The organism is Cohnella sp., assembly GCF_041641335.1.
Classification (GTDB): domain Bacteria; phylum Bacillota; class Bacilli; order Paenibacillales; family Paenibacillaceae; genus Cohnella.
Genome location: NZ_JBEPYQ010000011.1, coordinates 57,672 through 99,299 on the forward strand (window position 1 = coordinate 57,672; position 41,628 = coordinate 99,299).

Here is a 41,628-nt window from a genome sequence, read left to right on the forward strand (position 1 = left end):
TTCGGGCCGTCTCCATCCCAGCTTAGCTGCTGTCAGCTCGAACGAAGCGAAGCCTCCCTCGGCGACCGCTTCCTTGAGCGCCGCATGCCCCAGCTTCGTGCAGCCGCATACCGGAGGCTCGCTCTCCGGCTCTCCGCCCGCTCCGCCGAGCGCCAGCTTCAGAACCGCCGCCACCATCGGCTTGCAGCCCCCGCAGGAGCCGGACGCCTTCGTCCGGTCTCTGACCTGTTCGACCGTGCTCAGTCCTTCTTCGCGAACGGCGGCCAGGATCGCTCCCTTGGTCACCCCGTTGCATTGGCAGACTGTCTCCCGCTCCGGCATCGCCGCCGCTGCCGCGGACGGTCCGCCGCTCTCCGGACGCGCTTCGGCGCGCTCCAGCGCGGAGACGTCGGCTCCCCGCTTCAGCAGACTCAGCAGCGAGTTGCTCTCTTCTACGTCGCCGAACAGGATCGCCCCCGACACTTTGCCGTTTCTCGCGATCACTTTCTTGTATGTTTTGCGAATGCCGTCGTACTGAAGAAGCGCGGTGTCCGAATCCCGCTCGTTCACGCCGCCCGCGGAAAAGACGTCGACGCCCGACACCTTAAGCTGGGCATAAGGAATCGATCCTCGGTACGGCTCCGTCTCAAGGCCGCACAGCTTTCTCGCCAGCACCTTGCCCTGCTCGAAAAGCGGAGCGACGAGTCCGTACACCGTCCCCTCGTGCTCGGCGCATTCTCCTACCGCGTATACGCCCGGCACGTTCGTCTCCATCCCGCCGTCGACGACGAACGCGCGGTTCGTCCAGATGCCTCCGGACTTCGCCAGCTCGATGTTCGGCCGAATGCCGACGGCCATCACGATCAGGTCCGCCTGCAGCCGGGAACCGTCGGAGAAGGCGATTCCTTCCGCACGCTTGCGTCCAACGATCTTCTCCGTCGTTTTGCTGAACAGGAATCGCATGCCCTGATCTTCCAGCTCGGCTCGAAGCAGCTCCGAAGACATCGCGTCCAGCTGCCGATTCATTAGATAAGGCGCGTTGTGGACAACCGTCACATCCATTCCGAGGTTGAGCAGCCCGCGCGCCGCCTCCAGGCCGAGCAGCCCTCCCCCGATAACGGCCGCCTTCCTGAAGATGGTCGCCGCTTCCATCATCCGCTCGCAATCGTCCACGCTGCGAAACCCGATTACGCCCGGCTTTCCGACGCCGGATAAAGCCGGAATATAAGCGGAAGATCCCGTCGCCAGAATCAGCTTGTCGTAATCCGCCGCCATTCCCGTTGACGTCACTACCTTGCGGGATTGTGCATCGATCCGGACGACGGGATGACCCGCATGCAGGCGAATTCCCCTCTCCTCGTACCAATTCCAATCGTGGGTGACGATATCGTTCAAGGACGCGTCGCCTTGCAGCACCTTGGACAGCATGATCCGGTTGTAATTCGGGCGCGGCTCGCTTCCGAAAATCGTAATCTCGTATAAGTCCGGCGCCAGCGCATAAATTTCTTCCACGCATCTGACGCCCGCCATGCCGTTGCCGATCATAACAAGCTTCGGTCTGCTCATGCGGCATGCCAACTCCCTTCCGTAAAAAGAACATAAAAAGCCCACCCCATGCAGAAGAAGGGAGCGGGCGTCGTCGCCGGTTTCAGGCACGCCATTGTGCCTCTGTCGAGCCTTTCGATATTATCAGCTTAATTACGCTGATCATTAATGTCAAGTATAGTTACATAAAGTTGGTTGAATTCCCGCAAATCCGTTATAGAAATATTTAATGTGTCATGTTTATTGACATATCGATTGCGTTTTTTATATAATGTGAATCGGGTTCACAATGTCGTGACCGAAATACATTTCCGGCGCACACAAAGAAGTGTCGCCTTCCGGCAACGAGGCCGCAAAGCTCCCATTAGGGAACTTGCGGCCTTTTTCGCCTATTGCGATCTTGTTCTATAACCCACCTACAATAGGAGCGATGATGAAGATGGAAAATAAAAGTTTCTGGCAAAGCGGGCACAAGCCCACTCTCTTCAGCTCGTTTATGTACTTCGATATGAGCTTCATGGTCTGGGTGCTGATCGGACCGCTCAGCGTCATCATCATGCAGGATTATCCGATGGACCCGATTCAGAAGGCGAATCTCGTCGCGCTTCCCGTGCTCGGCGGTTCAATTCTCCGGCTCGTATTCGGCTTCCTTACCGATTATATCGGTCCTAAGCGAACCGGTCAGCTCGGTCTGATCCTGACCACGATTCCTCTCGTCTGGGGCTGGCAGTTCGTCAGCTCCCTCGACGATCTGTACATCGTAGCGCTGCTGCTCGGCGTCGCCGGAGCGTCGTTCGCCGCCGCCCTGCCGCTGGCCAGCCAGTGGTATCCGAAGCAGCATCAAGGCTTGGCGATGGGCATCGCGGGAGCCGGCAACAGCGGCACGGTATTCGCCACGCTGTTCGCCAACCGGCTCGCCGGGCATTACGGCAGCTGGGAGGCCGTGTTCGGCCTGGCGCTCATCCCGATCGTCGCCGTTCTGATCGGCTTCTCGATCTTCGCCAAGGACAGTCCGAACCGTCCCGCGCCGAAGAAGCTGTCGCAATACGCCAATGTGCTGAAGCAGCGCGACGCTTGGCTGTTCTGCATTTTGTACAGCGTCACGTTCGGCGGATTCGTCGGCATGTCCAACTACTTGACGATCTTCTTCAACTCCCAGTACGGCCTGTCCGCCGTCAGAGCCGCGGACTTCACGACGATCTGCGTCATCGCGGGCAGCTTCTTCCGGCCGATCGGCGGCTTTCTCTCCGACCGGATCGGGGGCGTGCGCATGCTTACCTTTCTGTACGCCGGAGCGTTCGCCATGTTCGCCTGCGTCTCTACGCTCCCCTCGCTCCCCATGGTCATCGTCTACCTGTTCGCCGGCATGATGTGCCTCGGCGCGGGCAACGGCTCGGTGTTCCAGCTCGTTCCGCAGCGTTTCGGAGCGGAGATCGGACTGGTCACCGGCATCGTCGGAGCCGCGGGAGGCCTGGGCGGATACGCCCTTCCGCTCCTGCTCGGCAGCTTGTACAAATCTTCGGGCTCCTACACTCCCGGATTCCTCATCATCGGGGGCGTCGCGCTCGCGTGCGTCGTATTGCTGCTAATCGTGCAAGGTTCCTGGAAGCGTACGTGGAACGCCAGAGGCGCCGCAGCCAAAGTCGAGAACGTCGGCCAGGCGACCTGACGACAGGGCTTTCCTGCAAACTAAGCAACATTAATCATCGATATAGGAGTAGGGGTATGTATCTTCTGTAGAGCGAAGCGCCTGCCTCTTACGGTCATGAAAATACCCTGTCACGGGTTTAACCATTTAGATTTCATGACCGTAACAGCAGCGGAAGAAGATACATCCCCCGTACTTGTTCAACGATGATTTCTCGCTCCCTACCGAGTCAATATGCGAATTGCGCGCGCGATCGGAGCCTCGCCTGCACCCGCGGCGAATCCGTCGGGCAAGCGAACCTTGATCCCCTCGTCGCAGCGCTCCAACGTCAGTCTGCGATTCGTGCCAAGCTCCTCCGCGCCGACTGCCTCCCGCGCATACGGAATGACCAACTCCGCCGTTACCGGCTCCTTTTCATCCCGATACAGCCTGAAAGCATAGACGTTGTCGCCCTTGCTCGTAAACGCCCACTCCCCGGTGAAGAACGGCTCGCACATCCGCGTTCCGTAGATGCCCTCGCCATATTGCTCCAGCCATGCGCCAAGCTCCTTGATCCGCTTGATCGCCCCCTCCGGGAGCCGGCCGTCCGGCTGCGGACCGACGTTCAAGGCCAGATTGCCGCCCTTGGAGACGATCTCCAGCAGCATGTGGACGAGCCGCCGCGTCGATTTGTATTCGTCCTCGTAGCGGAACGAGAACGACGTCCCCATCGTGATGCAGCTCTCCCACGGAATGTTCATCGGACGGTCCGGAATCGACTGCTCCGGCGTGACGATATTCTCGTAAGGCCCGCCGACGGTGCGGTCGGCGGCGAGCAGCCAAGGCTGCGTCCGCCGCGCGCGGTCCACGAATTCGCCCAAGCGGATATCCTGGTTCACCCGGCCGCCGGAGCGAACCCATCCGGCGTCCAGCCACAGCACGTCGATGCGGCCGTAGCGGGTGAGCAGCTCCGCAAGCTGATCGTGGGTGAACTTCACGAACTTCTCCCACAGCCACGGATATTCGGCCGGATCGTACGACGGTCCGCGCCACATCTCCCGCCCGCGGGCTTGGCCCGGAGTCCAGTAATACGGCGTGTGCCAATCCGCCTTGGAGAAGTAGGCGGCAATGGCCAGCCCCTCCTCGCGGAAGGCGTCGAACAGCTCCCGGCAAATATCGGCATGCCTGTGCGTATGGAACGGACAGTCCGGCCCCGTTACGCGGTAATCGGTCGTATGCGTATCCCACATGCAGAACCCGTCATGATGCTTCGTCGTGAACAGCAAATACTTAAAGCCCGAGTCCGCCGCCAGCTTCGCCCAAGCCCGGGGCTGAAGCCGAATCGGGTTAAACGTCCGGTTAAGCCCGAAGTACTCCCGCTTGAACTGTTCCCCGTCCATCTCCCAGTCGATTCCTTCTCTCGACCAGTCGGCATCGTCGTCGCTCAGCGCCCAGGACTCGACGATGCCGAGCTGAGAGTAAGGCCCCCAGTGCATCATCAAGCCGAGCTTCTGGTCCTTGAACCATTCCAGCCTCTCGAGCAGCAGCGGGTCCTCCGGCTTCACCCACTCGTCTTCCTTGCTGAAATGATGGACTCCCGCCTCTACAACCTGCTCCTCGTCGGCCATCTTCCCGTCTCCTAGCGAACGGCAATCGCGTTCTGATAGATTTGGATATACCTCTCGATCTGCAAACCGTCGAACCCTTTTGCGTAACTGTCCCAATCTTTGTCGATGTCCTTGCTGCCGGTAATGAACTGGGCCATGTTGCTCTTGATGTAGTCGCGGATCGTCGTCCTAAGCTGCGCGGCGATCTCCGTATCCTCCAGCGCGATGAACACGCTGCTCGGATACAGCTCGTCGGAAGCGTACGCCTCATATTTCTGCGACTCCCGCTTCAGCCTGACCTCGTAAGCGCCCTCGGCGAGCGGATCCTGGGGAGCCATCCACGAATCGCGGTACTGGTACGTGCGCAGCGACGGACCGATCTGCTCCCAGCCGTCGTTGTGCGTCGTCTTCTCGGCGGCCTTCGGAATAAACGCGTATTTCGCCGGCTTGCCGTCCATGCCCAATTCGCCATCGGTCGCCTTGCGCCAGCTGTTGCCTTCCGGTCCGTGCTCCTGCAAGACGATCGCTTCCTCGGTGAACAGGAAGTCGACCAGCCGAATGGCGGCGATCTGCTGTTCCTTCGTCGCTTTGTTCGTCAGCGCGAACTGCGACCGGCTGACGCCCGCGAAGTTCAGCGACTGCTGCAGGCCGTTCGGCCCTTTCAGCGGCGGCAGCGTCACGTAGTCCTTATGCCGCGGATGCTTGTCGTCCGGCGATACGGCGTAGCTGATCAGAGCGGTCGTGATCGCGCCCATGAGGTTGTCCGGCTCGCGGTTGCCGAGCTGCTGGATGGCGTCGGCGTTCTGCGTGAAGGCGGCGGGATCGATCAGCCCTTCCTCGTACAGCTTGTTGAGGTACTGAAGCCCTTGCTTCCACTCTTCCTTGTTCGCGGCCAGGTCGACCTTGCCGTCCCGAACGAACAGGAAGTTGCCGCTGTCCTTGTCCACGTAGTCGTCGGTAATAAAAGCGTTCATCAGAAACGCCGCGATGTTGCCGGCCCACATCTCGTCGGAGCCGGTGAGCGGAATTTCGTCCTTCTTGCCGTTGTTGTTCGGGTCGCGCTCCTTGAACGCCTTCAACACTTCGTAAAATTCGTCCGTCGTGGTCGGCATCTGCAGCTCGAGCTGGTCCAGCCACGCCTTGTTGATCCACAGCTTCATCGCGTAGTTGCAGTGGTAGCACTCGTTGATCTGCGGGAGCGCGTAGATGTTGCCGTCCGGCGCGGTGATCGAGCCTTTCAGGTATGGCAAGTCCTCGATCGCCTTCTTGATGTTCGGGGCGTATTGCTCGATCAGATCGTTCAGCGGCAGGAACACGCCCTGCTTGCCGTATTTCATCTGCTCGTCTTTCGTCAGGTTGCCGTGCAGGATGACCTCCGGATAGTCGCCGCTCGCCAGCATGAGCTGCTTCCGGTCGTTCAGCGCGTTGTCCGGCACCAGGTCCCATTCGATGTTAATGTTCGTTTTCTCTTCGACGTATTTCGTATACGTGTTCGTGTCCATATTCTCGATGCTGGCGTACTGCGGCGCGAACATCTTCAGCGTCAGCGGCTTGGTCACGATCGGATACGTCCCGACCGGCGTGAACAGCTCCTCCTGAGCCGGAGCCTGGGAAGCGCTCGCTTGCGGAGATGGACTCGAACTGCCGGCCGGTGCGGAGGGATTTCCGGATTTGCTGCTGCATGCGCCCAGAATAAGCGTGCTCAAAAGCATGAATGCCGTTACGAAAGCGATTCGACGATTGCGTCCGTTCATACGGATGACTCCTCCTTTTTTACTCTGCTTATTTTCGTCCTAAATGATACCTTCGCGAAGCTTCCTTGCGCCCGCAGCCCTCTGTTCCGGCCTCACCTCCTTTACGGCGCCGGATTCGTCAGCCCTTCAAGGAGCCGATCATGACGCCTTTGACGAAATATTTTTGCACGAACGGGTAGATGATCAGTACCGGCAGGCTGGCCACGACGATCAGCGAATATTTCAACAGATCCTTCAGCCCCTGCTGCGCCAGAAAAATGTCCACGTTCGACACCATCGTCGGATCGATCGTATTCAGAATGAGAATGTTGCGAAGCACGATCTGCAGCGGGAACAAGTCGGCCGACCTTAGGAAAATAAGCGCATCGAAGTAAGCGTTCCAGTGGCCGACGGCGTACATGAGCGACATGACGGCAAGAATCGGCTTGGACAGCGGCAGGACGATGCGGAGAATGAAGCGGATGTCGTTGCACCCGTCCAGCTCGGCCGCTTCCGCCAATTCGTCCGGAATCGTCGTCTGGAAGAAGGTTCGGGCCACGATCACCTGAAACACCGCCAGCGCCCCCGGCAAAATCATCGCCCATCTCGTATCGAGCAGCTGCAAATTTTTGACGAGCAAATAGTAAGGAATCAGACCGCCCTCGAAAATCATCGTGATGATCAGCAGCACCATGATGACGTTGCGGCCATAGAACGTTTTTCTAGCCAGCGGGTACGCCAGCATGACCGTCATGACGACGTTGATCGTCGTCCCGGCGACCGCGTAGATCAGCGAGTTCATATACCCGGTGCCGATCTGCGGATTGCGGAACACGGCCGTGTAGCCATCGAGCGTGAATTCGACCGGGAACAGCCATACCCGGCCGGAGATGACGGCTTGGGGCGAGCTGAAGGAAGAGCTGACGATGTACAGGAGAGGAAGCAAAATAACGAGCAGCACGGCCGTCAGCAGCGCATAGATTCCGAGGATGAACAACCGGTCGCCCTGCGATTCGCGAATCTTGGATGATCTGAACATCTTTTCTCCCTCCCTGTTACCATAGACTGTTGCTCGACAGCCTTCTCGCCAAGTAGTTGACGGATACGAGCAGAATCAGATTGATGACCGAGTTGAAAAATCCGATCGCCGTCGAGAAGCTGAAGCTGGAGCTGAGCAGCCCCACCTTGTACACATAGGTCGAGATGACCTCGGACGTCTGCAGGTTCAGCGGGTTCTGCATGAGGTACACCTTCTCGAAGCCGAGCTTCATGACGTTGCCGAGGTTCAGGATGAGCAGAATCGTCGATACGGGAATGAGGCTCGGAATGTCGATGTTGATGATTTTCTGAATCCGCGACGCGCCGTCGACCTTGGCCGATTCGTAGAGCTCGGGATTAACGCCCGCCAGCGCCGCGATGTAGATGATCGCCCCGTATCCCGTATACTGCCACACGTCGGACCAGACGTAGATCGATTTGAACAGACCCGGCATGCCCATGAAGTTCGTATTTTCGACGCCCATCCATTGAAAAAACTTGCTGACGATGCCCACGTTCGGGGACAGCGTCATAATGATGATTGACACCATAATGACGGTCGAGATGAAGTACGGCGCGTAGGTGACGAGCTGAACGCTTTTCTTGAACAGCCCGTTGCCCACCTCGTTCAGCGCCAGTGCAAGCAGGATCGGCGCCGGGAATCCGATGGCCAGACCGTACAAACTGATGCCCAGCGTGTTGTTGATGTACAGCCAGAAGTTGGGGGATTCGAAAAACTGATTAAAATATTTGAATCCAACCCAAGGACTGCCCCAGATGCCTTGAACGACGTTGTAATCTTTGAAGGCGATCAGAATGCCGGCCATCGGAACGTACTTGAACGTGATCAAATAAAGGATCGGCAGCGCGATGACTGCGTACAGCTGCCAGTGACGCCTGATTCTTTTGTAAGCGGATTTGCGGACGGGTTTCTTTCTCCCCGGTAGTCGGGGAGCCGCGATCGATTGCTCCGTAATGCCGGTCATAGCTCGTTGCTCCTTCCCCTTTCGAGTCGGCGGTTGCTTAGTGCCATTCTAGGCGGCTCCCGGCGAGAGCGGCAAGCAACAATAATCGAGGGCCGAACGATTTTCGCCGCGCCGGACACAAAAGGCAGCCCGGGCCGTCGCCCGGGCTGCCCCGCATGGAAGCTGGTCCGCCAAACCGTTTTCCACCGCCATACGATTTTCACTCCGCCCTCCGTCTGGCGAAGTCTTCGCGGTATTCGCTCGGGGAGCAGCCTGCGACCCGGCGGAACACGCGGCTGAACGAGATCGCGTTCAAGTAGCCGACCCGGTCGGCGATCTCCTGCACCGAGAGGGACGTCTCCTCCAGCAGACGGCGGGCGTGCCCCATTCGGACGTCGATGAGGAAGTCGACGAACTTTCCGCCGGACTGTTCTTTGAACAGCTTGCTGATATATTTCGGACCGATGCCGAACTTGTCTCCCAAATATTCGAGCGACAGGTTCGGATCGTGATAGTGGTTCTCGATATACTTGCGCATTTCTCGAATGATCGCGGCGTGTTGACGCTTGTCCTGCTCCTCCTGCAGCTTGGCGGCCAGCTCGGTCAGAATTCGCCCGCCCTCCTCCTTCATCCGCTCCAGCGAATGGCAGGCTCCGACGATTTCGTTAAGCCCAGGCAAGCCGTCCGTCTCCCAGATGTCCTGGAACTCCTTCGGCGTCGCTGCCATCTCGCGCTTCATATAGTAGAGGAAATAGTTCATCAGATTGACGATCTCGTCCTTCGTCAGCAAGCCCTGCTTCATCTCGTCGAACCAGGCGTCGAACCGCCCTTTCCAATCGCTCTCCAGCAGCCGGTACGACTGCGCGATGGAGCGGATCGTGCTCAGGTGCGCGAACACCTCGACCTGGCCTTGGGTCGATGTCTGTCCGCAGTCGATAAGCCGGTTCTGCCCCAGCGTCATTTTGTACTTCAACGCTTCAAGCGCGCTCTTGAACGATTGCGGAATGTCGGAGAGCTGCTTGGCCGGCGTGCCGATTCCGATCGTCACCGTGAACTTGAGATGCTGCTCCGTCCAGCTCCGGACATGGTCGAGGAAGTCGAGCATCGCCTGCCTCCGTTCCTCGCCATCCCCTTGCTTCAGGAACGCCATCACGCTAAGCTGGAGCGCCGACGTCCATTCCGTCCAGAGCTCGCAATCGTGCTTGGAGGCCATCTCCTGGATGACGCTGCGCAAGGAAAACTTCAGCAGATTCTGATCGCGGTGCGAATATTTGCGGCAAAACTCCGCGTAGTCGTCCATCTCCACGACGAACACGAGCTGCTCCCCCGACGGCGCCGGAAGCTGAAGGCGATCGGCCTCGTTCTTCCAACTGTCGAGGGTAAGCTCGGGATGGCCGTCGATCAGCCTGTGGAACAGGTTGCTCGTATGCAGATGGCGATCCTCTTTATGCTTGCGTTGATAGCGGTTGGACTGCTCAATAATATTTTCCAGCGCCGTCTCGATGAACGTGAACTCGTCTCCTCCCCCTTCCCGCGAGGCTCCCCCGGATACGGAGGCCGCATAGCCGCGGACGCGCGACGCGATCTGCTCCAGCGGCCTGGAGTTGCGTCTCGTCACGTAGACGAGCCAAATGAAGCTCAACGCGATCATCAGCAGACCGACGACGAACCAGACGTTGTACAGAGACGAGACCAACTGCACGAGTCTTCCGTTGATCAGCCCGCTCTCGTATGACCAGTCCGTATAGCTCGATAGGTGCTCGGCGAACACTGTCGCCGTCTTCGCTTCCGGTTCTAAGTCAGGGAACAGACGATTGCCCTCGGAGTCGCGAATGCGGATGAAGCTCGACTCGGGGTCGTAGAGACTGGACACCATGCCGCGCAGCGCGGTCGTCGACACGTTGACGACGATCATCCCCTTGTTGCTGGCGATGAACGGCACGCCTCGGACCAGACTGACGACCGGCTTGCCGTCGAGCAGGGAGAATTCCTTGAATTCCCGCGGCCCCGTCCATTTCTTCGCCAATGTGCCCCGATGCCGCTCGATAAACGGACGATCCTTGTAGTCGTCGAGATTGTCGCTCGTCGAGGTGCTCAGCACGAATTCGTCCTCGAAGCGGTACAAGTAGATCGAATCGATGATCGGATACGACAAAATGAGCCCCTTCATCTGATCGACGGCGCTGATGTTCAAATACGCGTTGCTGCCCGATCGTCCGTCGAAGAAACCGGTCAGTTGCTTGTTGTAGATGATCTCCAGCATAATCGCGCTGTCGATCGCCTTCAGCGACGTATCGATCGAGCGCATCGCCTGAATGGACAGTTGATTGTTCGCGTTAGCCGCCTGCTTGCGGTTCTGCTCGCTCAGCAGCTGAAAAAACACGAAGAACGAGAACGTCACCACAATCAGGAAAATCGGCATATAAGACAGCAGCAGCCGGACAAACCACGTTTTCCGCATAAACATCCCCATTCCACTTCAAATGTAAGCGCTTCACAAAGAGGTTGTTATGTTATTCGTCATCGACCCCGCATTTTCCTACAACGGCGTATGTTACAATAACTGGACAAGAGTAGCGAAACCGAGGAGGGGAAGGTCATGGATAAAAAACCTTACGACGATCCCGAGACGGAAGATTGGGAATGGGAAGAGGACGAGGAGGAATCCGCGGAAGCTCAGCGGGCGGCCGCCGCCCGGCGCAGGAAGATCAGGAACGTCGTCGTCTCCCTGCTCGTGCTTGCCCTGCTCGGCAACGTGCTGGCGTTCTGGCCGCAAATCTACAACAGCACGACGCTGCCCTTCCTGTTCAAATCCAAGGAACTGTCGACCCGCGAAAACGTGCAAAGCTACAAGGAAGCGGTCGTGCTCGTCAGCACGGATAAAGGAAAAGGAACCGGCTTTCATGTGGATGGGGGATACATCGTTACCAATCATCACGTGATCGAGGGAGGCGCGTATACCGCGGTTAAATTCCCGGGAAATGATCAGGCGTTCGAGGCCACGCTCGCCGGCTCCGATCCGGGACTCGACATTGCGGTACTGCGAGTGGATGCGGGCGATTACGAGCTGCCCTCCATCGCCGTCGATCGGGAGTGGAAGCCCGGCGAGCACGTCTACATTATCGGCAACCCGCTCTATTTCACGCAAATCGTGAACGAGGGCAGCGTGCTGGAGCTCTTACCGATCCGGGGACGGGACAAGCCCGCCCTGGCGATCGACGCGCCGGTGTTCAAGGGCAACAGCGGAAGCCCGGTCATTAACGGGGATGGCAAGGCGATCGCCGTCATCTACGCTACGACGGAGCTGGCGGAGGAGAACGGAGCAAGCCGTACCGTCGGCCTGGCCGTGCCGCTCGCCGACCTGGGCGATCTGCTGGACTCGATCGGCTATTGAGGGGCGTAGCCGAGCTTGCGGGAAACGTTCATGGCCGCCTCGCGAACTTGCGCGGAAATTTCCGGGAGCCGTTCGGCTTTGAAACGGTGCAGCGCACCGGACAGGCTGATCGCCCCGATCGGCCTGCCGTCCGGGTCCAGCACCGCGGCAGCGACGCAGCGCGCGCCTTCGACGATCTCCTCGTCATCCAGCGCGTAGCCCTGCTCGCGGATTCGCTGCAGCTCTTCGGCGAAGCGTTCCGGCGATTGGATCGTATTCGCGGTGAGCGGCTTTAGCCCGTATCTGCCGGCCAATCTGCGCGCCTCGTCGGCGGGAAGCTTGGCGGCGATCGCCTTGCCGATCGCCGTCGCGTGGAAGGGAGAGCGCGAGCCGATCGAATCGGTCATCCGCAGCGGATGCGTGCTCTCGATGATCTCCACGTACAGCACCTGACCGTCCAGCAGCACGCCGAGATTCACCGTGTCGCCGTACTGCTCGGACAGCTTTTTCATCTCCGGCAGCGCCGCCGCGCGCAGCGAGCTGCGTTCCAGCAAATTACGCGTCAGCATCAACTGCTTGTAGCCGAGGCAGTACTTGCCGTCCTCGTCGCTGCGGCTGATGAACCCGCGGTTCTCCAGCGTCAGCACGATCCGGTACGTCGACGACTTCGGCTGCTCCAGCAGCTCGGTCAGCTCGATCAGGCTGAGCGTGCCGTGCTCGGCGAGCAGCTCAAGCAGATCGAGCGCCTTGTCGATCGACTGGATCGTATATCGTTCCGTTTTATCCGTGATATCCTGGTTCAAGACGATTGCCCCCTTAATGCCCCTGTGTCTCTATGAATGCAGACCGGCCATGACCCGATCGATGGCGGCCAACGTTGCCCGCGTCTCGTCTTCTCCGTGTACGGCCGAAACATACCACAATCCGCTGGGGCGAATCAAGACCCCTTCCTCCAGCATCCGTTCCGCGAACCTCGCGTATTTGGCCGCATCCCTTTTGTTGAACGCGTCGAAATCCTCCACCTTCTCTTCCCCGATAAACATCATATGGAAAACCGGACCGGCCTGATTGACCAGACCGGGGATACCGTGCTTCGCGAGAAGCGAGCGGATGCCTTCGACCAACCGGTCGGCCGTCCTCTCCATCCGCCCGTAAGCGCTGCCTCCGTCTTTGGCCAGCTCGCGCAGCGTGGCGAGCGCTGCCGAAGTCGCTACGGCGTTGCCGTTCAGCGTACCCAGATGACCGACCGTGCCGTTCTCGATCAGCGCCATGATGTCCTCCTTGCCGGCTACGCCGCTGATCGCGATACCCCCGCCCATCGCTTTGCCGATTGTGACCAGATCCGGCTTGAGGCCGAACTTGCCGTGCGCGCCGCTCAGACCTAACCGGAACCCGGTAATGACTTCGTCCAAAATCATGACGAGGCCGAGCTCCGCGGTCAGCTCGCGCATTTTCTCCAAATAGCCCGGCTTCGGGCGAATGCAGCCGTTGTTGCACATGATCGGCTCGGAGATGACGGCGGCGATCTCGTCCTTGCGCTCGCGCAGCGTCTGCTCCAGCGCATCGAAGTCGTTCCAGGGAAGCAGCACGACGTCCTTCAGGCTGAGTTCGCTCTGCCCGCTCGTTCCGGGCGGCACGGCTCCCGCCGAAGCCGCGGCGGCGGCCTGCTTCATGTCCGGACTCGGGAAAGAAGTGAAGATTGCGTCGGACCAGCCGTGGAAATGGCCGTGGAAGCGGACGACCTTCTGCCGTCCGGTATAAGCGCGGGAGAGGCGCAGCGCCAGCATGACCGCTTCCGTGCCGGAGCCGCTCAGCGCCACCCGGTCGGCGCACGGAAGCGCTTCGACGAGCAGCTTGCCGAGCTCGATCTCGCCGGTATGCTGCAGCCCGAACGTCGCGCCGCGCTTAAGCGCCTCGCCCACCGCTTCGGCCAGCGACGGATGGGCATGGCCGAGAATGAGCGGGCCGTACGCCAGCAAATAATCGATATACTCGTTGCCGTCCTCGTCCCGGACGCGCGGACCGCTGCCCGATACGGCGAACAAAGGCGTCGGCTTCATCGCGGCCCGAAGAGACGACGCAACGCCTCCGGCCAAATAAAGCTTTGACTCGGCAAGCAACTGACGAGACCTATCCGTTTGAATAGACATGAACGATTCCTCCCCCTATTTCGTACGCTTCGTTGTCTGTATCGGCCTTGCCCAAGCTGCCCCCGCTCTGGTTGCCGAAATCCAGCGGATAAATCGGCCTGCGAACGCTGCGGTACTCGAAATGCGCGAGGTTAGCGCTGCAGCATCCGGGCGAATCGACGTGAATGGCCCTTTTCGCGAACGGGCCGAAAGCGGTCTGCCAAGCGATCGCCGACTTGGCGACAAGGATATGGAAATCGTCCGGGTGCAGGCCAACGCTGCGAATGTGACCCAAATCCCAGGGCGCGACCCGCTTCTCCGTCAGCACGATCGTCAGCCGCCCGCATTCGAGCACAGCGGTGCGGCCCATGTCGGCCTGTTGGCCAGTCATGTAAGGCCCGATATGGCGATATCGACCGTCGAACAGAAGCCTTACCGTTCCCTCGACCTCCACAGGACTGCCGTGAAGATCGTCGCTCTTCCCGCCAACCGCGCCTCGGAACGCCGCTCCGACTCCCGCTTCGTACGCGCGGCCGACCGCCTCCTCGTCGCGAATAACGATCAACGCCTTGCGCGGAACGTTCGTCAGCCGCGCCAGTAGATGGGTGGCGTCGCCCGGTGCGCCTCCGCCGACGTTGTCCGAGCCCTCGGCCAGCACGATCGGTCCTTCCGGCTCGGCCAGCGCCGCCTCGATAGCTTCCCGCGGCGGCAGATGACGCAGCGCGAATTCGTCCTTCAGGCGAACGGCCAGTTCGGCCAATTCCGCCGCACAGCGCTTCGCCAGTCCGGGATCGCCGTCCGTCGTCACGACGAACGCCATCCCCCCGTCCGGCACATCGCTGTAGGGGAATCCTCCAGCCATAGTAACGTTCAGCACACCGGGAGCGCCCTCCAGTTCGAACGCCCTGTCCATCAGCCGCTTCATGGCGCCTTCTTCCGTCATCATCGCCTGCGGCACGACGAGCATTCCGCTATGCGCATAGGCTCGTACAGGGGAAATCTCTCCGCGGATCCTGCGGACGAGCAGTCCGAACGCCTCCACGGCCCGCTCGTGCATATCGATGTGCGGATACGTGTCGTAACCGACGATAATGTCGGCCAGTCGCGTCATCTCCGGGCTGACGTTGCCGTGCAGATCGATCGTCATAGCGATCGGATAATCGTCGCCAAGCCTTGCCCTCAGCCTTTCCAGACACTCGCCCTCGAAATCCGCGTACTGCTCCGACGTCATCGCCCCGTGCATAATCAGCACTAGTCCGTCCGCGCCGGGATCAATTGAAGCCGCGACGTCCCCGATCAGCACCTCGGCCGCCGCCGACTCGACCATGCCGCTCGGCGTAGCCGCCGTGTACAGCCCGGGCGCAAGCGTTGCCCCATGCTCCCGGGCCGCGTCGATGACGCCGCCCATCGAGGTGCGCGTTCCCCCGTACCGCAGACGGAACGCCTCCTCGCCGACGACTCTTTCGCACGCAAAATTCGCAAGTCCCGTCCGTCCTGGCGCGAACGTATTCGTTTCATGATAAATCCCCGCCACCGCAATCCGCAGAGCCATTTCTCCCCACTCCCCGGTCACATTCATGTCTCTCATATGGTTTTATTGATTAAAACCAATGTTTCATTATAGTGAACATATCACAGCCTTCATTCGCTTGTAAATGCTTATTTAACATAAAAAGTAGCGACCGATGGACGGCATCTACTTATGGACGGCATCTACTCGCCGTGGACTTTTGATTAGCGCGACGCTCGAAGCAAGGAAGTCCCTTTTGGAGGTCTCTGTAGGGCGATATTTGAGAGTAACTTTAGTGAGAGAGTACGGCTTTTTGCGGAGAGTTAGCAGGTTTCTTAGAACATCGTCGGCAATTCGGAGGCTTTCTGCGGAGAGTTAGCAGGTTTCTTAGAACATCGCAACCGTGGACGCGGCGTATCCGATGTTTAATCTCCCATGGATAGAAAAACGCTCCGCAAGTCGAGCTTACAGAGCGATCGATTCGTCAAGTATTCGATTAAGCGCGGGCTGGAGACGGTCCGCAATCGTCTGGAACCCGAGGTCGGTCGGATGGACGCTGTCGACAGTATAATCGGCCTCCCGCTCTCCCAGCAGCTCCTCGCCGTCCTGAAAGTAAATCCGGTCGTCTCCCTCCATGCGCAGCCTTCGCACCGTCTCCGAGGCGAACGCTCTAAGCTCCATCCTCTCGCGAAAATGCTCCGGCTTCTCGCCCTCGAGCCCGTAGCGGATTTTGGATACGACCAGCACGGGAACCCGCGCATGCCGCTCGCGGTAAATCCGGATAAACTCGGAAAGCGTAGCCTTGTACTCCGCGATTGAAACGTTGGCCTCGTAATCGAGCACGAGCAGCCCCGGGTTGTCGATCTCGGCGATTAGACGGGCAAGCTCCGACTCCCCTTTGCCGTTGCCGGAAAAACCGAGATTAATGAACTCGTACGGAAGCCGGCGGCTCAAAATGTTCGGATAAGCCATGCCCGGCCTGGAGGCGCAGCCTCCCTGGGTAATCGAGGTACCATAGCAGATGATCCGCTTGTTTAAGCGATAGGCGGAAGGAGCGATCGCCTCCGCATCGGGATCGAGGCCGATCCAAACCTCTTCCACGCCTTGATAGAGAGGAAAATGAATCGCCACGCTGCGCATCCGCCGATCAAGCCCTTCGTAGAGGATGCTCTCATACTCCCTCTGCGACGGATCGAAAGAGGCGACGGACATGAACGTCCGGCTTCCGAACTCTCCTGTATAGCAGTCGAAGCCGTTCTGACCGGTCGCCGGCATATGGTATCCGTGATCACCTGCTCCATGTTTACTTTTGCGGAACGCGAGCAGCCGGCCGAAGCTTGGACGTCAAGTCCGTAAGCGCGTCGATAACGCGGACAACCCGCTGCCTTACTCCGGCATCCGTCGGAGAGCCGTCGGCTCCGAACTGCCGCGCGCTTCCGCCGAGGGACAGCCATTCGGGGCTATTGATGCCGTGCAAGTTGCGAACGATCGCTTGCAGCTGCGTCAGCGAGCTGACACCGACCGCCCCGCCGGACGAGCTGACGGATAGCACCGCCTTGCCCCCGACTTCGTTCGAACCTAAATAATCAAGCGCGTTCTTGAGCACGCCGGAGATCGATCCGTGGTACTCCGGGGTCCCCAGAACGATGGCGTCCGCTTCCTCCACGGCGCGGATCATGAAGGATGCGCGCTCGTCTGGCGTCTCGTCGTCCGGGCAATAGAGCGGCACCGGTTTGTCGTAAAGGTCAACGAACGTCGTTTCGACGTTTTTGCTTCTGAACACGTCCTCCATATGTTTCAACAAGAGCGTGCTCGTCGCGTTTTTTCTGTTGCTTCCTGCGATCAGTACGATTTTCATCCTGCATCCATCCTTATTCTGCGATTTGGAAGTTCTTGCTTACAGATTACCATCCGCAAGAGCGTCGCAAATCGGCTAATCGTAGCTTGGCGCGTCCTTAATCCGTCGTACGACTTTAGTCGTAGATTCGTCGATTAGATCGGGTCGGATCAAGTCATGCCAAACCGTTCTTGACGGCGAACAGCGCAGCCTGTGTACGGTCGGCCAGCCCCAGCTTGGACAAGATGTTGCTGACGTGCGTCTTGACCGTTTTCTCGGAAATGCCACAAGCGGCAGCGATCTCCTTGTTGGACTGCCCCTGAGCGATCAGGCCCAGCACCTCCGCCTCCCGCTCGGTCAGCTTATCGGGCATGGAAGCCGAAGGAGAAGCCGGAGCGGCGACATGGGACATCAACTGGACGGCCGCGTTCGGATCCAGCTGCGGCACTCCTTGGGCCGCTTGGCGAATCGCCTCGGCGATCCGCTCTGGGTCCGTGTCCTTTAGCAAATATCCGTTTGCCCCCGCCCGGATGGCGGATACGACGTAATCCTTCTCGGAGAACGTCGTGAGCACCAGTACGGTCATCCCCGGATGCTCGCCGCGGATTTGCTCCGTCGCTTCGATTCCGTTCATGACGGGCATGATCAGATCCATCAGCACGACGTCGGGATTCAGTTCCCGCGCCAAAGCTATCGCTTCCCGGCCATTGGCGGCCTCGCCCACAACCTCCAGATCGGATTGCAAATTCAGAAAATATTTCAGCCCTTGGCGCACGATCGCATGATCGTCCGCCAGAAGCACGCGCCGCTTGGAGCCGGACATCGCGCTTGCACCCCCTTCTTCTTCATTATATGGGAAGCCTGACGATTACCTTCGTCCCTTGACCGGGTCTGCTCTTGATCGTCACCGTTCCTCCCACGGACTCCGCTCTTTCCTTCATGGTCAGCATGCCGTATTTCAACGGGCTTGTCGACTCGCCCGCTTCCATTCCCGGGCCGTCGTCCGAAATCGTCATGCACGCTTCCCATTCGTTGTTGGACAGCTCGATCGAAGCCGCGGACGTGCCGGAATGCTTGCTCACGTTGTTCAGCGCCTCCTGTCCGATGCGCCAGAATACGTTCTGCAATCGTTCCGGCAGCTCCTGGAACTCTCCGCAGCGATAAGACACGCGCAGTCCGATTTGTTCGCCGTACCGCTGCAAGCCGGTGAGGAGACCCTCCTCGATCCCCGCCGGTCTGAGCTGGCCGATCATTGACCGCATCTCTCCGATCGCCGATTGCGACAATCGTTGAATCTGCTCCAACGCTTCCCGCGTCCCTTCGGAAGCGTCGGGAAGCGCTTGAGTCAACCCGCGGGCATTCAAGCTTAAAGAGAACAGCATCTGAGAAACCGAATCGTGAAGGTCCCTGGCGATGCGGTTGCGCTCTTCCCAGCGGGTCAGCTCGCGGCTCTTCTCGTTCAGCCACATCGTCTCCAGCGTGAGCGCGATGTGCGCGGCCAGCGCCTCCAGCGCCCCCGCGTCGATCTCGTCGAACGCGTCGTATTCCGGGCTGCCGGCCGCCAGAACTCCCCATACCCTGCTTTTCAGCAAAATGGGCACCGCCGCTCCGCTTCGCCATTTTCCCCCGGACCGTCTGCCGGATTGCGACATGTCGCCCCACCTCATCGGCCGATGATGGTCGAGCACGCCCCGGATCGCTTCCTCGGGTACGACTTCCGGCGTTCCTTTATCCTCTCCGACTGCCCCTTCGCCCGCGTATACCGCGCCGCGCTTAAGGACCGAAGCTTCGTCGATATACAAAACAAGACCAGGCCACCCCATCCGCTCGCCGGACAACCGGATCATTTCCTCGATCGAGTCCTCCGCGGGCTGCATCGCCGCGAACCTCCGGGAGACCTCCCCCAGCTTGGTGAACAGATCCGCCCTTTTCCGCTCCTTGCCGAACAGGCGAATCCGGTGCAAAGCCGTCCCGATCTGATAAGCGATCCCCTGCAGCAGTTCAAGCTCCTCGTCCGTAAAACGGACCTTGCCAGGCGAAGCGACGTTGAGAATGCCGAACAGCTCTTCGCCGCTTCTTAACGGAATCGAAGCGTGATGGGTGATGCCGGCGGTATCCCCGCGGCGCAGGCGGACCGAGTCCTCGATTCGCTTGCAATTGAGTATGTTCACGGCCTGCCTCAGACGCCCGTCGCGAAACTGTTCCACGCACCAGCAGGTTCCGCTTCTCATCGGTTTCCGATCCTGAACGAGCAGCGCCGGAGGCAGATTGGCGTCCGCCGCGAACCGGTAGCGCCTCGCTTCCGGCTTCATCAGGAAAATCCAGCCCGTCTCCAGCCCCGTCAAATCCAGCAGCTTTTTCAACACGATGTCCAGCATAGGTTCCATCTCGTACGCGCCGTTGATCGTCTCCGCGATTTCCCTTAGCAGCTCAAGCCTCCGAATCGGAGTATGCTCCACATCGATCTCTCCTCGATTAAGACTACTTGCAGTATTCGCGAAAAGAGCGGGTTAATCCTCCCGGACATGCGAAACGCCTCCCCGGACAAGTCCGGGAAGGCGCGAAGGCGTTAGCGGCAAGCGTTCAATAACCGAGCACTTTGCGGGCCGCCGCCCATTTTTTGTTCAACGCGTCGTAGGCGGCTTGCAAGTCTTTGGCGACGATCAGCTCTTGAATATACTTGCCACCGAAGAAGTCGATCTCCGCTTTGTTGGCGATTTCGTTGAATTTCGGATCTCCGGCGACCTCTTCGAGGAAATTCGGATTGTGCGATTTGAATTCGGCCAGCTGCGGCACTTCCGGGACCGCGTTTTTGTCGACGGGCATGAAGCCGTTGGAGCCGACGTATCCGGATTCCTTCACGAAAAACTCGATGTATTTGAACGCGAGCTCCTTGTTCTTGCTGTTTTTGCTGACTCCGATAAAATAGTCCGGTCCGAGCGGCGCATTAAGCTTGCCGTTGTTGTCATACGGGAGAGGGAAGAAGCCGATGTCCTCCGACGCCGCCCCCGCTCCGATGACTTGCGGGATCGCCCAGTTGCCGAGGAAGTACATCGCCGCTTTGCCGGACGCCACCTCGCCTTTGGACATCTCCCAGTTGTTCGTCGCGAGGTCTTTTTCCACCCAGCCCTCCTGAACGAACTTGCGGGCGATGCTCATCAATTGGCCCCAAGGACCGTCGACCGTGAACACTTCGTCCTTGGTCACAAACTGATCGAAATAGAGCATATCGCCGGCCACATATTTGACCGAGCCTTCCGCCCAACTGCCGATCGGCCACTGCGCCCCGTAGTTCATGTACAGCGGAATGATGCCGGCGTCCTCGAGCTTCTGCGCCGCCGCATAGAACTCGTCAAGCGTCGTCGGCGCCTTATCGATGCCCGCTTGCGCGAACGCCTTTTTGTTGTAAATGATGCCCTGCGTGTTAACGCCCGTCGCAAGACCGTACCGTTTGCCTTCATGCGCTCTCAAATCCGCGAAATACATGTCCCGGGTCAAGTCGTCCGGCAGCGGCTCGTAGTAGTTAGCCAATTCGCTGTTCGGCAGCGAGGCGTCGAGCATGTTCACGTCTCCGGCTTCACCCGTCGTGAGGCGCACCTTGATGTCCTGCGCGTAGTTCGTCATCGCCTCGTATTCGATTTCCGCTTTCGGATACTTTTCCTTGAACTTCTCGGCGTACCGGTCGAGCGTTCCGTCGTTCAGCAAGTCGGTGCGATGGGTCAGCACTTTGAGTTTGCCGCCCAGCTCCTCCGCCGCTTGGCTCGGGCTTGCTTCGGCGCTCTTGCTCGGACTGGCGCTCGAACTGCCGCTCGGACTGGCGTCCGGGGAGGACGGCGCTCCCGAATTGTCGTTTCCTCCGCCGCACGCGGCAAGAAGACCGGCTGCCAAAACGAACGTCAATCCCGTCGGGACCGCTTTTTTCATCTTCATCTTTCGTTCTACCCCCACTCGAAATGGTTTTGCGGCGGTCCGTCCGGCTAAGGTCGTCCGGCCCGCATTGTTATCGCTTACATGTCCTAATTATAAGCGCTTTCCACTCAATGGAAATGTACTCTATTTGTTTTTATTGTCGCACTTTATGCTAACAAATGACTAAAATAGGGTGACAAATGCGGATGGGGGACACAAGCTCGTAGGGGCGGGCTTGTTGGGCGAGTCTGCGGAACAACGGCGGCAATACGCACGTAGGACGGGCTTGTTGGGCGAACCTGCGAGACTTTGGGCTCGGACACCTTCAGACGAGAAAGCCCCCTCCATCGGACGAGGTCCGCGAAGGGGGCGCTCCGTTTCCCGCGGGAAACGGATAAGATCAGCGATTCAGAAACGCATATTCCGGGCGCTTCATCTGTTCCAGATTACGGGCGATCAGTTCGGAGCGCTGCTCGACGCAAGCGCGGGAGCGAAGCGGATCGGAAGGCGTATTGACGCAGTAGTCGACAAGCCGCTCGACCGACGTCTCCGCGACGTGGCAGCGAGTGTCGGAGGACGCGTAATAAATGTAGACTTTGCCGTCGTCGTCGGCAATGACGCCGTTGCAGAAGATGACGTTCGACACGTCGCCGACGCGTTCGATTCCTTCCGGAGCGATCAGATGTCCGCCCGGCGCGTAAGTGACTTTGTCCGGCGCCGCCAGATCCGTCATAAACGCGTAGACGACATAGCGCAGTCCGGCCGCCGTATTGCGCACGCCGTGGGCGATGTGCAGCCAGCCCCGATCCGTTCTGATCGGCGCCGGTCCTTGCCCGTTCTTCACTTCCTTGATCGTATGGTACGCTTTCGAGTCGACAATCGTCTCGCGGTCGATGACCGCCGGATTCATGCTATCGGACAAGCCCCAGCCGATGCCCCCGCCGGCTCCCGTATCGATGAAACCGTCCTGCGGGCGCGTATAGAATGCGTATTTGCCGTTCACGAACTCCGGATGAAGCACGACGTTGCGCTGCTGCGGGGACGGCGTCTTCAAGTCGGGCAGCCGCTCCCACGACTTCAGATCCTTCGTGCGAACGATGCCGCCCTGAGCGACCGCGCTCGACGTGTCGCCCTTCGGAGCGTCCGGATCTTTGCGCTCGGTGCAGAACAGGCCGTAGATCCAGCCGTCTTCATGCCGCACGAGCCGCATGTCGTACACGTTGATGTCCGGATCTTCCGTCTCCGGAAGCAGCACCGGGTAATCCCGAAACCGGAAGCCCTCCGTCGGCCGGTCGCTCTCCGCGACGGCGAAAAACGATTTGCGGTCGGCGCCTTCCACCCGCGCCATCAGCACATACTTGCCGTTCAGCTTGATCGCGCCCGGATTAAAAGCGGCATTGACGCCAATGCGCTCCAGAAACAGCGGGTTCGTCTCCGGATTCAGATCGTATCGCCAATGGATAGGCGCGTGCGCGGCCGTCAGCACCGGCAGCTCGTACCTCGTATAGACGCCGTTGCTTGCCGCCGGGCGGTTCTCGCGCTGAATCAGCGATTCGCATTCGGCCGCCGCCTTTTTCAGCCTGGACATAAATTCACTCATGATTCCGATTCCCTCCTTATGAGAACTGCTATTTCTTCACGCGACAGAAGCTGAAGCCTGGAATGGGATGCCCCTTCCGATAGAGCTGATCTGCGACGCGTCCCTGACCTTTGATTCCACTTCTTTAAAGCACGCGCTCCAGCCGCTCCAGCGCTTCCATGCAGGCTCGGGCGTTGTGGTACGGACATTTCCACGGACCGGCTTTGTCGTGGCCCGGCACCGGCTCGCCCGTCCGCGTTACCTGCCAATGCCATTCGCCATGCTCGCCGTCCCGGATAAAGCTGCGAATGAACGCCCAGCTCGCATTCGCCGCATCGAGATACTTCCGTTCCCCCGACAACTGGCAGGCGTTCAGGAATCCGACCATCGCTTCGGCTTGCGGCCACCAGTCCTTCGAGTCGTCGAGACGTCCGTCTCCGTGCAGTTCGTTAAACACGCCTCCGTCTTGATCCACGCCTTGCTCCAGCGCTGCCCGGGCCATTTCGAGCGCTTCCCGCCGGACCCGCTCCGTCCGCAGCGGATCGCCGAGCACGTCCGCGGCTTCGCACAGCAGCCAGCTTCCTTCAATGTCGTGCCCGTACGAGACGTCTCCCGACTTCGAAACCCACTCATCGTCGAAAAAGAGCCGGAAATGGTGCGTACCCGCATCCACGATTTTGTCCAGATGGACGTCGATCAGCTCCGCCAGCTTGACGCGCAGCCCCTCCGGCTTCCATACCCGATACAGGTTCGTGTACGCTTCCAGCACGTGCAGATGCGTGTTCATCGACTTGCGCTCGTTCAAGTCCTTGCCGCTGAGCGACAGGTCGGCCGTCTCCGTCCAATCCCGCGCGAGCGCTTCGACATAGCCGAGGCGAACCGGATCGTAGGCATGCTTCTCCAGCAGCCGGTACAGCTCTTCGGCCCGCACGAGCGCTTTGTCCGCGCCGGTCGCCCGACAGTATTCGGCTAATGCGTAGATCGCGAACGCCTGGCCGTACACCTGCTTCTTGTCCTGCGTCGGCGAGCCGCTGGCGTCGATCATCCAGAACAGGCCGCCGTGCAACGGATCGGCGAACCGTTCCAGCGCCTCGTAGGCGCGTTCCGCCATCTCCAGATAGACCGGCTCTCCGTACATCCGGTAAGCCGACGCGAACGTCCACAGAATGCGCGCGTTCAGCACGAGCCCTTTGTCCGCATCGGCGACGATCGTCATGTCGTCGCGAATCTCGCCGACGAAGCCGCCGTGCTTGTCGTCTTGGGCGTGACGAATCCAGAATCCAAGAATGTTGCTCTTCAGCTCCTGCTCCAGCTCCGACCGCCACCGTTCGCGCTCCGCGGCCATCTCAGCCTGATCCTCGCGAAGCGGCTCGTCCGAACAATAATCCCGCACGATCGTTTCCGCCAGCTTGCCGTATATGCAGTAGTCGTCATTGCCGGAAGCGTCCGCCGCATCGTACAGCCTGGCCGGCCAATCCCACAGCATGAAGCCCTGCACCCACGGGCGCTGACGGCATGCGGAGAACATCGCTTCGTAATAACGCGCCTGCTCTTCCCCGGACGGAGCGCCGGGCAGCGACCAGACGTTCGGCTTCAAGCTGGAGCCAACGCGGCTCGGACAGCCCGCCTCCATGAAGAAAAACGGTTTGCCGTGCTTGCGGACGACCGCCTCGATCCGATCCAACTGCGCTTCCCATTCTCCGATCGGGTAATAGCCGCTGGAGGAGATGACGTCGACCGTGTCCCACCACGCCAGCCGCTCCTCCTGGTACTTATCGCAGTTGTACGTGACGATGCCGCCGTACAGGGCGCGCACGTCGGCGATCAGCTTCCGCCACTGCGCTTCCCTCGCATCGGCTTGCACCATCTCGCAACCGACGCACAGCATTTCGCAGCCCTCTTCCTCGGCTATTCGCGCATAATGCGCGATGAACTCGCCGTACGACGCGAACCACTCGGCCCAGCTCGGCTCCCCCGGTACCTCATCGGCGAAAAAACCGATATGCGCGCGCCAGGTTCCGTCCGCGCAGTTAACGACCGGCTTTAAGCAGACTTTGAGCCCCAGCGCCTTGGCTCTCCGGATGGCGGCGCGCACCTCGTCGTCCGTGACGGTAGGCTCGTCGCTGAAATGGATCTTCGTCGACTGTGCCGTATCTTGAAGCGCGCCCAGCGCAAGGGCAACCCAGTTTACTCCGAGCTCCTTCATCCGTTCCATCGAGAACTCGGCTTCCGGTCCCGTCCATGTCCCGCGCACGCCCGTCCAGCCCCAGGTCATTCCGTTGATCGTCTCGTTCCAGGCGGACATTCGATCGGCTCCTCCTTTGTTAGGCAATATTAATTTGTTAGCTAAATGTTTCTTTATTTATAATAACAAAACAATAAATTTAGATCAATTACCGCATAAAAAATAACCTTGGAAGGCGCAAACCAACCAAGGTTATCCACATTACGATTCGCCGCTCGTTTCCTCATTCCATTCGCGACACCGGAGCAAGCCCCGTCGACTGGCGCAGCACGAAATCTCCCGACAGCAGTATTTTTTCCTTCGGCCCGTCCGGGTGATCGATCCGCCACAGCAAGGTGTCCACCGCTCGCCGGCCGAGCGCTTCTTTGTTGACATGGATCGTGCTCAGCGACGGATCGGAGAGCGCCGCTTCCTCGATGTTGTCGAAACCCGCCACCGAGCAGTCGTCCGGCACGCGAACGCCCGCTTTCGCCAGCGCGGTCATGACGCAGAAAGCCAGGGAATCGTTGGCGCAGACGAACGCCGTCGGCAGCGAACCGGAAGCCTTCATCTCCGCTGCGATAACGCCCAAGCGCTCCGTCAGCTCCGTCCGATTCTCTCCTTCCAGCTCCAGTAGCGCCGGATTCTGATTAAGCGGCACGCCTTGCTCCTCCAGCATCGAACGGAACCCGAGCCATCGATCGAAGAAGCTGCGGGCGTAACGAACGCTGCCGACGAACTGGAAGGACCGATGCCCGTTGCCGAGCAAATAATTCGTCAGCCTGCGCTCGCATTCGTAGTTGTTCATGAACAGGGCATCCGAAGGGATAAGCGCGTCCTCATGGTCGACGAGCACGAACGGAATGCCCAAATTGCGAACCTCGAGCAGCAGTTGGTTGGAGATCAGCCCGACGCCGACCAGGCCGAGCACACCGTCCGGATTGATCAGCTTCGCGAAGTTGTCGGTAATATGTTCGGTGACGATCATCATTCCGAGCCGCCGCTCCTCCAGCGCGCCCGCAATGCCGTCGATAATTCTGCCCCAATACAGCGACTGGCGGTTTTGCTCCCGTACGTTCGGGATGAGCACGATAACCGTATCTTTATCTCCGGTCCGTTCCGTCTTGTCCGACTGCGTCTTCAGAGCAGCCGTCTTGGCCCGCTTCTGCGAGAAGTAGCCGAGCTGCGTCGCCGCCTGGATGATTTTCTCCCTCGTATCCCGGCTGACTCCGGACTTCCCGGACAGCGCCTTGGACACGGCGAACTTCGATACGCCGATATGATCGGCAATGTGCTGCATCGTAACTTTGCTGGACATTCGTCTGTTCACATCGCTTTCGAACAATGTGCAGTCATAACAAATTCATTTTTGTTATCATAACACAACTTTGTTCGTTAGCGAAGCTCGTTACTTGACCGCCCCGTTCGTCACGCCGGAGAAAATATAACGCTGCATGAGCAGGAATACGATTACGGTCGGAATAAAGATCAGCAGAATACCCGCCGAGATGACGTTCAGCTGCGCCGCGTTCGGACCGACGAAATCGTAGATGGCGGTGGAAACGACTTTCAGCTTCCGCGAAGGCATGTAGAGGAACGGAATGTAGAAGTCGTTGTAGATCGAGATCGTCTTCAGTATAATGAGCGTCGCGGTAGCCGGTCCGAGCAGAGGGAAGATGATCGACCGGAAAATGTTGAAATACGACGCCCCTTCGATCATCGCGCTCTCGTCCAGATCGCGAGGCACGCTTTTGATGAATTGCATGTAGATCGTAATTTGCAGCACGTCCGCTCCGATATACAGCAATATCGGCGCCCAGATCGTGTTGTACGCTCCGATCGCCTGAACGACGCCGAACGTGGCCACTTGCGTCGTGACGAGCGGAATGACCTGAATGAACAAGTACAATCCGAATATCGGCTTGCGGAGCGCAAAGTCGAACCTGCTCAGGCAGTACGCGACCATCGTTCCGATCAGCACGTTGCCGGCCAGCGAGAACAGCAGCACGACCGCGATATTTTGAAAGCCGAGCCCAAGCCGCCCGATCTCGAACACCCGAGCGAAGTTGTCAAAGTTCAGCCAGTCTGCCGGGAAAGCAAGACCCGACTGGTAATATTCCACCTGTGTCTTGAACGCGCCGACGACGACCGAATAGATCGGAAACAGCACGATCAGAACGGCTATCGAGAGCGACACGTACTTCAACGTCCGAACGACGGCGGATTCGTTGCGCCTCATGATCAGTCCGCCCCCTTGAACACGAATTTGCGCTGGACGAAGATGATGAGCATGACGATGAACAGCAGCAGTACGGCCATCGCCGACGCTTTGCCAAAGTTCTGATACTTGAACGCCGTATCGACCGTCTCGATGACGAAAGTGGACGTTCCGTTCGCTCCGAGCATGATGATGTACGGGATATCGAACGCCTCCAGCGCGCCGGTCAGCGTCAGGATAAGCATCAGCTCGATCACGCGCCGTATGCTGGGCAGCGTAATGAACCGGAAGCTTTGCCACCCGGAGGCGCCGTCGATGCTCGCGGCTTCGTACAGGTCTTCGGAGATCGACTGCAGGGCCCCGATGAAAATGACCATGGACAGGCCGAAATATTTCCACATCGAGATGAACGCGAGCGAAAAGTTGACGATGTCCGGATTGCCGAGCCACGCCTGCTGCCACGACCCGAGCCCGATCGCCTCCAGCACGACGTTCAGCGAACCGTATTCCGCGTGATACAGGTTTTTGAACATGATCGCCGTCGCCACGCTGTGCAGCACGTACGGCAAAAACAGCAGCACCCGGAAAACGTATCTCCCTCTCAGCTTTCCGTTCAGCAGGACGGCAAAGTAAAGCGCGACTGCCGTCTGGACGAGCCCGCCGATGAAGTAGTAGGCGTTGGCGCGAAAGGCCCGGAACACTTCCGAGTTGGAGAAAATATCCCTGTAATTCGCCAGTCCGATAAACTTCTGATCGAACCCTACCCCGTCCCAATCGGTGAGGCTGAAATAAAACAGCGCCGCGGCGGGATACAGCGAGAAAGCCGCCATCAGCGCCAGCGGGAGGGTTAGAAACCCGAACAGGATGAGGTATTTCTGCGTTTTGTAGCTTAGGTTGAACATAGGCTTTCCTGCCCCTTTCCGATGTCGACCGCGGATGCACGATCCTGAGGAAACGATTTCAATTCCCATCATTATAAAATGAAACGTTCAACCGTTTAAGGGAATACGTTTGTTTTCCTTGTCTTATTTTGGGATAATTTTCACCTAACTCTTCATCTAGCTCTGTCCCGAAACTCTTTGGGCGTGCTGCCGGTCGCTTTTTTGAACGCTTTATTGAAGTAAGCCGGGTCCGTGTAACCGACGAGTTCTCCGACCTCGTATGTCTTAAGTGACGGACGCTCGCGAAGAAGCACCTTCGCACGCTCCATCCGCACGAAGATGAGATAATCGGTAATCGTCTCCCCCGTCTCTGTCTTGAACAGCTTGCTCAAATAACTCGGCGTGAGAAACACCGCCTCCGCGATTTTGCACAGCTCGATTTCCTCGGCATAACGTTTGGCGATATACGCTTTGACCGTCTCGACGACGCGGCTTTCCTGCCGCTGCTCGCGCAGCCGGCGGAACTTCTCGTGAACGGCGGCGAAGAAAGCGGCCGCGCACGCTTGCCGGTCCGCGTAACGGCGCGGATCGAAGGCCTCCTTCTCGCCAAGCAGCGCGAAGACGCCCTCGCAGCCTTCCCGCAGATCTTCCCAGGACGGATAAGCCCGCATCCACTCTCCCCACCATCCGACCAGCGCCTCATGCACGCCGTCCCAGTCCGATATCAACAATGCCGCCCGGCTCGCGCGATCGAACAGAACGAACGGATGGACGGACGGCTCGGACGCTTTCTCCAGATGCAGAAAATCGGCGAACTCGTGTCGGCCCGGTGCGAACCAGGCGCGATGCAGCGCCGCTTCCGCCTGTTCGGCCGCCTTCGGCAGCCAGATCGGTCCGCGGAACGGCTCGCTGGCGCCGACGCGCACATGGCGCAGTACGGACATTCGCTGCATCAGCGTCTGCCCTTGCTCGCGGATCGTATCGTAATGGTCGGTCAGCCGAATCGAGACGATGACCGTCGTTCCGCCGCCGAACTCGAGCGCCGTCCACGGGCGACCGACAACGTCCAGCGCGCCGCGCAGTTCCTTGAGAGGCGCGACTGGCTCCGTCCTCACGCGCACGACCGCGTAAGCTTCGCGAAACAGCGGATGGTCCTGCAGCTTCTTCGCCGCTTCTTCCCGGAACTGTCCGGGCACCGCCTCTTCATCCGGCACGAGCAGCAGCCGGAGCCGTTTCTCGAAATCGGCCGCGCTGCGTTCCGCTTCCTCCTCGATCGCCGCATGCATGCGCGCGAGCATCTCGGACAGTTCCTGCGGATCGACCGGCTTGAGCAAATAATCTTCCACGCCATAGCGCATCGCCTGTTTGGCAAACGCGAAGTCGTCGAACCCGCTGATGACCGCGCATTTTATCCCGGGAAACGCTCTGCGCAGCTTGTCGATCAGTTCGAGACCGCTCATGCCCGGCATTTTGATGTCCGTTATGACGAGCTCCGGCAAGATGCCCGCTTCGATCTTCTCGAACAAATCCGCCGCTCCCGAGCATACGGCTGCCACTTCGTACCGCTCCCCCGCTTGTTCGATCAACTTCGCAAGCCCGCCGCGAATTCGTTCCTCGTCGTCTACGACCGCGATTTTCATAACGTCTTCCCCTTTCTATATAGGTTGAACCAATGAATAGAAAGCCCATTGCATTCCGAAAGGGATGGCTTTGCCGGCTGACGTATCTTTGGTTCAGCTTATACAGCCGCTGCAGGAAATCTTACCGTTACGAACGTCCCCGCTCCCGGCTCCGCATCCACCTGTAAGCCGTACTTCTCCCCATAGCGCAGCTTAAGCCGTTCGTGCACATTGCGCAGCCCGATGCCGCGGGGATCGTCCTCTTCGCCGGCGGCGGACAGACGGCTCCATTGCGGCTCCTCCAGCTTGCGCTTCAACTGCTGCAGCGCTTCCCGGCTCATGCCCGCGCCGTTATCGGAGATCGTGAACCGATGCTCCTGCCCGTCCCGCTCGTAGCGGATGCTAATATGCATCATCGGCTTGCCATCCTCCAGTCCGTGGTACACCGAATTTTCGACGATCGGCTGAAAAAGCAGCTTCATGACCGGCAGATCGCCGTCGAACGGCTCTGCCGGCAGCCTCAGAGCAAACCGGTTGCCGTAACGATAGTTCAGCAGCTCGACGTAGAGCTTTAGATGCTCCAGTTCCTTCGCCGCGGGGACCGTCTCCATGCCGCCGCCGATGCTGTATCTCAGCAGCTTGCCGAGCAGACGCGTCATATCGCTCACCTCCGTATCGTCGTTCATAACCGCGGTCATCCGGATCGATTCGAGCGTGTTGTAGATAAAATGCGGATTGATCTGATTTTGCAGCGCCTTGAGCTCCGCTTCCTTGTTTCGCTGACCGGCCTCGTAGACGTCGTCGATCAGCGTCCGGACGCGAAGCAGCATCCGGTTAAACGCGCTTCCGACCAGTCCGGTCTCGTCCGGTCGGCGAACCGGGAACGTCACGTCCAGATTGCCGGACTGCACGACCTTCATCAGCCGCACAAGCGAGCGCAGCGGCCGCGTCACCGCGATGATGAGCACTAGCGAGATGAGCAGCGCGAGCAGCACCGCCGCCAGCGTCGTCGCAAGCGTCAGATTGCGCGTCTGAACGGCGCCGGCCATCAGCTCGCGCTCGGGCACCGTGATGATCATTTTCCACCCTGTCTCTTCCGACCGCTTGTAGATCGTCAGCATCCGCCGTCCCTCGACGACGGCATGAAAGCTTCCTTCCGGGCCGGACGCCTGCTCCAGCAGCTCCGCGTGCGGATACGACTGGGTCAAATACTTCTTTTCGCTGTCGAAAATGACCCGTCCCCGTTCATCGACGATCAGCGTCGTTCCGAGCGTCGTCTTGTCCAGATCGCGCACGATGTTTTCGATAACCGTAATGTTCGCGTCGACCGCGATCATGCCGATCGACTCAAAGGAGGTGTCGATGATCTCCCTCACAACGGTGAACACGTACCGCCCGTTGTTCGGCCTTCCCGACACTTCCTGCGTGCTGACGAGAATCGGATAGCCGTGCCCCTCTCTCGCCAGCTCCTTCCACTGGGGGTACATCTGCGCGAGATCGCCCCTCACTCCGCCCGATTTGAGCGCGAAATACGAGTGTCCGTACCGGTCGAACAAATAAACGGAATTCGTCCCTTGCTTGATGTTGTTCATGAAGTAAATGCTGCTCTCCGCTTCCCGCTGAATCTCAAGCCTTAGCAGCTCTTCTTCCGGCAAAATGCTATCGGGGACGGTCCGAACGGCCGACTCCTGTCCCTCGGACTGTTCCGTCTCGTCGCGCTGCTCGTAAAAAGCGTTCGAACGCTTCAGTCCGGTGCGGATCTCGTCCAAATACGAAGGAATGATCGATATTTTTTTCATATCCTGAATGTAGTCGTCCAGCTTCGAAATCATCGCATCGGACAATTCGGATACGTAACTGACCGTGTTCGACTCGATCGAATCGGCATAGCGTTCGGCGGATATGTATCCGATCAACCCTACCGGCAGCAGCACGAGAAACAAAAAGACGATGAACAGCTTCCGTTCCATCCGTCTGGCCGGCCACTCGAACAGCTTGGCGAGCGCTCTGACAATCGTCGGCATAGGCGCACTCCTGTCCGCGAATGTTTTTTTCGTTTCTATCATAGCATAACTTTATGCTAACAAATGATAGATTTCGAGTCTCACGCTGCTTGTATTCGATTGATATAAACGAAAAAAAGTCGTCCCAAAGTCCGTTTTACGGACCGAAGGACGACTCTTGCTTATCTTATCCTATTTTCTCCACCTTCAGCTCTGTGTGTGAAGAAATGATCTCGGGCTGCTTCCTCTACCTCATGGAATGCCCAATGTGTCTTGCTCACATCTGTAAATGTAGGTGTGCTTACCTCATATAATGGACCTCGGTCAAACATGCGGTTCATCGCTTTGACGGCTTCGGCGCGCGTTAGATTTCCATTCGGGCGGAACATTCCATCCTCATAGCCATTCAGAATTCCCGCTTGCTTATTCGCCGCAATCTCCAATGCTGCCCAGTGGCCCGTGATGTCCGTGAATGCCGTATTGCTTTCTTCCTCGGTTACTAACCTAAATTGTTTGTATCGCGCTACGATTGCCGCCATTTCCGCGCGTGTGATCGCTGCATTCGGGTGAAACGCCCCTGCAGCATCCCCTCTCATCAACCCTTGCCGCTTCACATATTCAATCGCTCCTGCCGCCCAATGAGAGGCTGATACATCAGAGAATGGGGCTGCTGCCGCTTTTTTCGAATCATCAACCCCCAGATTTCTGACGATCATCGCTGCGATTTCTGCGCGTGTCACGGTATTACCCGGCTTGAATGTTCCGTCTTCATACCCTCGAATATACGCTTTATGGAAATTAACTTTAATCTCTTCATTTTCCATATGAAGAATCGTGAACGTACTAAATTTGCTCACCTCAAACTCGATCCCTGGCAAACCGTTCTTGTATTCTACGATTTTTCCTTTTACTAGCCGCTTTTCCCCATCACTGTGCTCAATGAAGACGTTGAGTTCATCTAGGAATGCTGCACGCTCCGCCGGATTCGATGGGAGCGGAACATCACGCAAAGGTAATATAAGGGTAACCGGTCGATTGGGCATGTTCGTTTCAATCGTCATAGGTCTTGCAACGACAGTTACCTTGGCATCCTTTGCCGCTTCTCTAACTACCCGTTCCGATCTTGCACGATTCTCAACTTCTTGTCGCTGCGATTTTTCCTTCAGCGGAATGACACGGAAGTATAAATCCTCTTCAACAGTATCCATGGATCGATACGGGATTAGAAGTCTTATATTTTCTGTGAATATTTCAAGGCTCACATTTTTATTAAACCATTCTCTTATTGCTTCTCTTAGTACTTTAACATCAACTTGAGCGACTCTGTCCTCTTCGTCCGGAATCCGGATGCGAGCCGTCGTTTGACCCGCTTCTGCAATACGCTGCGCCGCTTCTCTCGCTCGATCGGGCGTTAATGTGACTTCATCTCTTACTCTGCCGCTTGGCTCGGTAATACGGGTAATTTGCGTTTGCATGACCGTTGTAGCTGAGCCTACGTCCCCTGTTTCTACCGGTACATGGATGATCTGGGTGGCCGGCTGATCGGATGAGGATGAATCCTCACTTGGTCTTGTAATGTCTATCGTATACCTTTTCGTCTTTGTTCCATCATAGGACGTGACGACCACATCGATCGTATTTCGTCCCGCATGCAGCGGGACAGATGTTGCAACACCGCTTATTGCGCTTATCCCGTTCACTTCCAGACTTACGCCCCCGCTTGCTGCCGTGGCTGTTACATCTACGCTGTTTGCCGATCTTCTTACGCTAGCCCGATAGTTGACCGTATCTGTTGCGAACGCCGGGCTTAATGTTCCCTCACTCAGCGTCAAGCCGCTTAAATTGGCATTAACCACCCATTTCAAATAGGGATACCGTTCATTCTCTTCGATCTCCCAGATGTTAGCGAAGTCCCAGCCGACAAAAGTCGCTTGCTGCTTCATCTCGGCTGTAGACTTACCGTAGGATTCCTTGCTTCCAGCACTTGTTGTTTGGAGTGTCGTCTCTTTATCCCAGTAGGAATTCGTGACTCTGCCGCCCTTCCTTTGACTAACTAAACCGCCGACATAACCAATACCGATCACCTTGCCGATTGCATAGGAATTGCTAATCTTTCCGTCATTAGCGCCAACCAAACCGCCCGTATAACCATTAGAAGCGATGACATCGCCGCTTGCATAGGAATCGCTAATACTTCCGTCGCTTACTCCAACCAAGCCGCCTAGAAAATCGGCTCCCTCCACTTTACTGCTCGCATAGGACTGGTCAATTTTTCCCGAGTTGGCACCCGCTAAACCGCCTAGAAAATCACTGCCAGTTATCAAGCCGCTCGCATGGGAGTAACTGATATTGCCATAGTTATATCCGACCAAGACGCCGGAATTGCCGGAACCGCTGGGATTACTAGGATCACTAGGATTACTAGGATCACTAAGATTACTATAGATTTCCACCTTGCCGTTCACAGAGGAGTAACTTATGCTTCCGTGATTATAACCAACCAAGCCGCCGACACGCAGTTGAGCAGCTACAGTTACGTCCTCTAGTTTTACGTTAGAAATTTTGCTCGCAGCGCCCGTGTAGCCAAACAAACCGACAAAGTCTCCGCTAGGACGATCAATATACAGACCTGTGATCTTAAACCCCTTGCCATCCAGTGCGCCGTTAAACGGACTAGACGTTGTACCGATCGGTTCCCAGCCTTCTCCTGTGTTATACGGCAACACGTCAAGGTTAATATTAGCGCCAAGTTTGAAATGCGCATTCAGATGATCGCGTATTTGATTGAAATGAGCAGCGGTTTTAATAACGAATGGATCTTCCGCCGTACCCGAACCTGTCCAAGACGATCCCGCGCCTTCGCGATCCGCTTTCAAATAGGGATAGCTTCCACCCTCGTCTATCGCCCAGATATTGTCGAAATCCCAACCGACAAACGTCGTTTGTTGCTTCATTTCAACGGTAATCTTCCCGTATTCCTCGCTGCTTCCGGCACTTGTTGTCTGGCTTGTCATCTCTTTATCCCAGTAAGAAGCGGTGACGGTTCCACTCCCATTTTCACCCGCTAAGCCTCCGACATCGCCATGGCCTGTTACCTTGCCAACCGCATAGGAGTTGCTGATGCTTCCGCGATCATTAGAACCGACCAAACCGCCTGCATGACCGTTAGAAGCGATGACATCGCCGCTTGCATAGGAATCGCTAATGTTTCCATCGTTTGCTCCAACCAAGCCGCCTACAAAATTAGCGCCTTTCACTTGACTTCTCGCATAGGATTGACTAATGTTCCCTGCATTCGCACCGGCTAAGCCGCCTACAAATTCATTGCCCGTTACCTCGCCGCTCACATAGACATGGCTTACCGCTCCGTCGTTCTTACCGGCCAAACCGCCGACATTTAGTTGACCTGTTACCTCCGTATTTTCAAGCCTTATATTCGAAATTTCAGCCCCGTTGCCGATGACGCCAAACAGACCGACCTCATTTTGACTAGGACGATTCATATACAGCCCTGTAATTTTATACCCTTTGCCGTCCATTATGCCGATAAACGGGCTATCCGTTGTGCCAATCGGTTCCCAGCCTTCTCCCGCACCGTATTCCAAGCTAAGATCGATATCCCCGCCAAGCGCAAAATGGGCATCCGGATAATTACGCACTCCATTTAATTGAGCAGCCGATGTAATCAGGTATGGATTATTCTCCGTTCCATGGCCTTCCCCCTCCCATGGAGGCGGCGCTACGACATTTGCTTCCCATTTCAATCGAGGGTAACCGCTTCGGCCTATCGCCCATGCTTCATCAAAGTCCCAGTTATCTGCAAAGGTAGCTTGCTTCTGCAATTGTTCTGTCGTCTTTCCTTCTCCGGCTGCGCTTTGATTTTGTCCGGAGGCCTGTATATCCCAGTAGGAATTCGTAACCTCTCCAGCATTTTTGGAACCGACCAACCCGCCTGTTCGGCTACTGCCTGTCACCTCTCCACTCGCATAGGAATTGCTAATATGTCCGCCGGAACTTTCACCGACCAAGCCGCCTACCTTATCAAGACCTGTCACCTTGCCGCTCGCATAACTATTACTAACGACTTGTAAATTATAACCTACCAAGCCGCCTACTTTGTTAGCGCCGTTTACTTCTCCGCTCGCGTAAGAGTAGCTAATACCTCCTACATTTTGACCGACTAAACCACCGACTTCATCATTACCTGTCACTTTACCGCTTGCATGGGAATTGTTAATGGTTCCATTGCTAGAATTCCACCCTACCAAACCGCCGACACTTTCAACACTACCAATTATGTTGCCGCTCGCATGGGAGTCTTTAATACTCCCTTCGTTATCCCCTATCAGCCCACCGACCGAATAATCTCCTGTCACCTTGCCGCTCACAGATGAGTTGTCAATACTCCCTCCGCTATTCCAGCCTACCAAACCGCCGACAGCAGCATAGCCTGTCACATCTACGTGCTCCAGCTTAACATTAGATATCACAGCCTCGTTGCTAATGACCCCAAACAATCCTACATCCCCTGCAGCAGGACGGTTAATATACAACCCCGCAATCTCGAATCCATTCCCGTCCAACGTACCGTTAAACGACGGAATCGGCTCCCAGCCTTCCCCTTCGTTGTATGGCGGTACATCAAGATTAATATCGGCACCAAGTTTGAAGTGTGCATTCGGATGCTCGCGCATTTGATTTAAATGAGCGGCGGTTGTAATCACATATGGATCGTCCGCGGTTCCTTCACCACTCCAAAGCGTTGTATCGCTCATTGTGATTCCTAACGGCTGTGAAAGGTCTCCATAAACGGCAGAAGTTATCGATGGAGTATCATCCCCGGCCAAAGGCGAATCATCCGCTCTAACTATGGATATCGGCAGCATCGCAAACAATAACGTCGTTATAATGAGTAGGCTAATCTTTTTTTGTATCCTGCGTTGTTTTAACATCATTGTCCTTCCTCCGTAAACATATTTTTCAACATGGAACCTCCATTCTTGCCAGTATACGCTGTCGGATGTTGCAAAACTGTGACAAACCGTTCGACAAAAATCGGCCGCTGCAGCAGTTGCCTCAGCCGGACGTTCGCCTGTTCAAAAATTGATCAGCTCGTTGCCTTACTATTCAATGTAGGAAAGCATTCTATCGAACAGAATCATTCAGTAGGGGATTGAGATAGAAGCGGAAAAGAGAGGATCGACGAATGGGTAGAAGCAAGCTCCCGTATCTCCGTCTTTGCGAAATGCGGGGATGCACGAATAGACACTACGCCAAAGGGCAGTGCAGGCTGCATTATTTTCGTTCCTGGCGCATCAAGAATCGTTCGGCGAGCGCTTGCGACGAACAGGAAGCTTCGGCAAAAATTCGTTTGATCGCGAGCTCGGCGGAAATCGCGCACAAAAAAGCCGACGGGTTCGCTCCGCCGGCTTCGTCGCCTTCCTATGAGCCGATGTATGAAGACCGGCGAATAGGGTATGATAATCATGTCGAACAATAGTGATTGTTCGACATTTTTTTGCTTGATTATCCCTTCTTTGTTACTCATTATAAACGACCGAATCTTTCATAACAATACATTTTTCAACACGCCGTGCATGCTTTCGGCCACGAAATCCGGAGCGGCTTTCTTCATCAGTTCAACCGTGTGCAGATAGCGCTGCGTCGTATTGATCTGCACATGGCCCAGCGTCTGCTGCACCTGTTGAAGCGATGCGCCGTTCAGCAGCGCCATGGTCGCATTCGTATGCCGAAGCCAATGCGGCGTCACCGGCTTGGAAATCCCGCACTCCCTGCTCGCCCTGTTAACGATGCGCTCTACTTGACGGGACGTAATCGGAAAAACCCGGCCTTGCCGGTTCACAGCAGAACCGCCGTGCAGCTTCAGCCGGATGGAAGGGTCGTTATGCAGCTTCCATAACGCCTCCGGCATTTTCACCTGCCTCGTCTTGCCTCCCTTGCCGTCCGCGACGGTCAGCCACGCGCCGCTCTCCAGCGGGTCCGTAACCACATCGCCCCATCTCATCTGCACCAGCTCCGATACCCTCAGTCCCAGTATAACCATATAAAGAACCATCATCCATTCCCGTACGCTCTTGGCGCTCAGATAGGTCAGCAATTCGGTCAGCTCGCGCTGGGTCAGAAAATGATGCCCGCTTGTTACCCGCACCTTGGGCAACCGGATGGACGAGGCGGGATTATGCGAGAACAACGCGATATTGGCGTCGCTCCCCCATCTGTAAAACGAGCGCAGCGGCGCGATTAAGCTGGCGATGGTCGAAGCGTTCAGCGGTTTGTTCCCGGACGTTCCCCGCATCAAGGAAGATTTGTATCGCTCCAGATCGTGCCAAGTGGCTTCGCCCAGAGGGGTTGCCCCGATGAACGATCGAAAACGGCGAAGCGCCCGTTCGTAATTACGGATCGTATTCGGCCGATGATACCCGGCCAGGAAGCTCTGGATCATCTGCTCTTCGTCCAAAACAGCCGCTCCGTTCGAGAGCTTGCGTTCCGCATTCATGTCATTGGCTCCTTTCTATCGGTGAACTTCGAACAATCACTATTGTTCGACCTCGCTTGTCGGGCGGCTCCGCCGCCATGGAACAGGAAAGGAGGATTTAAAGGATGTCGAACCTGATCCGCTCCGAGCTTCATGCTCTTGGACTGCGGAAAGATCCCGCGACTTTCTCGCACAGCGTGCGGGTAGGCCTGCTGGCTCAAGCCGCCGCCAGGCAGCTCGGTATGCCGGAGGACGAAGAACGGATGTTCACCGCCGCCTGCAGTTTTCACGATATCGGGAAGCTTCTCGTTCCGCAGGAGCTGCTCGTCAAACGACTCCCGCTCGACGAGCAGGAACGGGAGCGAATTCGCGAGCACCCGCTCCTCGGCGTTCGCCTTGTTCGCCGGCTCGGCTGGCGGGACCCGAGAATGATCGCGACCGTGCGCTCCCATCATGAGCGCTGGGACGGAACGGGATATCCGGACGGGCTTAGCGGCGAGAGCATTCCGCCTTGGGCTCGCCTGTGCGCCGTCTTCGATTCCTTCGACGCCATGGTCCAGACCCGCTCCTACAATCGGGTCAAGACGGCGGCGGAAGCGTCGGACGAGCTTAGAAAGCAGAGCGGCCTCCAATTCGACCCCGGCTCCGTCGAGCTGTTCTTCTCCATTCCGGAGATCGCGATTGAAAAAATACGGCGTTATCGTTAGGACGCCGAACCGAAAGCAGGTCGAAAACGATGAAACCAACCGCCACTCTCCGTCCGGGACAAACGCTGGCCAAGCCGGTACTGAACAAAAACGGGATGGTCATGCTGGGCGCCGGAACGCAGCTGACCGACAAATATATCGAACGATTGCGGACTCTGGGTATTACAGACATCTATGTCGAGGAAGACGCCTCTTCCAGGACTCAGGGAGCGGAGTCATCGCCCGCCATCGCTTCACACGTCTCCTCTTCGCAGGAGAAACCGAACAGGAAGAGAAACTCCACCGCTTCCAAAAAGGCGGTCGACGAAGCGTTCGCCAGGCTCATCGGCAACCCGCTCATCCGCCAGCAGTTGTCCGTGCCGATGCTCGGCGACCGCTTCGTGCGCATCTATCAGACGCTGTTGGAAGAGTTGTCCGATCATCGCTTCATTAAAGACAGGCTGACCCTGCTTCATATGAAGGACCCGATGCTGTTCGAGCACACGCTCAACGTCGCCACCCTATCGGCAATTATCGGCTTCGCCAAGCAATACTTCATCGAGCCGCTTCACGATCTGATCGTCTCGGCTCTGCTGTTCGACATCGGCATGACCCAGCTTCCCGACGAACTGCTGACCAAGAAAGGTCGGCTGACGGATTACGACCGAGGGCTTATCGAGCGCCATACGGTCGAAGGCTATCAGATGCTTGTCCATCGATCCGACTTGCCCGGAGCCGCCGCGATATGCGCCCTTCAGCACCATGAACGATATGACGGCTCCGGTTATCCGTCGGGACTCAGCCGTTCCAATATTCACGAGTTCGCCCAGATTATCGCCCTTGCCGACACGTACGACGCGCTCGTGTCCCGGCGGCACCATCGCAGCTCCTACACGAAGAGGGACGCCGTCGAATTTCTGCTCGGCTCCGGAGATCGCATGTTCGACTTATCGCTCGTCAAGCTGTTCGTCGGCCACATCTCCATCTATCCGGTCGGAAGCCGCGTCGTTCTGAACAGCGGGCAGACGGCGGTCATCACCTCGGTCGATTCCTCTCTCGTCCAGCGTCCGATCGTCAAAATTATCCGGGAAGGAGACGGAACCCCCGTAATATCCCCCTATGAGATCGATCTGAGGGCGCAGTTCGATCTGGTCATCGTAGACACGGCCCTGTGACCATACAAAAAGACCGTTCCGAAATCAGGAACGGTCTGGTCATGTTGTTCGTAAGCAAGCTGCGGAAGATCCGGTCATTTTCGGCGGCTCAGCTACCATGGGATACAATCTATCCTTTAGGCCTGAAGCTTTGCGCCCCCGTCTTTCGAGCGGGTTTGCCGTTATCGATATGTCCTCGGTCAAATACAGGATCATTATACCTACAAACGTCTTCCTATTCAATACTTTGGTAGGAAGACTTTGGTAGGACAGCAGAAGATGACCCCCGAGCCGCCAAGCTCAAGGGGTCATCTTCTGTTGCGACAATAGCGATTACTCGTTGTGATGCCATGGAGGTTAAAGACGCTTTGACGCTAATGATCAGCTTTGGTGCGCTAATTGTCGCGCTTTTGATGCTGGTTGTTGTTATCGTCAATGCACTTAACCAGAAAAAATAGACCGCCCTCGGACAAAGGATAACGGTCTATTTCTAATCACTTATCCGCAAGCCTACCGCCCTTAAAAGCGGCTGTTGTGGGGACTCGTGTTAGCGCACGACTCCTTATTACATTTATCCAGAATTTGCTTTCTAATTAATGAGTTGATGCTCTCTTGCCGTCTTGATCCAGTCGGGAAACTCCTGAAGCAGCTTGGTGTATAGACTCGTTTCATCCATCTTGGAGATATTGTTAATCTTGAAAAAGTTAGCATTGTCCACGAATCTTCCGCTTAAGTTGTCCAGCTTTTCAAGGAACTGAAATCCGGCACTTCCGATTCCGACAAACTGCCAGAAGATCCCCAACTTCGAAGCAGCTCGAATCGCTTCCTCTGTCTGCGGCTTGTCCTGATTATCCCCGTCTGTAATGAAAATAACGAATACCGGTTCCTCTAGAGGCCCATTGATGGCTGTGGCCTTACGGAAAAAACCCTTTTTCTCCGTCGTATATTTCTTTACGATCCGATTAATCACGCCAGCATATCTCGTCTCAGCCTCAAGAGGATAACTTTTAACGATTTTATTATCCACATACCCGTAGAAATTAGACTCTACCAGTTCTCCGACTTCATAGTCACGCTGCCCAATAGAAAAATGTCGATAGCCTGATTGTCGTCAAACTTAACGCCTAGAGCCAAAAGTTCTTCGACTACCTTTTGAACGGTTCCGTTTTTGAAAGTAGACGCCATTGAACCGGATATATCCAAAGCTAACGCCACTTTCGCCTTCTGATTTCCAAGTCCAAGACTAGACGCAACATCATTTGCCTTTTTCTTAAGTTCAATGAAGTTCTTCTTTGCCAGATCGATACTCAGTGACATGCTCCCACCACTTGCAGAAGTGGGGGCTTCCCAGGACATAACTGCCCACGCAGCTATCCTTACTGGGCGATTCCCGCCAGCCCGGCGGTTCTCTCTTGCGCTATGCAAGGCCTAATATTCTTATCCCTTCGGTCCTTATGTTTCCGGCAGCATTCTCATCCCTTCGATGGGTTGTGCCGCAACCGGCGCACACCCAGAC

The 41,628-nt window shown here is 57.2% G+C and carries 30 protein-coding genes, 1 pseudogene and 1 riboswitch (1 of these 32 cut by a window edge); of the genes and pseudogenes, 5 read left to right on the top strand and 26 right to left on the bottom strand.

What is annotated here, in order from left to right; translation table 11 throughout:
• On the bottom strand, positions 1-1,545 hold the 5' portion of the coding sequence (gene nirB, locus ACESLM_RS05375; RefSeq protein WP_372630401.1) for a nitrite reductase large subunit NirB. The gene continues 516 nt to the left of window position 1, outside the view; only the first 1,545 of its 2,061 coding nucleotides appear in the window; its start codon is at positions 1,543-1,545; its stop codon lies beyond the left edge, outside the window.
• Between the two features lie 418 nt (positions 1,546-1,963).
• On the opposite strand from nirB, the gene ACESLM_RS05380 reads away from it, so the two are divergent.
• Entirely contained in the window at positions 1,964-3,193 is a 1,230-nt protein-coding gene (locus tag ACESLM_RS05380) for a nitrate/nitrite transporter (RefSeq protein WP_372630403.1), read from the top strand.
• A 200-nt stretch (positions 3,194-3,393) separates the two neighbouring features.
• On the opposite strand, the gene ACESLM_RS05385 is transcribed toward ACESLM_RS05380, so the two are convergent.
• The 5 genes from ACESLM_RS05385 to ACESLM_RS05405 all read right to left on the bottom strand — a co-directional run bounded on the left by ACESLM_RS05385 (position 3,394) and on the right by ACESLM_RS05405 (position 10,961).
• Positions 3,394-4,779 carry an alpha-L-fucosidase gene (locus ACESLM_RS05385; RefSeq protein WP_372630405.1) on the bottom strand — a complete coding sequence of 462 codons (1,386 nt, stop codon included), beginning with the start codon at positions 4,777-4,779 and terminating at the stop codon, positions 3,394-3,396.
• Between the two features lie 11 nt (positions 4,780-4,790).
• Entirely contained in the window at positions 4,791-6,512 is a 1,722-nt protein-coding gene (locus tag ACESLM_RS05390) for an ABC transporter substrate-binding protein (RefSeq protein ID WP_372630407.1), read from the bottom strand.
• A gap of 118 nt (positions 6,513-6,630) precedes the next feature.
• Positions 6,631-7,530: a carbohydrate ABC transporter permease gene (locus ACESLM_RS05395; protein ID WP_094047918.1), complete on the bottom strand. Its 900-nt coding sequence runs from the start codon at positions 7,528-7,530 to the stop codon at positions 6,631-6,633.
• Positions 7,531-7,546: 16 nt separating this feature from the next.
• On the bottom strand, positions 7,547-8,515 hold the full coding sequence (locus ACESLM_RS05400) for an ABC transporter permease (protein WP_372630409.1): 969 nt from the start codon (positions 8,513-8,515) through the stop codon (positions 7,547-7,549).
• Positions 8,516-8,714: 199 nt separating this feature from the next.
• Positions 8,715-10,961, bottom strand: a complete 2,247-nt coding sequence (locus ACESLM_RS05405; RefSeq protein WP_372630411.1) for a helix-turn-helix domain-containing protein — start codon at positions 10,959-10,961, stop codon at positions 8,715-8,717.
• Between the two features lie 132 nt (positions 10,962-11,093).
• Between ACESLM_RS05405 and ACESLM_RS05410 the strand changes: the two genes are divergently transcribed.
• Positions 11,094-11,888, top strand: a complete 795-nt coding sequence (locus ACESLM_RS05410) for a S1C family serine protease (RefSeq protein ID WP_372630412.1) — start codon at positions 11,094-11,096, stop codon at positions 11,886-11,888.
• On the opposite strand, the gene ACESLM_RS05415 is transcribed toward ACESLM_RS05410, so the two are convergent.
• From ACESLM_RS05415 to ACESLM_RS05500, 18 genes and pseudogenes are all read right to left on the bottom strand, one after another.
• On the bottom strand, positions 11,882-12,670 hold the full coding sequence (locus tag ACESLM_RS05415) for an IclR family transcriptional regulator (protein WP_372630414.1): 789 nt from the start codon (positions 12,668-12,670) through the stop codon (positions 11,882-11,884). The genes ACESLM_RS05410 and ACESLM_RS05415 overlap by 7 nt on opposite strands.
• Before the next feature lie 30 nt (positions 12,671-12,700).
• Positions 12,701-14,017 carry an aspartate aminotransferase family protein gene (locus ACESLM_RS05420; RefSeq protein WP_372630416.1) on the bottom strand — a complete coding sequence of 439 codons (1,317 nt, stop codon included), beginning with the start codon at positions 14,015-14,017 and terminating at the stop codon, positions 12,701-12,703.
• Positions 13,998-15,548, bottom strand: coding sequence for a M81 family metallopeptidase (locus ACESLM_RS05425; protein ID WP_372630417.1), 1,551 nt, complete (start codon positions 15,546-15,548; stop codon positions 13,998-14,000). Before ACESLM_RS05425 ends, ACESLM_RS05420 begins: the two co-directional genes overlap by 20 nt.
• 423 nt (positions 15,549-15,971) lie before the next feature.
• Positions 15,972-16,781, bottom strand: a complete 810-nt coding sequence (locus tag ACESLM_RS05430; protein ID WP_372630419.1) for an SGNH/GDSL hydrolase family protein — start codon at positions 16,779-16,781, stop codon at positions 15,972-15,974.
• A gap of 28 nt (positions 16,782-16,809) precedes the next feature.
• The gene (locus ACESLM_RS05435) at positions 16,810-17,364 is read right to left on the bottom strand and encodes an NADPH-dependent FMN reductase (protein ID WP_372630421.1); all 555 of its coding nucleotides are present in this window, start codon (positions 17,362-17,364) and stop codon (positions 16,810-16,812) included.
• A 154-nt stretch (positions 17,365-17,518) separates the two neighbouring features.
• Complete coding sequence (locus tag ACESLM_RS05440) at positions 17,519-18,166, bottom strand: response regulator (protein ID WP_372630423.1); 648 nt, start codon at positions 18,164-18,166, stop codon at positions 17,519-17,521.
• Positions 18,167-18,191: 25 nt separating this feature from the next.
• Positions 18,192-19,802 (bottom strand): GAF domain-containing sensor histidine kinase, encoded by a 1,611-nt coding sequence (locus ACESLM_RS05445; protein WP_372630425.1) that lies wholly within the window; start codon positions 19,800-19,802, stop codon positions 18,192-18,194.
• 124 nt (positions 19,803-19,926) lie between these two features.
• On the bottom strand, positions 19,927-21,273 hold the full coding sequence (locus ACESLM_RS05450; protein WP_372630427.1) for an ABC transporter substrate-binding protein: 1,347 nt from the start codon (positions 21,271-21,273) through the stop codon (positions 19,927-19,929).
• A 379-nt stretch (positions 21,274-21,652) separates the two neighbouring features.
• Positions 21,653-22,852: a glycoside hydrolase family 130 protein gene (locus tag ACESLM_RS05455; protein ID WP_372630429.1), complete on the bottom strand. Its 1,200-nt coding sequence runs from the start codon at positions 22,850-22,852 to the stop codon at positions 21,653-21,655.
• Positions 22,853-22,976: 124 nt separating this feature from the next.
• The gene (locus tag ACESLM_RS05460) at positions 22,977-24,176 is read right to left on the bottom strand and encodes an AGE family epimerase/isomerase (RefSeq protein WP_372630454.1); all 1,200 of its coding nucleotides are present in this window, start codon (positions 24,174-24,176) and stop codon (positions 22,977-22,979) included.
• A 36-nt stretch (positions 24,177-24,212) separates the two neighbouring features.
• Positions 24,213-25,136 (bottom strand): annotated as a pseudogene (locus tag ACESLM_RS05465) (glycoside hydrolase family 113); the annotation flags it as partial.
• 163 nt (positions 25,137-25,299) lie between these two features.
• The gene (locus ACESLM_RS05470) at positions 25,300-26,373 is read right to left on the bottom strand and encodes a LacI family DNA-binding transcriptional regulator (protein WP_372630431.1); all 1,074 of its coding nucleotides are present in this window, start codon (positions 26,371-26,373) and stop codon (positions 25,300-25,302) included.
• Between the two features lie 90 nt (positions 26,374-26,463).
• On the bottom strand, positions 26,464-27,294 hold the full coding sequence (locus ACESLM_RS05475; protein ID WP_372630433.1) for a carbohydrate ABC transporter permease: 831 nt from the start codon (positions 27,292-27,294) through the stop codon (positions 26,464-26,466).
• A gap of 2 nt (positions 27,295-27,296) precedes the next feature.
• Complete coding sequence (locus ACESLM_RS05480) at positions 27,297-28,175, bottom strand: carbohydrate ABC transporter permease (RefSeq protein ID WP_372630435.1); 879 nt, start codon at positions 28,173-28,175, stop codon at positions 27,297-27,299.
• A gap of 152 nt (positions 28,176-28,327) precedes the next feature.
• The gene (locus ACESLM_RS05485) at positions 28,328-29,794 is read right to left on the bottom strand and encodes a response regulator (protein WP_372630437.1); all 1,467 of its coding nucleotides are present in this window, start codon (positions 29,792-29,794) and stop codon (positions 28,328-28,330) included.
• A gap of 98 nt (positions 29,795-29,892) precedes the next feature.
• Positions 29,893-31,797: a sensor histidine kinase gene (locus ACESLM_RS05490; protein WP_372630439.1), complete on the bottom strand. Its 1,905-nt coding sequence runs from the start codon at positions 31,795-31,797 to the stop codon at positions 29,893-29,895.
• A 161-nt stretch (positions 31,798-31,958) separates the two neighbouring features.
• Positions 31,959-36,731 carry a GLUG motif-containing protein gene (locus tag ACESLM_RS05495; protein WP_372630441.1) on the bottom strand — a complete coding sequence of 1,591 codons (4,773 nt, stop codon included), beginning with the start codon at positions 36,729-36,731 and terminating at the stop codon, positions 31,959-31,961.
• Between the two features lie 611 nt (positions 36,732-37,342).
• The gene (locus ACESLM_RS05500) at positions 37,343-38,293 is read right to left on the bottom strand and encodes a tyrosine-type recombinase/integrase (RefSeq protein ID WP_372630443.1); all 951 of its coding nucleotides are present in this window, start codon (positions 38,291-38,293) and stop codon (positions 37,343-37,345) included.
• Positions 38,294-38,397: 104 nt separating this feature from the next.
• Between ACESLM_RS05500 and ACESLM_RS05505 the strand changes: the two genes are divergently transcribed.
• From ACESLM_RS05505 to ACESLM_RS05515, 3 genes are all read left to right on the top strand, one after another.
• Complete coding sequence (locus tag ACESLM_RS05505) at positions 38,398-38,979, top strand: HD-GYP domain-containing protein (RefSeq protein ID WP_372630445.1); 582 nt, start codon at positions 38,398-38,400, stop codon at positions 38,977-38,979.
• A 29-nt stretch (positions 38,980-39,008) separates the two neighbouring features.
• Complete coding sequence (locus ACESLM_RS05510; protein ID WP_372630446.1) at positions 39,009-40,133, top strand: HD-GYP domain-containing protein; 1,125 nt, start codon at positions 39,009-39,011, stop codon at positions 40,131-40,133.
• A 79-nt stretch (positions 40,134-40,212) separates the two neighbouring features.
• Positions 40,213-40,303: riboswitch (cyclic di-GMP riboswitch) on the bottom strand.
• A gap of 159 nt (positions 40,304-40,462) precedes the next feature.
• Positions 40,463-40,570, top strand: coding sequence for a putative holin-like toxin (locus tag ACESLM_RS05515; protein WP_372630448.1), 108 nt, complete (start codon positions 40,463-40,465; stop codon positions 40,568-40,570).
• A 131-nt stretch (positions 40,571-40,701) separates the two neighbouring features.
• Here ACESLM_RS05515 and ACESLM_RS05520 read toward each other — a convergent pair whose 3' ends face one another.
• Together ACESLM_RS05520 and ACESLM_RS05525 are read right to left on the bottom strand one after the other, a co-directional pair.
• Positions 40,702-41,082 carry a VWA domain-containing protein gene (locus ACESLM_RS05520; protein ID WP_372630450.1) on the bottom strand — a complete coding sequence of 127 codons (381 nt, stop codon included), beginning with the start codon at positions 41,080-41,082 and terminating at the stop codon, positions 40,702-40,704.
• Between the two features lie 77 nt (positions 41,083-41,159).
• Positions 41,160-41,429: a VWA domain-containing protein gene (locus tag ACESLM_RS05525; protein ID WP_372630452.1), complete on the bottom strand. Its 270-nt coding sequence runs from the start codon at positions 41,427-41,429 to the stop codon at positions 41,160-41,162.
• Between the last annotated feature and the right edge of the window lie 199 nt (positions 41,430-41,628).

Bases quoted from the DNA above. Each gene is read 5' to 3' on its own strand.
- ACESLM_RS05480 (WP_372630435.1), bottom strand. From the start codon at position 28,175: ATGTTCAACCTAAGCTACAAAACGCAGAAATACCTCATCCTGTTCGGG.
- ACESLM_RS05475 (WP_372630433.1), bottom strand. From the start codon at position 27,294: ATGAGGCGCAACGAATCCGCCGTCGTTCGGACGTTGAAGTACGTGTCG.
- ACESLM_RS05430 (WP_372630419.1), bottom strand. From the start codon at position 16,781: ATGCCGGCGACCGGTCAGAACGGCTTCGACTGCTATACAGGAGAGTTC.
- ACESLM_RS05485 (WP_372630437.1), bottom strand. From the start codon at position 29,794: ATGAAAATCGCGGTCGTAGACGACGAGGAACGAATTCGCGGCGGGCTT.
- ACESLM_RS05410 (WP_372630412.1), top strand. From the start codon at position 11,094: ATGGATAAAAAACCTTACGACGATCCCGAGACGGAAGATTGGGAATGG.
- ACESLM_RS05440 (WP_372630423.1), bottom strand. From the start codon at position 18,166: ATGTCCGGCTCCAAGCGGCGCGTGCTTCTGGCGGACGATCATGCGATC.
- ACESLM_RS05400 (WP_372630409.1), bottom strand. From the start codon at position 8,515: ATGACCGGCATTACGGAGCAATCGATCGCGGCTCCCCGACTACCGGGG.
- ACESLM_RS05505 (WP_372630445.1), top strand. From the start codon at position 38,398: ATGTCGAACCTGATCCGCTCCGAGCTTCATGCTCTTGGACTGCGGAAA.
- ACESLM_RS05525 (WP_372630452.1), bottom strand. From the start codon at position 41,429: ATGTCACTGAGTATCGATCTGGCAAAGAAGAACTTCATTGAACTTAAG.
- ACESLM_RS05395 (WP_094047918.1), bottom strand. From the start codon at position 7,530: ATGTTCAGATCATCCAAGATTCGCGAATCGCAGGGCGACCGGTTGTTC.
- ACESLM_RS05470 (WP_372630431.1), bottom strand. From the start codon at position 26,373: ATGTCCAGCAAAGTTACGATGCAGCACATTGCCGATCATATCGGCGTA.
- ACESLM_RS05390 (WP_372630407.1), bottom strand. From the start codon at position 6,512: ATGAACGGACGCAATCGTCGAATCGCTTTCGTAACGGCATTCATGCTT.
- ACESLM_RS05515 (WP_372630448.1), top strand. From the start codon at position 40,463: ATGGAGGTTAAAGACGCTTTGACGCTAATGATCAGCTTTGGTGCGCTA.
- ACESLM_RS05425 (WP_372630417.1), bottom strand. From the start codon at position 15,548: ATGGCTCTGCGGATTGCGGTGGCGGGGATTTATCATGAAACGAATACG.
- ACESLM_RS05490 (WP_372630439.1), bottom strand. From the start codon at position 31,797: ATGCCGACGATTGTCAGAGCGCTCGCCAAGCTGTTCGAGTGGCCGGCC.
- ACESLM_RS05460 (WP_372630454.1), bottom strand. From the start codon at position 24,176: ATGGCCGCGGAGCGCGAACGGTGGCGGTCGGAGCTGGAGCAGGAGCTG.
- ACESLM_RS05435 (WP_372630421.1), bottom strand. From the start codon at position 17,364: ATGAAAATCGTACTGATCGCAGGAAGCAACAGAAAAAACGCGACGAGC.
- ACESLM_RS05420 (WP_372630416.1), bottom strand. From the start codon at position 14,017: ATGTCTATTCAAACGGATAGGTCTCGTCAGTTGCTTGCCGAGTCAAAG.
- ACESLM_RS05450 (WP_372630427.1), bottom strand. From the start codon at position 21,273: ATGAAGATGAAAAAAGCGGTCCCGACGGGATTGACGTTCGTTTTGGCA.
- ACESLM_RS05510 (WP_372630446.1), top strand. From the start codon at position 39,009: ATGAAACCAACCGCCACTCTCCGTCCGGGACAAACGCTGGCCAAGCCG.
- ACESLM_RS05495 (WP_372630441.1), bottom strand. From the start codon at position 36,731: ATGATGTTAAAACAACGCAGGATACAAAAAAAGATTAGCCTACTCATT.
- ACESLM_RS05380 (WP_372630403.1), top strand. From the start codon at position 1,964: ATGGAAAATAAAAGTTTCTGGCAAAGCGGGCACAAGCCCACTCTCTTC.
- ACESLM_RS05500 (WP_372630443.1), bottom strand. From the start codon at position 38,293: ATGAATGCGGAACGCAAGCTCTCGAACGGAGCGGCTGTTTTGGACGAA.
- ACESLM_RS05385 (WP_372630405.1), bottom strand. From the start codon at position 4,779: ATGGCCGACGAGGAGCAGGTTGTAGAGGCGGGAGTCCATCATTTCAGC.
- ACESLM_RS05455 (WP_372630429.1), bottom strand. From the start codon at position 22,852: ATGAGTGAATTTATGTCCAGGCTGAAAAAGGCGGCGGCCGAATGCGAA.
- ACESLM_RS05405 (WP_372630411.1), bottom strand. From the start codon at position 10,961: ATGTTTATGCGGAAAACGTGGTTTGTCCGGCTGCTGCTGTCTTATATG.